This window comes from Pseudomonas sp. Q11 (assembly GCF_024494355.1).
GTDB lineage: Bacteria > Pseudomonadota > Gammaproteobacteria > Pseudomonadales > Pseudomonadaceae > Aquipseudomonas > Aquipseudomonas hefeiensis.
Genome location: NZ_JAKNQY010000004.1, coordinates 1 through 57,671, shown reverse-complemented (window position 1 = coordinate 57,671; position 57,671 = coordinate 1). Strand labels below are relative to the sequence as shown.

General features: G+C 60.8%; 44 protein-coding genes and 1 pseudogene (1 of these 45 running past the window's edge). 23 read left to right on the top strand and 22 right to left on the bottom strand.

Annotation, left to right across the window (positions count from 1 at the left end; genetic code table 11):
- Window positions 1-1,940 carry the 3' end of a dermonecrotic toxin domain-containing protein gene (locus MA884_RS06040; protein ID WP_256229536.1) on the top strand. The gene continues 3,061 nt to the left of window position 1, outside the view, so the window shows 1,940 of its 5,001 coding nt (coding positions 3,062-5,001); its start codon lies off the left edge, out of view; the stop codon is at window positions 1,938-1,940.
- Window positions 1,941-2,145: 205 nt separating this feature from the next.
- Here MA884_RS06040 and MA884_RS06035 read toward each other — a convergent pair whose 3' ends face one another.
- The 3 genes from MA884_RS06035 to MA884_RS06025 are packed head-to-tail and all read right to left on the bottom strand — an operon-like array spanning window position 2,146 to window position 3,918.
- Window positions 2,146-2,817, bottom strand: coding sequence for a GNAT family N-acetyltransferase (locus tag MA884_RS06035; RefSeq protein WP_256229535.1), 672 nt, complete (start codon window positions 2,815-2,817; stop codon window positions 2,146-2,148).
- 10 nt (window positions 2,818-2,827) lie between these two features.
- A complete protein-coding gene (locus MA884_RS06030; protein WP_256229534.1) occupies window positions 2,828-3,274 on the bottom strand; it encodes a GNAT family N-acetyltransferase in 447 nt (148 codons plus the stop codon).
- Between the two features lie 2 nt (window positions 3,275-3,276).
- Window positions 3,277-3,918 (bottom strand): FMN-binding negative transcriptional regulator, encoded by a 642-nt coding sequence (locus tag MA884_RS06025; protein ID WP_256229533.1) that lies wholly within the window; start codon window positions 3,916-3,918, stop codon window positions 3,277-3,279.
- 100 nt (window positions 3,919-4,018) lie between these two features.
- Between MA884_RS06025 and MA884_RS06020 the strand changes: the two genes are divergently transcribed.
- The gene (locus MA884_RS06020; RefSeq protein WP_256229532.1) at window positions 4,019-5,566 is read left to right on the top strand and encodes a PLP-dependent aminotransferase family protein; all 1,548 of its coding nucleotides are present in this window, start codon (window positions 4,019-4,021) and stop codon (window positions 5,564-5,566) included.
- Between the two features lie 43 nt (window positions 5,567-5,609).
- Here MA884_RS06020 and MA884_RS06015 read toward each other — a convergent pair whose 3' ends face one another.
- The 12 genes and pseudogenes from MA884_RS06015 to aspA all read right to left on the bottom strand — a co-directional run bounded on the left by MA884_RS06015 (window position 5,610) and on the right by aspA (window position 26,178).
- On the bottom strand, window positions 5,610-10,214 hold the full coding sequence (locus tag MA884_RS06015; RefSeq protein WP_256229531.1) for a dermonecrotic toxin domain-containing protein: 4,605 nt from the start codon (window positions 10,212-10,214) through the stop codon (window positions 5,610-5,612).
- A gap of 149 nt (window positions 10,215-10,363) precedes the next feature.
- Window positions 10,364-14,983, bottom strand: a complete 4,620-nt coding sequence (locus MA884_RS06010; protein WP_256229530.1) for a dermonecrotic toxin domain-containing protein — start codon at window positions 14,981-14,983, stop codon at window positions 10,364-10,366.
- A gap of 180 nt (window positions 14,984-15,163) precedes the next feature.
- Window positions 15,164-16,264: a polyamine ABC transporter substrate-binding protein gene (locus tag MA884_RS06005; protein ID WP_256229528.1), complete on the bottom strand. Its 1,101-nt coding sequence runs from the start codon at window positions 16,262-16,264 to the stop codon at window positions 15,164-15,166.
- A gap of 11 nt (window positions 16,265-16,275) precedes the next feature.
- Window positions 16,276-17,307 (bottom strand): histone deacetylase family protein, encoded by a 1,032-nt coding sequence (locus MA884_RS06000; RefSeq protein WP_256229527.1) that lies wholly within the window; start codon window positions 17,305-17,307, stop codon window positions 16,276-16,278.
- A gap of 333 nt (window positions 17,308-17,640) precedes the next feature.
- Window positions 17,641-18,000 carry a DUF6124 family protein gene (locus MA884_RS05995; protein ID WP_256229525.1) on the bottom strand — a complete coding sequence of 120 codons (360 nt, stop codon included), beginning with the start codon at window positions 17,998-18,000 and terminating at the stop codon, window positions 17,641-17,643.
- 840 nt (window positions 18,001-18,840) lie between these two features.
- Window positions 18,841-19,200, bottom strand: a complete 360-nt coding sequence (locus MA884_RS05990) for a DUF6124 family protein (protein ID WP_256229524.1) — start codon at window positions 19,198-19,200, stop codon at window positions 18,841-18,843.
- Window positions 19,201-19,621: 421 nt separating this feature from the next.
- Window positions 19,622-19,788, bottom strand: a pseudogene (locus tag MA884_RS05985) (DUF6124 family protein); the annotation flags it as partial.
- A 71-nt stretch (window positions 19,789-19,859) separates the two neighbouring features.
- Window positions 19,860-20,159, bottom strand: coding sequence for a hypothetical protein (locus tag MA884_RS05980; protein WP_256229523.1), 300 nt, complete (start codon window positions 20,157-20,159; stop codon window positions 19,860-19,862).
- A gap of 311 nt (window positions 20,160-20,470) precedes the next feature.
- Window positions 20,471-21,463, bottom strand: coding sequence for an AraC family transcriptional regulator (locus MA884_RS05975; protein WP_256229522.1), 993 nt, complete (start codon window positions 21,461-21,463; stop codon window positions 20,471-20,473).
- 212 nt (window positions 21,464-21,675) lie between these two features.
- Entirely contained in the window at window positions 21,676-22,680 is a 1,005-nt protein-coding gene (locus MA884_RS05970; RefSeq protein ID WP_256229521.1) for an asparaginase, read from the bottom strand.
- 131 nt (window positions 22,681-22,811) lie between these two features.
- Complete coding sequence (locus MA884_RS05965; RefSeq protein ID WP_256229519.1) at window positions 22,812-24,263, bottom strand: sodium:alanine symporter family protein; 1,452 nt, start codon at window positions 24,261-24,263, stop codon at window positions 22,812-22,814.
- Between the two features lie 490 nt (window positions 24,264-24,753).
- Window positions 24,754-26,178 carry an aspartate ammonia-lyase gene (aspA, locus tag MA884_RS05960; protein ID WP_256229518.1) on the bottom strand — a complete coding sequence of 475 codons (1,425 nt, stop codon included), beginning with the start codon at window positions 26,176-26,178 and terminating at the stop codon, window positions 24,754-24,756.
- A gap of 181 nt (window positions 26,179-26,359) precedes the next feature.
- On the opposite strand from aspA, the gene MA884_RS05955 reads away from it, so the two are divergent.
- From MA884_RS05955 to MA884_RS05935, 5 genes are all read left to right on the top strand, one after another.
- Window positions 26,360-27,277 (top strand): LysR substrate-binding domain-containing protein, encoded by a 918-nt coding sequence (locus MA884_RS05955; protein WP_256229517.1) that lies wholly within the window; start codon window positions 26,360-26,362, stop codon window positions 27,275-27,277.
- Window positions 27,278-27,611: 334 nt separating this feature from the next.
- The gene (purE, locus tag MA884_RS05950; RefSeq protein WP_256229516.1) at window positions 27,612-28,103 is read left to right on the top strand and encodes a 5-(carboxyamino)imidazole ribonucleotide mutase; all 492 of its coding nucleotides are present in this window, start codon (window positions 27,612-27,614) and stop codon (window positions 28,101-28,103) included.
- A 12-nt stretch (window positions 28,104-28,115) separates the two neighbouring features.
- Window positions 28,116-29,201: a 5-(carboxyamino)imidazole ribonucleotide synthase gene (locus MA884_RS05945; protein WP_047226717.1), complete on the top strand. Its 1,086-nt coding sequence runs from the start codon at window positions 28,116-28,118 to the stop codon at window positions 29,199-29,201.
- Between the two features lie 103 nt (window positions 29,202-29,304).
- Window positions 29,305-29,550, top strand: coding sequence for a GlsB/YeaQ/YmgE family stress response membrane protein (locus tag MA884_RS05940; RefSeq protein WP_256229514.1), 246 nt, complete (start codon window positions 29,305-29,307; stop codon window positions 29,548-29,550).
- Between the two features lie 87 nt (window positions 29,551-29,637).
- A complete protein-coding gene (locus MA884_RS05935; protein WP_256229513.1) occupies window positions 29,638-30,174 on the top strand; it encodes a DUF3299 domain-containing protein in 537 nt (178 codons plus the stop codon).
- Window positions 30,175-30,310: 136 nt separating this feature from the next.
- Here MA884_RS05935 and MA884_RS05930 read toward each other — a convergent pair whose 3' ends face one another.
- Both MA884_RS05930 and MA884_RS05925 read right to left on the bottom strand, forming a co-directional pair.
- On the bottom strand, window positions 30,311-31,210 hold the full coding sequence (locus MA884_RS05930) for a D-hexose-6-phosphate mutarotase (RefSeq protein ID WP_256229512.1): 900 nt from the start codon (window positions 31,208-31,210) through the stop codon (window positions 30,311-30,313).
- Between the two features lie 57 nt (window positions 31,211-31,267).
- Window positions 31,268-31,672: an acyl-CoA thioesterase gene (locus tag MA884_RS05925; protein WP_003177184.1), complete on the bottom strand. Its 405-nt coding sequence runs from the start codon at window positions 31,670-31,672 to the stop codon at window positions 31,268-31,270.
- A gap of 366 nt (window positions 31,673-32,038) precedes the next feature.
- On the opposite strand from MA884_RS05925, the gene MA884_RS05920 reads away from it, so the two are divergent.
- The 8 genes from MA884_RS05920 (at window position 32,039) to MA884_RS05885 (ending at window position 42,783) form a co-directional block, all read left to right on the top strand.
- On the top strand, window positions 32,039-33,337 hold the full coding sequence (locus MA884_RS05920; protein ID WP_256229511.1) for an MFS transporter: 1,299 nt from the start codon (window positions 32,039-32,041) through the stop codon (window positions 33,335-33,337).
- A gap of 231 nt (window positions 33,338-33,568) precedes the next feature.
- A complete protein-coding gene (locus MA884_RS05915) occupies window positions 33,569-34,567 on the top strand; it encodes a phosphate ABC transporter substrate-binding protein PstS family protein (RefSeq protein ID WP_256229510.1) in 999 nt (332 codons plus the stop codon).
- A 215-nt stretch (window positions 34,568-34,782) separates the two neighbouring features.
- Window positions 34,783-37,068 (top strand): ABC transporter permease subunit, encoded by a 2,286-nt coding sequence (locus MA884_RS05910; RefSeq protein ID WP_256229509.1) that lies wholly within the window; start codon window positions 34,783-34,785, stop codon window positions 37,066-37,068.
- Window positions 37,069-37,083: 15 nt separating this feature from the next.
- Window positions 37,084-38,754, top strand: a complete 1,671-nt coding sequence (gene pstA / locus MA884_RS05905) for a phosphate ABC transporter permease PstA (protein ID WP_256229508.1) — start codon at window positions 37,084-37,086, stop codon at window positions 38,752-38,754.
- A gap of 93 nt (window positions 38,755-38,847) precedes the next feature.
- Window positions 38,848-39,681, top strand: a complete 834-nt coding sequence (gene pstB, locus MA884_RS05900) for a phosphate ABC transporter ATP-binding protein PstB (protein ID WP_256229507.1) — start codon at window positions 38,848-38,850, stop codon at window positions 39,679-39,681.
- A 112-nt stretch (window positions 39,682-39,793) separates the two neighbouring features.
- Window positions 39,794-40,555: a phosphate signaling complex protein PhoU gene (gene phoU / locus MA884_RS05895; RefSeq protein ID WP_256229505.1), complete on the top strand. Its 762-nt coding sequence runs from the start codon at window positions 39,794-39,796 to the stop codon at window positions 40,553-40,555.
- A 168-nt stretch (window positions 40,556-40,723) separates the two neighbouring features.
- The gene (locus MA884_RS05890) at window positions 40,724-41,650 is read left to right on the top strand and encodes a response regulator (RefSeq protein ID WP_256229504.1); all 927 of its coding nucleotides are present in this window, start codon (window positions 40,724-40,726) and stop codon (window positions 41,648-41,650) included.
- A 236-nt stretch (window positions 41,651-41,886) separates the two neighbouring features.
- Entirely contained in the window at window positions 41,887-42,783 is an 897-nt protein-coding gene (locus MA884_RS05885; RefSeq protein WP_256229503.1) for a M23 family metallopeptidase, read from the top strand.
- Window positions 42,784-42,884: 101 nt separating this feature from the next.
- Here MA884_RS05885 and MA884_RS05880 read toward each other — a convergent pair whose 3' ends face one another.
- From MA884_RS05880 to phoB, 3 genes are all read right to left on the bottom strand, one after another.
- Complete coding sequence (locus MA884_RS05880) at window positions 42,885-44,225, bottom strand: hemolysin family protein (RefSeq protein ID WP_256229502.1); 1,341 nt, start codon at window positions 44,223-44,225, stop codon at window positions 42,885-42,887.
- A gap of 123 nt (window positions 44,226-44,348) precedes the next feature.
- The gene (gene phoR, locus MA884_RS05875) at window positions 44,349-45,635 is read right to left on the bottom strand and encodes a phosphate regulon sensor histidine kinase PhoR (protein ID WP_256229734.1); all 1,287 of its coding nucleotides are present in this window, start codon (window positions 45,633-45,635) and stop codon (window positions 44,349-44,351) included.
- 136 nt (window positions 45,636-45,771) lie between these two features.
- Window positions 45,772-46,461, bottom strand: coding sequence for a phosphate regulon transcriptional regulator PhoB (gene phoB / locus MA884_RS05870; protein ID WP_003177195.1), 690 nt, complete (start codon window positions 46,459-46,461; stop codon window positions 45,772-45,774).
- Between the two features lie 152 nt (window positions 46,462-46,613).
- Here phoB and MA884_RS05865 point away from each other — a divergent pair, with 152 nt between their 5' ends.
- A complete protein-coding gene (locus MA884_RS05865) occupies window positions 46,614-47,000 on the top strand; it encodes a hypothetical protein (RefSeq protein WP_256229501.1) in 387 nt (128 codons plus the stop codon).
- A gap of 155 nt (window positions 47,001-47,155) precedes the next feature.
- On the opposite strand, the gene ubiA is transcribed toward MA884_RS05865, so the two are convergent.
- Window positions 47,156-48,046 (bottom strand): 4-hydroxybenzoate octaprenyltransferase, encoded by an 891-nt coding sequence (ubiA, locus tag MA884_RS05860; protein WP_256229500.1) that lies wholly within the window; start codon window positions 48,044-48,046, stop codon window positions 47,156-47,158.
- Window positions 48,046-48,609 (bottom strand): chorismate lyase, encoded by a 564-nt coding sequence (locus tag MA884_RS05855; RefSeq protein ID WP_256229499.1) that lies wholly within the window; start codon window positions 48,607-48,609, stop codon window positions 48,046-48,048. The genes ubiA and MA884_RS05855 overlap by 1 nt, the downstream gene beginning before the upstream one ends.
- A gap of 197 nt (window positions 48,610-48,806) precedes the next feature.
- On the opposite strand from MA884_RS05855, the gene MA884_RS05850 reads away from it, so the two are divergent.
- The 7 genes from MA884_RS05850 to pgaD all read left to right on the top strand — a co-directional run bounded on the left by MA884_RS05850 (window position 48,807) and on the right by pgaD (window position 57,222).
- Window positions 48,807-48,971, top strand: coding sequence for a rubredoxin (locus MA884_RS05850; RefSeq protein WP_047226732.1), 165 nt, complete (start codon window positions 48,807-48,809; stop codon window positions 48,969-48,971).
- Window positions 48,972-49,006: 35 nt separating this feature from the next.
- Entirely contained in the window at window positions 49,007-50,155 is a 1,149-nt protein-coding gene (locus MA884_RS05845) for an NAD(P)/FAD-dependent oxidoreductase (RefSeq protein ID WP_256229498.1), read from the top strand.
- Between the two features lie 192 nt (window positions 50,156-50,347).
- Window positions 50,348-50,623 carry an HU family DNA-binding protein gene (locus MA884_RS05840; RefSeq protein ID WP_024777879.1) on the top strand — a complete coding sequence of 92 codons (276 nt, stop codon included), beginning with the start codon at window positions 50,348-50,350 and terminating at the stop codon, window positions 50,621-50,623.
- 251 nt (window positions 50,624-50,874) lie between these two features.
- Window positions 50,875-53,355 (top strand): poly-beta-1,6 N-acetyl-D-glucosamine export porin PgaA, encoded by a 2,481-nt coding sequence (gene pgaA / locus MA884_RS05835; RefSeq protein WP_256229497.1) that lies wholly within the window; start codon window positions 50,875-50,877, stop codon window positions 53,353-53,355.
- A 12-nt stretch (window positions 53,356-53,367) separates the two neighbouring features.
- Complete coding sequence (gene pgaB / locus MA884_RS05830; RefSeq protein WP_256229496.1) at window positions 53,368-55,365, top strand: poly-beta-1,6-N-acetyl-D-glucosamine N-deacetylase PgaB; 1,998 nt, start codon at window positions 53,368-53,370, stop codon at window positions 55,363-55,365.
- 1 nt (window position 55,366) lies between these two features.
- Entirely contained in the window at window positions 55,367-56,722 is a 1,356-nt protein-coding gene (gene pgaC / locus MA884_RS05825; protein ID WP_256229495.1) for a poly-beta-1,6-N-acetyl-D-glucosamine synthase, read from the top strand.
- Complete coding sequence (gene pgaD / locus MA884_RS05820; RefSeq protein ID WP_256229494.1) at window positions 56,719-57,222, top strand: poly-beta-1,6-N-acetyl-D-glucosamine biosynthesis protein PgaD; 504 nt, start codon at window positions 56,719-56,721, stop codon at window positions 57,220-57,222. The genes pgaC and pgaD overlap by 4 nt, the downstream gene beginning before the upstream one ends.
- Window positions 57,223-57,671: the final 449 nt, after the last annotated feature.

Below are 57,671 nucleotides of genomic sequence, written 5' to 3'. Positions count from 1 at the left end.
GCACGTCTGGCGAGTGGGATGTCGAGATCATGGATCTGGTCCCAGCTCTCATCACCCGGCTGCCGAATTGGCCACGCAACCGCAGCTTGTTGATCATCGAGCAAAGACCGGACCGTCAAGACTGGTCAGTGCGTTTTACGCCGGGACAGGGTGAACGGGCTTATCCGGCGATTAATCATCCGCTCCGATCAGACACCGATGTGGTCTTGAGCCGAATCGGCGAGAACCATTACAACCTGGAACTGGGCGCAGAGGTCGTCACGTTCGATGCCGACGGTGACTGCTTCTTTAACGCGGTCGCTCGGGGCTTGAACGAAGGGCGGGCACAGCAAACGTTTTCGATGCAGGGATTGCGCAACGGCGTCGCCGATTACATCGATCTGCATCCGGAAGTTCATGATTACCTGGTGGCGCAACCCTCCGGGATCCAGCAAGCGCTCTCTGATAATGCACGGACGCTGGCAGATATCATGGACGAGTCGGCCGTGCTCGATCTGACTCGAATCATCTACGGCGGTGACAATCCACATGGCTTGTTCCAGCCGCTGCGCAATTACTTGAACCTGTATGTAAGAGAAATGGAGCGCAGGGTATTGAACCAGGCCCGAGTGGCTGACTTGCCGCCGGAGATCCTGCAACACATCGGGCGCCTTCTCTCACCCCGTGAGCCGGGACGCCTGATGCTGAGCAGCATTCCGTATTACACGCAAAAGGATCAGGCCTTGCAGGCGTTCTTCGAGGATGTGCTGCTGCAGCCCATCGACAGTCGGGAAATCGCCGAACTGCTCAATAATGAATACCTCATGCTCACTCAGGACGTGGTGCACATCATGCTCGAGTACGGTGTCAGGGCCCGTGACCTGACAGACCATCATCCTCGCAATGACATGGCCTTCGTCGAATACGATGAAGCCGTGCATGGGCAGCTCAATGCCGATCAGCTCGAACAACAACTCGACGGTAAGTATCTGGTAGATCCCGATGATATCGAGAAAGCGAGGAGACGATTCCAGTATGAAACGGGCACGGACATCGAAGACGATATAGATTTGATGGACCAGTTCAAATACTACGACAGGGTCGAGGACCTCACGGACCTGCTCACTGTGACCCTAAAGCGTTACCCCGCCTTACTGAGGCGGGCCCAGATCCTCCTGCGCAGCCCTGTGATCGCCTCCAATCTGGGCGGCCTGTTTCCGGTGAGGAATCTTGCGGCATGGATCCGTAATCCGGCATTGAATAACACGCGACTTCAAATCGTTGCCGAATATGCCAGCAGTCGTTATCAAGAGGTGGTGAGATGGGGTCGCATTGACATTGATTGGATGCGGCCGTTCAGTGATAGCAATCTACGCAACCTTGTTTACCGTCAGAATGAATTAGTGGAGTTTTGGGATTTTCTCCAAGGCGTGCGCTATCTCGATAAGAGCAATATGTCGAATGCCACGGGTTTATTCAGCATGACAGGGCAGATGGTTCCCAACAGCCGGATCGCGGTTTTGTTCGAGGTCCCGTACCTCTGGCAATCCATTCAAAACATGCCCGGTATCTCAGCGCGCAGCGCCCGGCGAATCTGGGAAGACCTGGTGGGGCCGGAGTTCAGCGATGAGAATATCCGGCAGACACTGGCGCGGCCTGATTCGCTGAGTTCCGAGTCGGCGTTCACCAGCGCGTTGATCGACAGCCTTGCCGCCGACGAGGCCCGCGCCCATCAGGTTATTCTCGGCACTTATGACGTGACCCCAAGACAGGTCCTGGCATTTCTGCACAACTTTGACTTTCCAGGGACGTTTGCCGAGCACAGCCGCCTGACGCTTGGGCTTTACCTGAGTCGTCATGGATCGATACCGAACTGGGCCTGGCAATACGCCCGACCGGGGGTGACCCCCGAATCGCTCCGCTCATTCCTGGCGGCACGCAAAACCTCGACCCCTGAGTGATTCGAGGCGTTTCTGTGGCGAGGGAGCTTGCTCCCGCTGGGCTGCGCAGCAGCCCCAAAAAGGCTGAGCGCAATCAACCTGATCCACCGAGGCGGCAGGCTTCAGGGCTGCTTCGCAGCCCAGCGGGAGCAAGCTCCCTCGCCACAGGGGGCTGTGGTGGGGCGGATATTGGATTCCAACCACGGGTAGGTGGCCGGCGGCGGTCCTAGGCCCGGCATTCCGCCAAGCCGCGCACCTGCCCGTCCTCGCGCTGGTTCTCGTCGCTCAACCAGCGCTCGAACCCGGCGCCGATGGCGGGCCATTCCGAGTCCAGCATTGAGTACCAGGCAGTGTCGCGGTTCTGGCCCTTGACCACCATGTGCTGGCGGAACACGCCTTCGAACGTGAACCCCAGCCGCTCGGCGGCGTATCTGGAGCGGGCGTTGGCGTTGTTGCACTTCCACTCCAGGCGGCGATAACCCAGGGCGAAGGACTCCTTGGCCAGCAGATAAACCGCCTCGGTGCTTTTCGGCGAGCGCTGCATCGGCGCGCCGAAGGTGACGTGGCCGATCTCGATACGGCCTTGGGCCGGGACGATCGACATCAGGCTGAGAATGCCCTGCACCTCGCCGCTGGCGCGGTCGATCACGCTGAAGAAATACGGGTCGGTGTTGGCCGCATGGTTGTTCAGCCAGGCATCGAACGCGCCGCGATCCTTGAACGGGCCATAGGGCAAGTAATCCCAGAGTTTCGGGTCGGCTCCGGGGCCTTCGAGGGCTTGCCACAGGCCATCGGCATGCCGCGCCGGATCGAGTTTTTCCAGGCGGATGAAACGCCCTTCGAGCAACTGCGCAGAAGGCGCCGGCGCACCTTTCCAATCAGCGAGTGAAGACGACATGGGGCGCTCCTTAAAGGGCTTTGCGAAATTGAATGAAGCCTGGGCGCTCGGCGATGCGCTCGTAGAGCTGGATCGCCGTGGCGTTGGTTTCGTGGGTCAACCAGTGCACCTTGCAGCAACCGTCGGCCTTGGCGGTGGCGTAGACGAATTCGATGAGCTGGCGACCCACACCGGTGCCACGGCATTGTTCCGTCACCAGCAGATCTTGCAGGTAGCAGGAATTCTCGATGCTCCAGTTCGAACGGTGATAGATAAAGTGCACCAGGCCCACCGCCGTGTCGCCATCCCAGGCGAGGGCAGCATGGGTCGGTTCATGCTCATCGAGCAAGCGTTGCCAGGTGCTTTGGCTGACGGCGTCCGGCAATTCGGTCGTATAGAATCGCAGGTAGGCCTGCCACAACGGCAGCCAGGCGGCGTGATCGTCGGCGCTGACGCGACGGATTTCGAGTTGGCTCATGTTCACTCCTTGGACGATTGTTCAGGCATCAGGTGGGCGAGGGCCTGGTCCTGCGGGTCGGGGCTGGCGGCGAGCCCGTTGCGTACGCCGGCGACATCCGCCGGGCTGCGGTTCTGGCTGAGCTTGCGCTTGCCTTCCAGGCGCTGGATGGGCAGGGCGAAGCCGACGATGGCCTTGAGCATGCTGTCGATGTACTCGGCCGGTGCGTCATCGATCTTCCACGGCTGCTCGCGAGCGGTTTCGTGGCGGTCGGTGAGGGCGCCGACCAGGTTGCGCAGGCGCTGCGCGTCGCTGAACACCTCGGCGCTGCCGTAGGCGTGCACGGCCACGTAGTTCCAGGTCGGCACGACTTTGCCGTGTTCGGCCTTGCTTGGGTAGAAACCCGGGCTGACGTAGGCCTCGGCACCGGCGAATATCACCAGGGCCTCGGCACCGGCTTCCAAGTCGCGCCATTGAGGATTGGCCCGGGCCATGTGCCCGTAGAGGCTGCCGTTCGGCCCCTGTTGTGTGTCCAGCAGCAGCGGCAAATGGCTGGCCTGCAAACCGTGTTCACCGTGGGTGACCAATACGGCCAGGCGGCAATCGCTCATCATCTGGTGCAGTTGAGGCAGGTCTGCGACGGCAAAGGCTTTGGGGTTGTACATGATGATTTTCCTTGGCGAATGCGAGCATCCTAGGCAGGCTATTGGTCTGTTGTAAGAGCCACTTCCGGCCAATTCGATAGGTCCATTCGTGAGGACTGTCATGCACAACGCCGCGCCACCACTGTCGTTCAACCCTGCTGGGATCGAGCTGGATCGCCGCCAGGGACTCAGCCGCCAGCTTTACCAGGCGTTGCGTGCCCGGGTGCTGGACGGACGCCTGGCCAGTGGCACGCGCCTGCCGGCCAGCCGAGACCTGGCGGCGGCCTTGTCGATTTCGCGCAACAGCGTGGTGCGCGCCTACGATCAGCTCTACGCCGAGGGCTTCATCGAAGGGCGGGTCGGAAACGGTACTTACGTGGCGAAACTCTCCTCGACGACACTGCCGCTGAAAAACATATCCACAAAAGTATCCACAGGGTTTTCAACAGGCTTACCCACAGTCTTATCCACAGATTGGCTTGATTTGCCTGTGATTTCATCCAGTAAAGTTATCCACAGCGACGCCTTGAACCGCGTGGAAAACCACCATTTACCCCAGCCACCCAGTGGCCCGCCACGCGCATTCAGGGTCGGCGTGCCGGCTTTCGATCTGTTCCCTTTCGACGTCTGGGCCAAGCTGAATGCGGCTTTCTGGCGCAAGCCGGACCTGCAACAGCTGTGTTATGGCGATTCCCAAGGGGATGCGCGCTTGCGCGGGCTGATCGCCGCTTATTTGCGCAGCTCCCGGGGGTTGCACTGCACGGCTGAACAAATTGTGATCACCAGTGGCGCCCAGCAGGGCATCAGCCTTTGTGCACAGCTGCTGGTGGACCCGGGCGACGTCGTGGCGGTGGAAAACCCCGGCTATCGCGCGGCCGGGCATGCGTTTGCCGTTGCCGGTGCCGACGTCAGGGGCGTGCCGGTCGATGGCGATGGTTTGGATTGCACGGCGCTCGGTGGGTTGAGCCACTGTCGGCTGGCCTACGTCACCCCGTCCCACCAGTATCCGACCGGGGTGGTCATGAGCCTGCCACGGCGCCTGGAACTGTTGGCCTGGGCCGAACGCAACGACGGCTGGATCGTCGAGGACGACTACGATGGCGAGTACCGCTACAGCGGCGCGCCCCTGGCACCCTTGGCTGCATTGGATCGCCACGGGCGGGTGCTCTACGTCGGCACCTTCGGCAAAGTGGCGTTCCCGGCCTTGCGCCTGGGCTACCTGGTGCTACCGTCTGGCCTGGTCAACGCATTCGCCCGCCGGCGTGCCGTGGACGTGCGCCACTCCGAAGTCAGTACCCAGGCGGTGATGGCCGAGTTCATGGCTGCCGGGCATTTCCAGCGGCATATCCGGCGGATGCGCAGGGCCGCCCTGGCCCGGCGGGACGCGTTGCTGGCGGGCTGGCCCGAGGCCGTTGCAGGTGTTGGCGCCATGCCCACGGTGGTAGCCGGGTTGCATGTCACGGTTCCTGTGGAGAGCATCGAGCGCGAGTGCGAACTGATCGCCCAAGCGGCCAGCGCAGGCGTGGAAGTCAATGGCCTGAGTGGCTACTGGTTGCCCGCCACAACACCGTCGCAGGTGCGCGCCGGGTTGGTGCTAGGGTTTGCGGCCGTCCCGCCAGCGGCGATAGACATCGCGCTGGCGGGCCTGGCAACCGCCTGGAAAATCTGAAGACGCGCAACCAGGACATCTGTGGATGCCCTGGTTATCGCCGTTATGACGGTTGTTTAGGAAAAAACACTTCCTTGGCCTGATCCACCGCAATTTCGCTGCGGTAGTGCTCGATCAGTTGCCGCTGATTAAGTGTCTGGGTGGACTCGACGCCTGTTCCTTGACTGACTTGCTCAGGTGTTCTCAAGCGTGCGGAAAGGAACGCATGAGGCGGCACCCAGTTCCTCGAGTAATGGAAGTCAGCAAACCAGAGGGGCTTATTGGTTGCCAGGTCCTTGATCTCATACCGGTCCAGATAGCCCTGGACAGGGGCCTTGATGCGTTGCCGATTTTTTTGCTTGGTGATGGAAATCTGGTTTCGGCTTTTAAGCCAGAGGATGTCGCTCATGGTCGGCGGGCGTTGCTTGATAACGTTCAGTACGGTTTCGAAGCTTTCGTCATGCAGGGTTTTCGAGGCCTTCTTGAGTGCCGTGCGTGTGGACTGAGCGACACGTTGTTGCTCTGCCGAAATGCCCACTGTTTCGTTCGACGCACTGTCCAGGCCCTTGGTGATCGCGATGGCGACTTTCTCCATTCGGTTGGCGTGTGCGTTCAGAATCAGGCCGATACCGGTGGGCGACCGCTCTGGCTTCTTCGTGTATTGCTCGACCCGCGCCTTGAACGCCGCCAAGCCGTCGAGCAGCGCCTTGCCCTTGGTGATGCTGGTTGCCAGCAGCGGGACGGCCAACGGCGTGTCGGTATTCACATGGGGCAGCCACTCGCCGGTTTCCTTGCGATGGAAGGTGGCGATGATCCGATCCGTGAGCGGATGTTTGACATCGAGCCAATCGGTTTCTTCCAGGGTCTTGGTTAAACGGGGTTCCCCGCTGACCAGGCCCCAAAAGCGCGCCCGGATGAGTTTCTTCCTGGGCCTTGGCCGTTCCCGATAAGGGCCGGCTTCGCTTCGCCGGTTGCTTCTTTCATCGAGGGCGCGGGCCAAATGATGCAAGGCCTGTTTTTTAAGATTGTCGACCTGCTTGCCCAGTCGATTGAGTTCTGTCGAACGGACGCTGTCCTTGTATTCCTCGCCCAGGTATTGGAGGTGCTCTTGGATGGCGGTGAACTGCTCCGTCAGGCTGCCGAATGCATCGATCTGCTCGTCCAGGCGGATCACGCTGCGTTCTTCGATGGCGTCGTGCAGGCTTTGAAACGCGATCGTGGTGTTATCCACAAGCTGGTTAACGTCGGCCCAGCCTTCGGGGATGTCGGGGACGCTTTCCAGTGACAGGCAGAGGTGGCGATACATGTCCAACTGGATCAGCCGAATCGCATTGCTCTTGTAGGCCGGCATCCTCCCCCGGTGTTGCCGGAGCAGTTCAACGCCTTCGCGCCCGACCTTCCTCAGCCTGGAAAAGCGCGTCTCCATGTAATCCAGGCGCTCGATCATGTCGTCACCGATCCTGATCATGCTATCGGCGGCATCAACATGTTCCTGCTCCACGTGCTCGATGTCCGAGGTGGTCATGTCCACGGCTGTTCTCAGGGCCGGGGCGAATCGCTCCTGCAAGGTGTCTATTTCTTCGAACGTGAAGTTGATTTGCGCGTTCAGGTAACCGAGCCTGGCTTGCGGTGCGTCGGGCCTTGATTGGAAGACGGGCCACTGAATCAGGATCTCCAACGCTTCTTCATAGCTTTCCCGCTGGGTTTTCAAGGTACTCAAATAGACGTTGTGCCTGGCCTCCCTGGATGAGCCCGTCGCCTGGTTCATCTCCTTGGCGTTCATGGTCAGCAGCTTCTGGTTCTGGGTTTTCCTTGCCTCGAACCGGTTCAGTTCGGCAAGCAGTTGGCTGCTGAGGCGTTTCGCATCCGCGATGACTTTTTGCCTGACGCCTTTTGACCCGCTGCCGCGCAAACGCAGGCGCGTGTCGACACGCCATTGGCCTGCTGCATCATTGATCAGGGGCGGGCCGGTGCGTGCGGGGTCGTTTGCATCGACGATGGACACATGCTCGCCCTCCACCGTCACGTTGAACCACTGGCTGGCGATTTTTGCGTACCAGTTCCCGTCCTGCTGGTAGAGCCCTTTGAGCGCGCCCTCGATCATGGGCTGTTCGGCGCTTTCAGGTTCGTTCACGCTGAAGGATTCAAGCAGCTTGGCGCGCTTTGCGGGTTGGTCTGTCAAGGCACCGCTGGCGCGGATGGCGTCATAGTGCTCAGGTGACGGTTTCTTGTGCGTTAACGGGGCGAGCCGCTCGATCACGAGTTCAGGTTTTGTCGGGCTTTCCAATTCATGCACCACCGCTGGCGTCGCTGGTCGACGGCTGTCCGCGTTTTCCCTGGCGCGGTCGATGGCGTGAGTCGTGATCGCCATGGCCATGTTCAGCAGCAGGTCGACGAAGGCTTCCCAAGTGGCTTGGCGGTTGGAGGCTTCGTCGCTCTGGGTCAGCGTTTCAAGGTCGTCCAGGATTTGCCAGAGCCAGGCCGCGGTGCCCACGGCGCTGCCCAGGTACGGCAGCGCCAGGTTGAAAATCAACCAGCCGGCCTGTTTGAAGGTGGCCCACCGATTCTCACTGTTGGACACCGATTGCCGATCGGCCAGCTCGACCAGGGCATCGGCGTTGGCTTTGAACAGCAGCGGCAGGAAATCAGCCCCCAGGGTTTTGTCGCTCAAACCGATGGGCGCGCTATTGAGCCATGACGACACAGGGTCTACCGCAAACTCCGCAATGGCCCAGGGTGACGGCAGCGAGCCCGGGAAAACGAACCGGCTGTAAGTGGCACGTACCCCATCGGGCAGCCATGCCAGTACCGATTGGCGCAAGGAGGCGGTTTGCCGGATGGCGTAGATCAGGTTGCTGAACGATGGGTACTGACACAGCTGCGGCTCCAGCAACGGTCGATAAAGCAGGCAGGGGCCGGTCTCCGGATCTTTCGGGCCGATCACGAACATGTTGGTGACGATGTCCGCCGAGGTGCTCAATGCGTGCCTGGATTCGAACGCCAATTGACGCAGCACGATGGTTTGCCCGTCGACCTGGCGCTCGGACTCCTTGGGCTCCATCAGCGCGGCGACATAACGGCAACCCCGTTCATCGATGTCCCCCAGGCCACGGATTTTGCTCTCCAGCGCCAGCAGCGGTAACTGGAGGCGTAACTGAGCGGTGTAGAGGTTTTCGCGCCGGGTGGATTCGGCCGGATCGTCGAGCAGTTTGTTTTTGATCAGGTTGGGATAAACGCGACCGATGTCGATTTGAGTGACGAGGTTTTCGACGTAATTGGCGGTCATCCATTTGGGCAATGCATGGCCGTCGAGTGACCTGACTATTTTGTCCCCCAGGGGCAGCGCAATCAGGTTTTGCAAGGCCAGCTCAACGAGGCTGAACCGCGTGGTTTGGATTTTGCCGGGGACCACGAATGTCCCCCAGACCACCGGGCTGCGTATCTGGACCTCAATGTTTTCCAGGTCGAGGGTCGAGGCGTCGGCATGGTCCGATAACATCTGCTGCTTGAGCCTGTTTAACGCGTACTGCTTGATGGAGGGAATATCCTCCAGATAGGTCTTGCCGGCATGGGCGCTGCTCAGCGTCGAAAGGTTCTTCAGGTGTTGGGCGAACAGGAACTGGTCGGATGTCGGCGCAGCTTGCAACCAACCGGGAATCTGCTTCTGAAACCAGTCCTCGGCAGGCTCGTTATCCCGGTTCGGTCCGTCGTTGTCCGCCTGTTCGCTCTCGTCGGCGATCAGGCCTTCCAGGAACCCGGGATCCCCGATGACTTTGACCTGCATGGCGATCAGCCCGCAGGCCTTGTGGTCGAAAACATCGCCGTCGGGTTCATAGAGCCGCCACTGGATTTGTGTGCGGTTGGTGCTGTTCAGATGAGTCGGCAGAGATTGACCCAACGCGTCTTGTGAATCGAACTTCTCATAACCGTTACGCAGCGAGTACGTCAGGATGACTTCTCTGCGGTCGATCTTTCCGATCAAGACCACGATCGAGTTTTCGTTCACGCGCCTGACCGTATCGCCGTCCATTTCATCGATATCGATCAAATAGGCATGGCTGTCATAGCGGTCATGGCGCTTGCGGTCCTGCTGGTCCGGGTAAAGGAACAACTGCCTGGCCATGTCGCATTCAGTCGCCGTCCAGCCCGGGACCTGGCTGACGTTCCAGATCTTGCGCAGGTTGCTGGAGAGCTCATGCCAGCGGGGACCAGAGGTGCCGAGCGGCGTGTTCCAGTACACCAGTTGTTGTTCCTGGAAAGCAGGCGCCATGGCGGGGACCAGTTCGTTGATCAGCAGTCCGATCAGGCTGATACGCACCGGCAGATGCACCGGCGGAGAAGTGAGGGGCAGCTTTGTCAAAAAATGCAGCCCTTCGATCAGCAAGGTCGACTCGCTCTCACCCACGCGCTCGGCCAACAGATCGCTGAGGGATTTATAGCGGGTGGGAAGCTCCACGATGTTGCCTTCGACGACGTCCCAATTCGGTTCGCCGACCACCGTATTGTGTGGATCGAGGTCCAGCGTCGAGTACATTCTCTTGAGGGCTTTGCGCAGCAGCAGGCTGGCAACCTCCGGGGAGGTGGGCCCTGCGAGCATCTGATTGAGCACCGCCTCCCTGAGGCGGGCTTCGGAGGTAGAGCTCGTGGTGGTTGTGACGGTTTCTGTCATCTGGCTTTCCCTGTCTGGTGATACGTGGAGTCCCCGAAACCAAGTGTTTCGGGGATTCCATGCTAGGGCGGCGCATGACAGCGAAGGTGGTAACTATGTATATGCAGCCGTACAGCGTCCTGGTTGCCCGTCACAACGTCGGTTGGCATTCACCCGTGTTTTTTCTGAAAGAAAACCTCCCTGGCTTGGTCCACGGCAATTTCGCTGCGGTAATGGTCGATCAATTGACGCTGGTTGAACGCCTTGGTGGGGACGAGGGGGGAGGTCTTCTGGTCGATTTGCTCAAGGGTATTCAAACGCCCGGACAGAAACGCATAGGCGGGCACCCAGTTGGTCGAGTAACGGAAATCGGCGAACCACAGCGTTTTATTGGTTTTCAGGTCCTTGATCTCATACCGGTCGAGGTAGCCGTACGGCGGGGTCTTGATGCGTTGCCGGGCCTTTTGTTTGGTGATGGAAATCTGGTTGCGGCTTTTAAGCCAGATGACGCCACTCATGGTCGGTGGGCGGCGCTTGATGACGTTCAGTACGGTTTCAAACCCCAGGACATACAGGGTGCTCGCCTCCTTATCCAGTTGCAGGCGCAAGGCTTCGGCCGAGCGCCGTTGTACGGCGGGAAGCTCCGCTGTCTCGTTGGACTCGACGCCTTGCGCCTGGTCGAGAGCCTTTTTTATGGCCGCGCTGACTTTTTCCATCCTGCCGGCGTGGGCGTTGAGGATCATCCCGATGCCGGCGGGCGTTTGGTGCGTCTGTTCGACGGTTTCCTCGATCTGTGCCTTGAACGCCGCCAGGCCGTTGATCAGGTCGGTGCCCTTATTGATGCTGGTGGCCAATGTCGGAACGGCGGCCGGCGTGGCGTCGGGCTTGATGTGAGGAATCCATTCGCCGGTTTCCTTGCGGTGGAACGTGACGATGATCTCACCCGAAAACGGGTTCTTCACGTCGACCCAATCGGTTTCCTCCAGGGTTTTGGATAAGCGCGGTTCACCACTGACGAGGCCCCAAAAGCGTGCCCGGATGAATTTTTTCCGGGGTCTGGGGCGCAGGTCGTAAGGTGCGCTTTCGACTCGCCGGTTGCTTCTTTCATCGAGGGCCGCCGCGAGATGACGCAACGTGCGTTTCTTGGCGAGGCCGATCCCGGTCCGCAATCGAGTGAGCTGTATCGGGCGGATGCTGGTCTTGTATTCGTTGGTCAGGTATTGGAGATGTTCGTCGATGGCGGTGAACTGTTCGATCAGGCTGCCGAAGGCGTCGATCTGCTCGTCCAGGCGGATCACGCTGCGCTCATCGATCGCGTCGCGCAAGCTTTGGAACGCCACCGTGGCGTTATCGACGATCTGGTTGATGGCCTCCCAGCCCTCGGGCATCGACTCGACGCTTTCAAGGGACAGGCAGAGGTGGCGAAACATGTCGATCTTGATCAGTTGCAGGTCATCACTGGTATACAGCGGCATTTTCCTGCGGTGTCGGCGGACAAATTCGAAGCCTTCGTGGCCTACCTCCTTGAGCTCGGCGAAGCGGGTCTCCATGTAGTCCAGGCGCTCGATCATGTCGTCACCGACGCGGACCATGTTCTCGGCGGTATCGATATGCGCTTGTTCCAGCACCTTGACCCCGGAAGTGATCATGGCCTTGGCCTTGCTCATGACCGGGGTGAAACGTTCGTTCAGCGCCTCCATCTCCACGAAGGTGAAATTGATCTGTGCGTTCAAGTAGCCAAGTCGGGTTCGAGGGTAGTCGGGCCGTGACTGGAACACCGGCCATTCCAACAGTATCTGCAAGGCTTGTTCGTAGTTTTCCCGCTGCGCTTTCAAGGTGCTGACATAGGTGTCGCGCTTGGTTTCCTTGGCAGCGCCTGTCGCCTCGTTCATTTCCTGCGCCTGCATGGTCAGCAGCTTCTGGTGCTGCGGCTTCTTGGCTTCGAACAGGTTCAGCTCGAGCAGCAGCCCGATTCGGTGACGTGTCGCATCGGCGATGACTTTCTGCCTGACGCCTTTTGATCCGCTGCCGCGCAGACGCAAGCGCGTATCGACGTGCCATTCGCCGTGGGCATCGCTCATCAGGGGAGGGCCCGCGCGCGCGGGGTCTTTGCTATCGACGATAGAAACCTGTTCTCCCTCGACCAGTACCTTGAACCATTTGCCGGCCAGGTTGGCGTGCCAGTGCCCGCTCTGCTCATAGAGCCCTTTGAGCGCACCCTCGGTTTGGCGTTGGCCTGGGTCTTGGGGCGCTTCGAGGCTGAAGCTGTCGAGCAGCTTGGCGCTCTCCGTCGACCGGCCCATCAAGGCGCCGCTGGAACGAATGGTCTGGTAGTGCTCGGTCGGCAACGCCGTGCTGGCAAGCGGGACCCGTTGCTCTATCACGAACTCAGGTTTTGGTTTGGGCAGGTTTTCCAGTTCGCGCACCACCTCCGGTGCCTCTGGCCGGCGCGGACGTCGGGCGGTCCTGGCGCGGTCGAGGGTGTGGGTAATGATCGCCAAGGCGATGTTCAACAGCAGGTCGGTGAACGTCTCCCACTTGGCCTGGCTGTCAGTCCCTTCGCGGTTCTGTGTCAGCTGTTCCATATCGTCGAGGATTTGCCAGAGCCACGTTGCGGTGCCGACGGCCGTTCCCAGGTAGGGCAAGGCCAGGTTCAGGATCAGCCAGCCGGCCTGTTTAAGGGTTTGCCAGCGACTCTCGTGGTTGGAGATCGACTCACGATCGGCCAATTCGACCAAGGCATCGGCGTTGGCCTTGAACAACTGCGGCAGGAAGTCCGCCCCCAAGGTCTTATCGGTCAAACCGATGGGGCCGCTATTGGCCAGGGACGTCAACGGCGCGGCCACGAACGCCACGATGCTCCAGGGGGAGGGCAGCAGGTCCGGGAAAACGTATCGGCCGTAATCGTCACGCACCCCATCGGGCAACCAGGCCAGCACCGATTGGCGCAAGGCAGGCGTTTGCCTGATCGCATACAGCAGGTTGCTGAACGACGGGTATTGGCACAACTGCGGTTCGAGCATCGGTCGATACAACAGGCAGGGCCCGGCGTTCGAATCCTGAGGGCCGATGACGAACATATTGGTGACCACGTCCTCCGAGCTGCCCAGTTGCAGTTCGGGCACGAAGGCCAGTTGGCGCAGGACGATGAGGTTGCCGTCCACCTTGCGATCGGCCTCTTCAGGTTCCATCAGGGCGGCGACGTAACGGTAGCCCTTTTCGTCCAGGTTACCCTGGCCACGGATCTTGCTTTCCAGGGCCAGCATCGGCAACTGAATGCGTAACTGGGAGGTGTAGAGTTTTTCGCGGCGGGCCGACTCCGTCGGATCGTCGAGCAACTTGCTCTTGACCCGTTCAGGATAAACGCGACCGATATCGGCTTGGGTGATGAGATTTTCGAGGTAGGCGACGGTCATCCATTCGGGTAACTCGCTGTCGTCCTGCGACCTGACGGTTTTGTTGCCCAGAGGCAGCGCGATCAGGTTTTGCAAGGCCAGCTCCACCAGGCTGAACCGGGCCGTGTCGACCCTGCCGGGCACCACGAAGCTGCCCCAGATGACCGGGCTGCGCACCTCGATCTCGATGGTTTCCAGATCGAGCTTCGAGGCATCGGCATGGTCGGCGGTCATCTGGGTTTTCAGCGCGTTCAACGCAAAGGTCCTGATGGCGGGAATATCGTCCAGGTAGGTTTTGCCGGCGTGGGCGTGGCTCAAGATCGACAGGTTCTTCATGTGCTGGGCAAACAGGACCTGGTCGGACGGCGACGCGGCCTGCAACCAATGGGGCATCTGTTTTTGAAACCAGACCTCCACCAGGTCGTCAGTCGCATCCACGCTGGGGGACTGGCTGTTTTCGCGGAACGTCAATGTGTCCGGGGCGTTGGAAGTGCCGATGATCTTGACCTGCTCGGCGATCATCCCGCAGGCCTTGTAATCGAAGATATTGCCCTCGGGCTCATACAGCCGCCATTGGATTTTCCGGTAGCTGTCCGGGGCCAAATGGGCGGGGAGCGATTGCCCGAGTGCCTGTTGGGAGTCGAACCGTTCATAGCCGTTGAAGATTGAGTACTTGAGGACGACCTCCTTGTTGTCGATCTTGCCGATCAGCACCACGATGGTGTTGTCACTCATGCGTTGGACTTGATCGCCGTCGATACCGTCGATGTCGATCAGATAGGCATGGGCGTCATAGAGGTTATTGTCCTGGCGGCCTTGCCGGTCGGGATAACGGAACAAATGCCTGGCCATGGCGCATTCAGCCTCGCTCCAACCCTTGATCCGCTGGACGTCCCAGGCCGTACGCAACGCGCTGGAGAGTTCATGCCAGCGCGGGCCGGCGTCGCCGACGGAGGCATTCCAATAGGCCAATTGCTGTTCCTGGCAGGCCGTCAACATGGCCGGCTTGAGCTCGTTGATCAGCCGCCCGATCTGGTCGATACGTACCGGCAAATGCACATCGGGGGTCGTGAGGGGGAGTTGGGTCAGAAAGTGAAACCCTTCGATCAGCAGCGTCGGGCCGCTCTCGTTCAACAGCCCGGCGAGCATGTCGCTGAGGGTTTCATAGCGCGTCTGGCGTTCGACGATTTCGTCGTCGACGATGTCCCAGTGCGGCTCGCCGACCACGGTGGTGTGGGGATCGAGGTTGAGCGTGGGGTAGAGCTTCTTGAGGCCGTCCCGCAGGAGGATGGCGGCCACCTCGGGGTAGGTGGGGCCGGCGAGCAACCGGTTGAGCACGGCGTCCTTTGGGTCGGTTGCGGGCGTGAGGCGGGTGCTTGTAGAGCTTGGTGTCATCGGAGTCTCCCTGACTTGTGCGACGTGGAGTCCCGGAGCGAAACGCTGGGGGAATCCATGCTAGGGCGGCACAAGCCAGGGAAGGTGGTAACTATGTATAGCGTGTCTTGGTTCACTCAAAACCTGTGGCGAGGGAGCTTGCTCCCGCTTGAGCGCGAAGCGCTCACAAAGCAGTCAACCTCACTGACCAGATTTAATCCGCGTCCAGGCACGCGTGCGTGCGCGCTCGGCATCCCTGGGCAACGGTTGCAAGGTGTAGAGCGTGGTCATCGCCGCCTCGGTCGGGTACAGGTTGGGGTTGCTGCGGATCGCCGGGTCGACCATTTCGGTGGCGTCCTTGTTCGGGTTCGGATAACCGACAAAATCGCTGACCGGCGCGATCACCTGCGGCTGCAACAGGTAGTTGATGAAGGTGTAGGCATCGTCCGGGTTTTTCGCCCCTTTAGGGATGGCAAGCATGTCGAACCAGATCGGTGCGCCTTCCTTGGGCAGGCGCATGTCCACGGTCACGCCGTTCTTGGCATCCTTGGCGCGGTTGGCCGCCTGGGAGAAGCTGCCGGAGTAACCGACCGCCACGCAGATATCGCCGTTGGCGATGTCGGCCATGTACTTGGAAGAGTGGAAATAGGTGATGTGCGGGCGGATCTTCATCAGCAGTGCTTCGGCCTTGGCATAGTCCGCCGGTTTTTTGCTGTTGGGGTCCAGGCCCAGGTGCTGCAAGGCCAGGGGGAGGATTTCCGAAGGTGAATCGAGCAGCGCCACGCCACACTGCTTGAGCTTGCTGATGTTCTCTTCCTTGAAGATCAGGTCCCAGCTGTTCACCGGCGCGTTGTCACCCAGGGCGGCTTTGATTTTGTCCGGGTTGAAGCCGATCAGGATGGTGCCGTACATGTAGGGCACGGCGAATTTGTTGCCGGGGTCGTTGGCTTCGATCAGCTTCATCAGCTTGGGATCGAGGTGGTTCCAGTTTGGCAGTTTGCTACGGTCCAGGGGCTGGAACACCCCGGCCTCGATCTGCTTGGCCAGGAACACGTTGGACGGCACCACCACGTCGTAGCCGGAATTGCCGGTCAGCAGCTTGGCCTCCAGCGCTTCGTTGGTGTCGAAGATGTCGTAGACCAGTTTGACCTGGCTGTTCTGCGCCTTGAAGTCGTCCAGGGCCTTGGGCGTGATGTAGTCGAACCAGTTATAGACACGCAGGGTACGTTCTTCGGCCTGGGCAACACTGCACAGCAGCGCGGCGCACAGGCTGGGAACCAGCAAACGCTTGAGTCTGTTCATGCTTTCATTCCTCATTGGGCGCTTTGGAAACCTTCGAGCACGTTGACGGCATTGATACCGATTTCTGCCACCGCGTAACCGCCTTCCATCACGAACAGGGTCGGTTTGCCCAGTGCAGCGATGCGCTTGCCCATCGCCAGGTAATCCGGGCTGTCGAGCTTGAACTGGGAGATCGGGTCGTCCTTGAAGGTGTCCACGCCCAAGGACACGACAATGACATCGGCGTCGTAGCCCCGGATTTGCCCGCAGGCCTGCTCCAGCGCCGCGCTCCAAGTGTCCCAGCCTGAACCGGCTGGCAAAGGATAGTTGAAGTTGAAGCCCTCACCTTCGCCCTCGCCTTGCTCATCCGCATAACCCAGGAAAAACGGAAACTCCGCCTCCGGATGGCCATGGATCGAGGCGAACAACACGTCGCTGCGCTCATAGAAAATCGATTGGGTGCCGTTGCCGTGGTGGTAATCCACATCCAGGATCGCGACCTTTTTATGGCCCTGGTCGAGAAAGGCCTGGGTGGCGATGGCAGCGTTGTTGAGGTAGCAATAACCGCCCATCAAATCCCCAGCGGCGTGGTGCCCCGGTGGGCGGCACAACGCAAAGGCACTGCGGGCGCCGCGCTGGATCTCGGCCTGGGCGGTGAGGGCGACTTGGGCGGCGCTGTAGGCTGCCTGCCAAGTGCCGGCGGTAATCGGCGCGCCGGCGTCGAAACTGTAGTAACCCAGTTGGCCGTGCAGGCTCGTGGGTATGACCGTGCGCAGGGTCCGCGCCGGCCAAATGTAGGGCAGCAGATCGCCGTCGCGGTTGTACTTGGCCCAGCGGTCCCAGGCACCTTTGAAAAATTCCAGATACGCCGCACTGTGGATTCGCTGGATCGGCCCCAGCCCGAAATCCTCTGGCGCCTCGACCGGACCCAATGCTCGAGCCTTGACCCGCTCCAGCACATGATCGGCCCGGGAGGGCATTTCAAAGCAGGGCATCAATTGCCCGTCCATCAACTCACAGCGTCCGTGGTGCAGGTGGTGATCGTCCGAATAGATCGTCAGCATTTTTGTTCTCCGTAAGGCTGATCCGGTTGCTCACAGTCTTGCGGCGCGCGGCGTTTAGGAGAACGGCAGGAGAGGCCAAAAGGGGATCGAGGTGGCCAAAAAGTTTGACCGTAAATCGCCCCTTGTTGGCGCGGATGTGCGCGGGTTTGGGGCGTGAGTGATGCTTGGATGCCGCCCTGCACCCCGTGGCGAGGGAGCTTGCTCCCGTTCGGCGGCGCAGCCGTCGCAAACCGGTTGATGCGGTTTATCTGGAGAATGCGTCAGCTTGTTTTGGGGCGGCTTCGCCACCCGGCGGGAGCAAGCTCCCTCGCCACGGGGTTGGTGGTGTAGCGGCTAGCGCGGTTCGACGTTATCCAACGCTCGGTTCGCCAGCAGTGAACTCAGTTCGATCAGTTGCTGAACGCCGAGGGCGATGTGGCGGCGGGGGCCTTCCAAGTCGAAGGCCAGGTTGCTGATCATCGCGTCGGCGGATGCCAGGTTTTCGCTGAGGTTGGCGAGCAGGCATTCGTTGTCGGCGTTTTTTGCGACGGTGAATAGCTGGCCCGGTTTGGAAGTATCTTCAGACGTTTCCGGTTTGGGTAGCAGGTAGTGATCCAAGGCGCGTTTGGCGGCTTCGTCGTGCTTTTTAGCCTCGGATTTGCTGTGCCGGGACGTGTGGTCTGTCCCTGGTGGATTCGGTGTAGGTTTGAACATGTGCTGATACTCCATGGTTAAGCCGCAACCTCTTCCCTACTAAAAGAAGGGTGGCGGCTGTACGCAGGTTAGTAGACCGGGGAGATCAGCATTGCCGGCGCGCCGAAGCGCCCTGCGCACAGCCACCATCAAGGATAGGTTAGGAACCTGTTTGGATGGAGAGCTCGTGCATCTTACTGACATAACCTCGGGCTACTAAACCCGACCACTGATGGGCAGTGGCAGGGAAACGATAGAACCCATAGGCAAGGCGCACAAGCGGGCGGATTCTGGCGTAGTTGTAGGCAACGGCGCAAGGATTCGTAGCTTGGTGGAAGCGTTGCGGAGGGAGAATAAACAAGTCTTCGTAATGCCCAGGATTCGGGGCGTGGGAGCTTGCTCTCGTTCGGTGGTGCAGCGGTTTTTATGTAGGAATGAGCCGGCTTTTTTGGGGCTGCTGCGCAGCCCAACGGGGATGAATCCCCTCGCCACAGGTTGGTGGTGTGGCGGCTAGCGCAGGATTTCTTTCAGTGCGCCAAGAAAGTCTTCATTTGAGCCGGTTTTGTGGATTTTTTCTTAACCCGAAGTACACCCCTTAAAACGTTCAGACTGAACTCCACAGAACGGATATCCACCACCAATCCCTGCGGGAGCGGGCCTGCTCGCGAAGGCGGCGGCACGTTACATACCTGATTTCAACATGTACGCGATCCGTGGCGAGGGAGCTTGCTCCCGCTCGGCGGCGCAGCCGTCGTAAACCGGCTGACGCGGTTTATCTGGAGAATGCGTCAGTCTGTTTTGGGGCGGCTTCGCCACCCAGCGGGAGCAAGCTCCCTCGCCACGGGGTTGAGGGTGTAACGGCTAGCGTGGATCGACGTTATCCAACGCTCGGTTCGCCAACATTGAACTCAGTTCGATCAGTTGCTGAATGCCGAGGGCGATGTGGCGGCGGGGGCCTTCCAGGTCGAAGGCCAGGTTGCTGATCATCGCGTCGGCGGATGCCAGGTTTTCGCTGAGGTTGGCGAGCAGGCATTCGTTGTCGGCGTTTTTTGCCACGGTGAAGAGCTGGTCCGGTTTGGATGCATCTTCGGACTTTTCCGGTTTCGGTAGCAGGTAGTAATCCAAGGCGCGTTTTTCTGCTTCGTCTTGTTTCTTCGTTTTGGATTGAGTGGACGCAGAGGTGCGATTTGCTTCGGGGGGATTCGGTGTGATTTTGAACATGGTGGAGCTCCTTTCGTAAGAGGAACCATCACCGTCTGCCGCCAAGCAGATGGGGTGACGGATTACACAAGGTTGGCGGACCGGAACGAAAGGAACCCGGCATCCCCGAAGGGATCCTTGCGCAACCCGCCATAACATAGGAATGCCAATGCAAGAGGCATCGCAATCATGTTGAGGGGCTGTTGCGCCTTTCGTGTACCGGGCCGCCAAGCCCGACCACTGATGGGCAGTGGCAGGGAAACGATAGAACCCATAGGCAAGGCGCACAAGCGGACGGATTCTGGCGTAGTTGTAGGCAATGGCGCAAGGATTCGTAGCTGGGTGGAAGCGTTGCGGAGGGAGAATAAACAAGCCTTCGTAATGCGCAGGATTCGGGGTGAGGGAGCTTGCTCCCTCGCCACGGGGTCCGGTGGTGTAGCGGCTATCGTGGGTAGACGTTATCCAGTGCACGGCTTGCCAGCAATGAACTCAATTCGATCATTTGCTGGATGCCGAGGGCGATGGGGCGGCGGGAGCCTTCCAGCTCGGAGGCAGTTCGTTGACCATCGCATCGACAGAAGCCAGGGTTTCGCTGAGATTGGCGGGCAGGGCTATTCGCCGTCACCGGATAAACACAAAAAAGGCGACCGAGGTCGCCCAGTTCTCACTCTGTCGTGGTTTTACGCACTGGCAGAAAGCTTGATCTGACGCGAACCAGCGAGCGCACCATCTGGCTCATCGGACGAACCACGACGGATGCGGTCGAGCATCCGCAGATCCATCGAGCTAGTGACACGAGCTTTGCGCAAACCGCGCACGTACAAGCAGCCAAAGGTGTCTTGCCCTTTGTGCTTGCCGGCCTTACCGCTTTGGGTTGCTTTCAATTTGCTCATTTCGTTGTTGATGTCTTTTACGACGGTGGAGAGCAGGGTGACAGCAGACCGGTGACATACCCAAACCGGCGCGCCCGAAGGCGCCATGCGCACAGCCACCATCGAGTGCAGGCAATGCCTGACTGATGAGACTCTCGCAACCGGTAAGTCATCCGGGCTACTAAACCCGACCACTGATGGGCAGTGGCAGGGAAACGATAGAGCCCGGGAGCAAGGCGCACAAGCGGGCGGATTCTGGCGTAGTTGTAGGCAACGGCGCAGGGTTGCGTGGATTGTTGCAGTCTGCCTGGCGTCAGTTTTTAGGGCGCTGGATGTGTCTGAGCGGACACCATCGCGGGCAAGCCTTGCTCCCACAGGGGTCTCAGGTGTTGTGCGTGAAAGCGGCGATTGACGAAGGCTCAGGACCTGAACTGACTCGGCGCCACGCCGCTCCAGCGTACGAAGGCATGCCGAAAGCTGGCGGTTTCGCTGAAGCCCAGCATTTCGGCAATCCGATAGATCGGCAATTTGTCCTCACAGAGCATTTGCTTGGCCCGTTCGAAGCGCAGTTCGTCGAGCAGTTCCTGATAGGTGCAGCCCATGCTTTTGAGGTGACGACGCAAGGTGCGCGACGAGCAGTTCATCTGTTCGGCCAGGCCTTCCAGCCCGGGAGCGGCATTCAATTGTGCACTGAGCAATTGGCGAATCCGCCCCAGCCAGGCCTGGCGACCGGTGAATTCGGTGTTCTGCCGGCGGCAGCGTTCGGCCATGGCGTGGTGGGTGATGGGGTCGGCCAGTGGCAGCGGTTGTTCGAGCCAGTGACGGTCGAAGGCGAACGCGTTGTCGACGCTGTCGAAACGCACCGGGCAGTCGAAGAGCGCTGCGTAGCGTGCCTGGTAATCGGGCGCCGGATGTTCGAAGCGCGCCGTGCGCAGGGGCAGCGTCTGGCCGAGCAGGTCGTTGCAGATGACTTTTAGCGAAACCATGCAGAACTCGGCGTTGAACACCGCCAGGGTCGGGTTCTCCCGATAATCGCTGGCGCTGAGCCAGACAGTTTCATGGCCTTCTTCCAGGTTCAGGTCGAAGAGTGTTCCCAATAGCGCCGGATAGCGCAGTGCCAAACGCAAAGCGTCACCCAAAGTGGCACTGCTGAGCAGGGCATACCCCAGCATCCCGTAGGACGACACGTGCATGCGCAAGCCCAGTTCCAGGCCGATGTCGCGCTTGAGGGCCACGGCGTTGGCGCAGACCTGCATCTCCTGATTGGTGGTGATGCGCGTGTCGGCCCGGCTCAAGTCCGCCGCGCTGATGCCGCTGCCGGCCAGCAACGCATCACTGGGCAGACCTTCGTGCTTGAAGGTATTGAGTACCAGGGAGACGGCGTTGAGGGTGGTCAGGTGGGAGTGCAGCATGTTCGTTTCCAGCCTGGGGAGGCTGGAGATGGAGCAAGTTATATGCCGGATGAAAATCGGAAGGTCAGCACAACACCCAATGTGGGAGCGAGCTTGTGGGAGCAAAGCTTGCTCGCGACGCAGGGGACACGGATCAACAGTAAGGTCGCGTCATCGTTCTTCGCGAGCAAGCTTTGCTCCCACAGGCTCGCTCCCACAGGTTTTGCTGAGTGTCAGGCGAGTTCGCCACACAGGTCCAGTTCAACCAGCCGGCGGACCTCATCCACCGACAGCCCGGCGCCGATCAATGCCTGCAACTTGCCAAGCGCGGCCTCGCGGGTCATGCCGCCGCCGGACAGCACGCCAGCGCCCCGCAAGCGGCTGCCGGCCTCGTATATATCCAGCTCGACGCCACCTTCATGGCATTGAGTCACGGCCACGACCACCACGCCGCTGTCCCGCGCCCGCTCGAGGCTGGCGAGGAAGGCCGGGTTGTCGCTCGGGCCAGTGCCGCTGCCGTAGCACTCCAGCACCAGGCCCTGGATGCCGCTGCCCAGCAGGCCATCGAGAATTTGCGCGCTGATGCCGGGAAACAGCGGCAGCGCCGCGATGTTCGCCAGTTGCTTGGGCTGGTCGTAATTCAACGGTGCCGGCAGCGAGGTTGCCTTGATACCACCGCCCTGACGCTCCAGGCGTTTGAACGGATGACGACCGAAACTGCGCACCTTGGCGCAGCGGGTCGGGGCCAGCAGCTCGCCGTGGAAATACAGATGCACACCCGGCGCCAGCCCCTGGCCGAGGGCGACCAGCGCGCCGCTGAGGTTTTCCCAGGCATCACTGTCGGTGACGCCGGCGGGCAACATGGAGCCGGTGAAACACACCCGGGCATGCAGGCCGAGCAACTGGAAGCTCATGGCGGCCGCGCTGTAGGCCAGGGTATCGGTGCCGTGCAGGATCAATACGCTGTCGCAGCCCTGCACATCCACGGCATCGACCACGGCTTCGCGCAGTTGCTGCCAGTAGGCCGGGGTCATGTTGGCGCTGTCGATCAGCGGCGACATTTCCCGGAAGCGCCATTGCGGGGTGACCAGTTCGGGTTGGCTGTGCAGGTAATCGCGCATCCGTGCTTCGAAACCGGATGCCGGGGCCAGGCCATGGGCGCTGGCCTGCATGCCGATGGTGCCGCCGGTGTAGAGCACCATGACGTGCTGGGCGGCAGGGTAGGTCGAGAAATTCATGGGTGTTCTCCGAGGACGAAAACGACAGCTCATCGGGCTGCCACAACATAAGGCCGAGCATGACGCCGACCTTACGCTGTGTCACGCCGGGCGCAGAGGGTGCGCCCGGTTTTTTCCAATCAGCCTACCGATCAGCGTTGTGCGGCGGCGACGCCTGCCGGAGCCTTTCCAGACGCGGCAACTGGTGCCGACGGGTTAGCTGGCCAAGCCTTGCGGTCCAGATCCAGGTCCGGGAACTTGCTGGAATCGAAGACTGGAACCTTGATGCCGGCCGAGCGCTGGTCGTCATAGTCGCGCAGGATACGCATGCCGACCTTGAACAGCAGGAACAGCGCGATCAGGTTCACGAACGCCAGCAGGGTCATGGTGATGTCGGCAAACGCGAACACGGTGCCGAGGTTTTCGATGGCACCCCAGAAGATCAACGCCAGTACCAGGGCGCGGTAGCCGATCAGCACCTTGCGGTTTTCGCCGACCATGAAGCGCAGGTTGTTCTCGCCCAGGTAATAGTTGTAGAGGATCGAGGTGAACACGAACAACGACAGCGCCACGGAGATGAATACCCGGCCCCAGTCACCGACCACGGCGGCGAGGGAGTTCTGGGTCAGGGCAATGCCATCGCCTTCGAAGCCCGGGGTGTAGAAGCCCGACAGCAGGATCAGCAGCGCGGTGCAGGTGCAGATCAAAAAGGTGTCGAGGAACACGCTGAACGCCTGAATCACCCCCTGAGCCACCGGGTGCTCGACCGAGGCCACGGCGGCGACGTTTGGCGCACTGCCCAGGCCCGCTTCGTTGGCGAACACGCCACGCTTGACGCCCATGACAATGGCGCTGCCGATCAGGCCGCCAAAGGCCTGGTCAAGGCCGAAGGCGCTTTTGACGATGATGGTCAGCATGGCCGGCACCTGATCGAACTGCAGCACGATCACGTAGAGGGTGACGCCGATGTACGCCAGGGTTTTGACCGGCACCAGCAGGTCAGCGACCTTGGCGATGCGCTTGATTCCGCCGATGAACACCAGGCCCAACAGCACCGCCAGGCCAATGCCTGTGTAGGTGGTGTCGAAACCGAAAGCGTTGTTCAGCGAGTGAGTCACGGCATGGGCCTGCAAGCCGTTGAAGGCGAAGCCGAAGGTGATCAGCAGCAGGAATGCCATGATCATGCCCAACCAGCGCTTCTGCAGGCCGTGCTGGATGTAATAGGAAGGGCCGCCACGGAACTGGCCGTCGGCGTCGCAGCGCTTGTAGAGCTGGCCGAGGGAGCATTCAAAGAAGCTGCTGGACATGCCGACCAGCGCGGTCACCCACATCCAGAACACCGCGCCAGGCCCGCCGAGGGTGACGGCGATGCCGACACCGGCAATGTTGCCCGCGCCGACACGACCGGCCAGGCTGAGCATCAGGGCCTGGAATGAACTGAGCTGGCCGGCGCTGCTTTTGAGGCTGTCACGGAATACCGCGAACATATGAAGGAAGTGGCGGAACTGGACGAAACGCGAGCGGATCGTGAAGTAGCTACCGAGCCCGACAATGAGCACGATCAGCACTTTCCCTGAGAGGAAGTCGTTGATGACTTCGAGCATGAGTATTCCTCGCTGTTTTTTGTTTAAGCAAATGCTGGCCATTTGGAAACATCGTGTTACATCGGTCGGCGCGCGGCACGACAGGTGAGGCGATATTTCGTCCCGGTCCATATTGCGGGTTGTTATTAGTTCGGTTTTCGCATGTGTTGGGGTCTCGCTACCGACGACCGCTCACGCGAAGAGGGGCGGCACTATACCTACCAGTGCGGCGCCCGTCTGCACGATTATGGTGCGTGCGACGAAACGGACCTTTGAATTCCCTGGCCTCGCGGTCAGGTTCTTGTGGGAGCGAGCCTGCTCGCGATGGCTGGCGACGCGGTTTTTTCAAACGGCAGCGCGTCATCGTTTATCGCGAGCAGGCTCGCTCCTACAGGTTCTCTAATCGTTTGTAGCTATCAGTTAAAAAAAAGGGCTTGGGGAATAAATCCCCAAGCCCTCAAAAGGTGAGAGGTGTCTAGTCCCTCGACCTGGTGAGCAGTCATTGCGTCGATCAAGCCTTCAGCGGGACCAGACGCGGAGCAATCATGTTTTCCGGGCGCAGGATGTCGTCGAGCATGGCGTCGTCGAGCAAGCCTTCTTCGCGCACCAGTTCCAGCACGCCGCGGCCGCTTTCCAGGGCAACACGGGCGATACGGGTGGCGTTTTCATAGCCGATGTACGGGTTCAGGGCGGTGACCAGGCCGATCGAGTGCTCGACCAGTTCGCGGCAGCGCGCTTCGTTGGCGGTGATGCCGACGATGCAGTGTTCGCGCAGCATGTCCATGGCCCGTTGCAGCAGGCGGATAGAGTCGAAGATCTTGAAAGCGATCAGCGGCTCCATCACGTTCAATTGCAGTTGCCCGCCTTCGGCGGCGATGGTCAGGGCCAGGTCGTTGCCGATGATCTGGAACGCTACCTGGTTGACCGCTTCCGGGATCACCGGGTTGACCTTGCCTGGCATGATCGAGCTGCCTGGCTGGCGAGCCGGCAGGTTGATCTCGTTGATGCCGGTGCGAGGACCGCTGGACAACAGGCGCAGGTCGTTGCAGATCTTCGACAGCTTGACTGCCGTGCGCTTGAGCATGCCGGAGAACAGCACGAAGGCACCCATGTCGGACGTGGCTTCGATCAGGTCGGCGGCCGGTACCAGCGGCTGGCCGCTGATGATAGCCAGGCGCTGCACAGCCAGGGCCTGGTAGCGCGGGTCGGCGTTGATGCCGGTGCCGATGGCGGTGCCGCCCAGGTTCACTTCGGTGAGCAACTCAGGCGCCAGGGTTTTCAGGCGCGCCAGGTCTTCGCTCAAGGTGGTGGCGAAGGCGCGGAATTCCTGGCCGAGGGTCATCGGCACAGCGTCCTGCAGTTGGGTGCGGCCCATTTTCAGGACGTGGCTGAACTCTTCACCCTTGGCGGCGAAGGCCTGGATCAGGCTGTCGAGGCTGGCCAGCAACGCGTCGTGACCCAACAGCAGACCCAGGCGGATCGCGGTCGGGTAGGCGTCGTTGGTGGACTGCGCCATGTTCACGTCGTTGTTGGGGTGCAGGTACTGGTATTCGCCCTTGTTGTGGCCCATGGCCTCCAACGCAATGTTTGCGATGACTTCGTTGGCATTCATGTTGGTTGAAGTGCCAGCGCCGCCCTGGATCATGTCCACCACGAACTCTTCGTGGAAATCGCCGCGGATCAGTCGTGCACAGGCTTCGCTGATGGCGGCGTGCTTGGCTTCGCTGAGTTGGCCGAGCTCGCGGTTGGCGTCAGCGGCGGCCTGTTTGACCATTGCCAGACCGACCACCAGCTTGGGGTAATGCGAGATCGGGACGCCGGAGAGACGGAAGTTGTTCACCGCTCGCAGGGTCTGGATGCCGTAATACGCTTGTGCCGGTACTTCAAGTACGCCAAGCAGGTCTTTTTCTGTGCGCAATGATGCAGAGGAAGACATGATAGAAATCATCTCGATAAGGACCCGGTCTGTGCCGGAACGCTGTGAATACTAGGCTTTCAGGAAAATTAGGGCCAATGCTGTTAAACACTGCCCTATGCACATTCGGCATAATGCGGGTGTGACGCCGACGGTACGGCGAGCGTGTGACCTGTTTTGGTGCGTGCCTTGGGAGGACGTGATGAATCTAGAAAGCAAATGGCTCGAGGACTTCAGTGCCCTGGCCGCTACCCGCAGTTTTTCCCAGGCGGCCGAACGGCGCTTCGTGACGCAACCGGCCTTCAGCCGACGCATCCGCAGCCTGGAGGCGGCGCTGGGGTTGACCCTGGTCAACCGCTCTCGCACTCCGATCGAACTGACAGCCGCGGGGCAGTTGTTCCTGGTGACGGCGCGCACCGTGGTCGAGCAACTGGGTGAAGTGCTGCGTCATCTGCACCACCTGGAAGGCGGGCAGGGCGAAGTGATGCAAGTGGCGGCCGCGCACTCCCTGGCGCTGGGCTTCTTCCCGCGCTGGATTGCACAACTGCGCAACGAAGGACTGAACATCGCCACGCGGTTGGTGGCGACCAACGTCGGCGACGCCGTCCATGCGTTGCGTGAAGGGGGGTGCGACCTGATGCTGGCCTTCTATGATCCGGATTCGGCCATGCAGATGGACCCGGAGATTTTCCCCTCGCTGCACTTGGGCCAGACCGAAATGTTGCCGGTGTGTGCGGCCGATGCCGACGGCAAACCGCTGTTCGACCTTGAAGGCGAGGCCAGCGTGCCGTTGCTGGCCTACAGCGCCGGTGCATTTCTTGGTCGTTCGGTGAACCAGTTGCTGCGCCAACGGGCCCTGCGTTTCACCACGGTTTACGAAACGGCCATGGCCGACAGCCTCAAAAGCATGGCGCTGGAGGGCTTGGGCATCGCCTGGGTGCCGCAACTGAGCGTGCGCGCCGAACTGGCTCGGGGCGAACTGGTGGTCTGCGGCGGCGGGCAATGGCACGTGCCCCTGGAAATCCGCCTGTACCGCTGCGCGCTGGTGCGCAAGGCCAACGTGCGCTTGTTGTGGCGCAAGCTCGAGGGCGGCGCGGCGCAAGGCGTGGCTGGCACCTGAGAACGCCGCAACGCCTTGTGGGAGCGGGCTTGCTCGCGAAGGCGGTGTGCCAGTTCAGAAGGTGGCGACTGACACACCGCCTTCGCGAGCAGGCTCGCTCCCACAGGGGAATTGTGGTGCTTTTTCGCTGACCTGAGAGTCAATAAAACCGCTGTTTAACCACAAATGACAGATGGTCGCGACAGGGGCTGTTTATCTATTTCATTGAGGTATACTGCGCGGCCTTCGGCCGGTCCAGATCGGCCATAATTCGTACAACAAGCCACGCCGGTTTCCTGCGTGGCTTGTTGTTTTTTGACGCGCCTGCGGGCGCCCAGAGAGAAGAGGCACGACGATGAGTGCACTGGTTGGCGTGATCATGGGCTCCAAGTCCGATTGGTCCACCCTTAGCCACACCGCCGATATGCTGGAAAAGCTCGGCATCCCTTACGAGGTGAAAGTGGTCTCCGCCCACCGCACCCCGGACCTGCTGTTCCAGTACGCCGAAGAGGCCGAAACCCGTGGCATCGAGGTGATCATCGCCGGTGCCGGTGGCGCGGCCCACCTGCCAGGCATGTGTGCGGCCAAGACCCACCTGCCGGTGCTGGGTGTGCCAGTGCAGTCGTCGATGCTCTCGGGCGTCGATTCACTGCTGTCGATCGTGCAGATGCCGGCCGGCATTCCGGTTGCGACCCTGGCCATCGGCAAGGCTGGCGCGATCAACGCGGCCCTGCTGTCGGCGAGCATCCTGGGCGCCAAGCACCCACAATTTCATACCGTGCTGAAAAAATTCCGCGCTGAGCAGACAGACAGCGTCCTGGACAATCCAGACCCACGCATTGCCTGAGGTGGTTGACGAATGAAGATCGGTGTAATCGGTGGCGGCCAGTTGGGTCGCATGTTGGCCCTGGCGGGGACGCCGCTGGGAATGAACTTCGCTTTCCTGGACCCGGCGCCGGACGCTTGCGCCAGCGCACTGGGTGAACACCTGCGGGCCGACTACGGCGATCAGGACCATCTGCGCCAACTGGCCGATGAAGTCGATCTGGTGACCTTCGAGTTCGAAAGCGTCCCGGCCGAAACCGTTGCCTTCCTGTCCCAGTTCGTCCCGGTCTACCCGAGCGCCGAAGCCTTGCGCATTGCCCGTGACCGTTGGTTCGAAAAGAACATGTTCAAGGACCTGGGCATTCCTACACCCGCGTTCGCCGACATTCAGTCCCAGGCCGACCTGGAGGCCGCAGTCGCTTCCATCGGCCTGCCGGCTGTCCTCAAGACCCGTACCCTAGGTTACGACGGCAAAGGCCAGAAAGTCCTGCGCAATCCTGAAGATGTGGCCGGCACGTTCGCCGAGCTGGGCAGCGTGGCCTGCCTGCTGGAAGGTTTTGTACCGTTCACCGGGGAAGTCTCGTTGATCGCCGTGCGTGCCCGCGACGGTGAAATCCGTTTCTATCCGCTGGTGCACAATACCCACAAGGACGGCATTCTCAAGCTGTCCGTCGCCAGCACCGATCATCCGTTGCAAGCCCTCGCCGAGGACTACTCCAGCCGGGTGCTCAAGCAACTGGACTATGTCGGCGTGATGGCGTTCGAGTTCTTTGAAGTGGACGGCGGCCTCAAGGCCAATGAAATCGCCCCGCGCGTGCACAACTCCGGGCACTGGACCACCGAGGGCGCCGAGTGCAGCCAGTTCGAAAACCACCTGCGGGCGGTGGCCGGGCTGCCGTTGGGGTCGACTGCCAAGGTGGGTGAGAGCGCGATGCTCAACTTCATCGGCAAGGTGCCGGACAGCGAGAAAGTCCTGGCGATTGCCGATTGCCATCTGCATCACTATGGCAAGGCGTTCAAGGCCGGGCGCAAGGTCGGTCACGCCAACCTGCGTTGCGCTGACCGGGCCACGTTGGCCCAGCAGATCATCAAGGTCGAGACATTGATCGCCGAACAATAGTCTTCAGCGACGGTGGAACCATTGGTCGGCCAGCTTCTCTGATGGCTAGGTGCCAAAGTCTGAACGGGCTTTGGTCTGGCTACTTATCTCAGAGGGAAATGCCATGGGAATCATTGGAACCATCTTTATCGGCTTGATCGTTGGCCTGCTGGCGCGCTTCCTGAAACCGGGCGATGACAGCATGGGCTGGATCATGACCATCCTGCTCGGTATCGGCGGTTCGTTGGCAGCCACTTACGGCGGCCAGGCCCTGGGCATTTACCAGGCTGGCGAAGGCGCCGGTTTCCTCGGTGCCCTGGTGGGCGCGGTGGTGTTGCTGGTGATCTACGGCTTGATCAAAAGAAACTGATTCTGTGACCAGGCCCCCTCTGCGTTGGCGCGCAGAGAGGGCTAGAATGCCCGGCGTCGCACTTCCTACTTATTGCCGAGCCCATTCATGCGCCGTCTAGTCTTGACCCTTTTTCTGCTGGGCAGCAGCCTGGCCCACTCCGCCGAACTGCCGGAAACCGACTGGCTCGAACTGATGCCCAAGTCGGACCAGAAAGCCCTTGAGGCCATGCCCGAGATCGACCATAACACCCCCGAAGCCAGCGGCACCTTCACCGAAAAAGGTGGCCTGAAGCAAAGCAAGGGCTTGCCGGCGGTGATGTATTCGAGCAAGACCGTGGCGTCGATGAACGACAAACACATTCGTCTGGGCGGCTACCCGGTGCCGCTGGAAACCGACGCCAAGGGCCGCAGCACGCTGTTCTTCCTGGTGCCTTACCCAGGTGCCTGCATCCACGTCCCGCCACCACCGCCCAATCAACTGGTGCTGGTGCGCTATCCCAAGGGATTGAAACTGGATGACATCTACACACCGCTATGGGTGACCGGCACGCTGAAGATCGAAAAGGTCGACAACGACCTGGCCAGCGCGGCGTATGCCCTGGAAGCGGAAAAGGTGAGGGTGGTGCAGGAGGCGGATTTGTAACCAGTCGCGGATATGGCGTAGATCCCAATGTGGGAGCGGGCTTGCTCGCGAAGGCGGTCGGTCAGTTGATACTTATGTTGACTGGCACACCGCCTTCGCGAGCAAGCCCGCTCCCACAATGGTTTTGGGGTGTGGCTTAGAGCGGCTTGCTGCCGATGCTCACCCCGAGGGTATGACTGGCCTGCGGCAGCAGCGTCACCACATCGTCCATCACATTCGCCGTCTCGATGCACAGCATGCGCTGCCAGCCATCGTCGGCCATGTCGCTGAAGGCCTTGGCGCGTTCGGTCCAGGGGTTCCAGATCACCGCCGAGCGTGAACCGCTGCTGGTCAGTTCGATGCGTCGTTCCCAGTGCGGGTCGACGATGCTCAGCTTCGGTGGGGTATCGAGATAGATGCGATCGGTCTCGCCGGCAAAGTGCAGATCGCCGGCCTGGGTCACGGTGTTCCAGTCGTCCAGTGTTTCGATATAACGCAAGCCATCCACGCCTTCGACATGCACGTTGCGCACGTCACTGACGGCGAAGTAACTGTGCAGTGCCTGGCTCAGGCTGACGGTCTCGCTGCCGCGGTTATGGCTGGTGAGGCGGATGTGCAACTGCTCGTCCATCACGATGGTCAGCGTCAGGTCTACCTGATGGGGCCAGCCTGAGAGACCGTTTTCGGGGTAGGGCAGTACGAATTCCACTTTCAGGCTTTCGCCCTGGGCTTCGATGCCCTTGAGCTCCCAATCCATCGCCCGCACCAGGCCGTGAGCCGTGGCCGGTTCGTTGCTCACCCGCATGGCCTGCACGCTGTCGGGGTTGCGCGTCAGGTTGCCGAACCACGGCCAGCACACCGGCACTCCGGCGCGGATGCTCTTGCCGGCCTTGAACGTTGCCTGGTCGTTGAGCCAGATCAGCGGCGGCTGGCCGTCGACCTGATAGCTGAGAATGTGCGCGCCTTGCTGGGCCACCAGCAACTCGGCCTGACCGTGGCGGATGCGCCAGCCGTTCAGTTCATCCAGTTTGACGGCTTCGACATGGGGCGTAGGCATACTGCAAGTCTCGTTCAGGAACATGAACTGCAATGGACCGCAAAACGGCCCCCGCGTTTAACGGGCGCGCGGCGGAACCGAGCGGGTACGACCACTGCCATCGATGGCAACGAACACGAACACCGCCTCGGTGACCTTGCGCCATTCGCTGGACAGTGGATCGTCACTCCAGACCTCGACCATCATCTGGATCGAACTGCGGCCGATCTCCAGCGCCTGGGTGTAAAAAGACAGCTGGGCACCCACGGCCACCGGCACCAGAAACGCCATGCGATCGATCGCCACGGTGGCCACGCGTCCGCCGGCCACTTTACTGGCCATGGCCGTGCCGGCCAAGTCCATCTGGGAAACCAGCCAGCCGCCGAAAATATCGCCAAAGCCGTTGGTTTCGCGGGGGAGCGCGGTGATTTGCAGGGCCAGGTCGCCTTGCGGGATTGGATCTTCCTGTTCGAGCTCTATCATGCCGGGGGTGCCTCTGACCCGTAACTCTGTCTTATGTATCAGGTGAATAGCCGTCTTTGAAAAAAACGATTCAGCCCGAACATGCGGCGTTCGTCACGTTTTTCGTAAAGGCGTGCCAAAGGGAAACTCTGCGAAACCGGCTGACTAAGTTACTACGTCACCAACGACGTTTTCGCACAGCAACCCCTTACAGAGTGTTGCAAGGTTGCGAGTATATCGAGCGATAGACGTCGAGACGACCACCCGGTTCCGATTTTGACTATCAATTACGCGCCTCTATGTGCTTTTTTGAACAATTTGCTATCGTGCCGAGCCTGCCCACCGTTGTCCGGGGTTGCAGAACTGACTATAAGAGAAGCCCTTGCCATGACCACTGCGCCTTCGAGCACGGCGACACCCGTTCAATCGGCTCGTCCATTGACCCGCAACGATTACAAGACCCTGTCGCTTTCTGCCTTGGGCGGCGCGTTGGAGTTCTACGATTTCATCATCTTCGTGTTCTTCGCCACCGTGGTCGGAAAATTATTTTTCCCCGCCGAAATGCCTGAGTGGCTGCGCTTGATGCAGACGTTCGGCATTTTTGCCGCCGGTTATCTGGCCCGGCCGCTGGGCGGGATCATCATGGCTCACTTCGGGGACCTGTTGGGCCGCAAGAAAATGTTCACCCTGAGCATTTTCATGATGGCCGTGCCGACCCTCATCATGGGCTTGCTGCCGACCTATGCCCAAATCGGCATGTGGGCGCCGATTCTGCTGTTGCTGATGCGGGTGATCCAGGGCGCGGCCATTGGCGGCGAAGTGCCGGGGGCCTGGGTGTTCGTTTCCGAGCACGTTCCGGCGCGCCACATCGGCTATGCCTGCGGCACGCTGACGTGTGGCCTGACGGTGGGGATTTTGCTGGGTTCGCTGGTGGCCACGGCGATCAACAGCATCTATACGCCGGTGGAGGTGGCGGATTACGCCTGGAGGATTCCGTTCCTGCTGGGAGGTGTGTTCGGCCTGTTCTCGGTGTACCTGCGTCGCTGGCTGCACGAAACCCCGATATTCGCCGAGCTGCAACTGCGCAAGGCCCTGGCCGCTGAAGTGCCGCTGCGGGCGGTGCTGCGTGATCATCGCGGCGCCATTGCCATTTCGATGTTGCTGACCTGGCTGCTGTCTGCCGGCATCATCGTGATCATCCTGATGACCCCGACCGTGCTGCAAACGGTGTATCACTTCAGCCCGACCATTGCCTTGCAGGCCAACAGCCTGGCGATCGTATTCCTGAGTTTTGGCTGCATCGGTTCTGGCGTGCTGGCCGACCGTTTCGGTGCCGGGCGAGTGTTCGTGTTCGGCAGTGCGCTGCTGTTGATCACCTCCTGGACTTTCTACCACAGCCTGTTCAACCATCCCGACTGGCTGTTTCCGCTCTATGCCCTGAGCGGGCTGCTGGTGGGCACCATCGGCGCGGTGCCTTATGTCATGGTCAAGGCGTTCCCGGCCGTGGTGCGCTTCAGCGGCCTGTCGTTCTCCTACAACCTGGCCTATGCAATTTTCGGCGGCCTGACCCCGATGATCGTCACTTTGCTGCTCAAGGAAAACCCGATGGGGCCAGCCTATTACGTGGCGGTTATCTGCGGTATCGGGATTGCAGTGGGGGCGTATCTCTGGAAGCAAGGTCGTTAAGCCTTTATCGACTGTATTGACCTCATCGCGAGCAGGCTCGCTCCCACATTGGATGCTGTGTTCACCGCACATCCCCTGTGGGAGCGAGCCTGCTCGCGATTGGGGCTGCTCGATCTTCTTTTAAATCTCAATAATGGCCTTTCATCCAATTGTCATATTTCAGCCATAGAGTGTTCACACGGCTTACCGATACTTGGCCGACTTAACACACCTATCTGCTAGGAGTAAGGCATGAAACTGAAGCGTTTGATGACGGCAATGACCTTTGTCGCCGCTGGCGTTGCGACCGCCCACGCGGTTGCCGCTGTCGACCCAGCCATCCCGAGCTACACCAAGACCACTGGTGTGTCGGGCAACCTGTCCAGTGTCGGCTCCGATACTCTGGCCAACCTCATGACCCTGTGGGCCGAGAACTACAAGAAAGAATACCCGAACGTAAATATCCAGATTCAGGCCGCCGGTTCCTCCACTGCGCCACCTGCTCTGACTGAAGGCACCTCCAACCTGGGCCCGATGAGCCGCAAGATGAAGGACAACGAACTGCAGGCCTTCGAAACCAAATACGGTTACAAGCCTACTGCTGTCCCAGTGGCCGTTGACGCCCTGGCGGTGTTCGTACACAAGGACAACCCGATCAAGGGCCTGACCATGGCTCAGGTCGATGCGATTTTCTCGTCCACTCGCCTGTGCGGCGCCAAGACTGACGTCAAGACCTGGGGTGACCTGGGTGTGACCGGTGACCTGGCCAACAAGCCAGTCCAGTTGTTCGGTCGTAACTCGGTATCCGGCACCTACGGCTACTTCAAAGAAGAAGCCCTGTGCAAAGGCGACTACAAATCCAACGTCAATGAGCAGCCTGGTTCGGCCTCGGTTGTACAGTCGATCAGCAGCTCGCTCAACGGCGTTGGCTACTCGGGTATCGGCTACAAGACCGCCAGCGTGAAAACCGTTGCCCTTGCCAAGAAAGAAGGCGAGCCGTTCATCGAAGACACCGAAGAAAACACCCTGAACGGTAAGTACCCGCTGTCGCGTTTCCTCTACGTCTACATCAACAAGGCACCGAACAAGCCTCTGGCCCCGCTGGAAGCTGAGTTCTTGAAGCTGGTCCTGTCCAAGCAAGGTCAGGAAGTTGTGGTCAAGGACGGTTACATCCCACTGCCAGCCAAGGTTGCCGCCAAGGCACTGGCTGACCTGGGTCTGTCCGAAGGCGGCAGCGTCGCCAAGAAGTAACACCTGAGCCCGGGCCACGCCCGGGCTTTTGTGGGTGCGGGCTTGCTCGCGAAAGCGGTAGGTCAGTCAACATTGAGGTTGAATGTGATGGCCCCATCGCGAGCAAGCCCGCCCCACACCCAAATTTCTGTCCGCTGCCGGTGTCCACGTGCGGCGGATTTGTTGCGTCACTGCATTGTCATCTTTCTGTCATACAGGATCGCTAGGGTGTGCGCATGAATGATCTGGCCAATTCCACAATGACTACGACTTCCCCTCCCAAGCGCATTGATTTCAATACGCCTGAACTGCAACGCAAGCGTCGCATCCGCGCGCTCAAGGATCGCCTGACCCGCTGGTACGTCCTGATCGGCGGACTCGCCGTGCTGGCGGCCATTACCCTGATTTTCTTCTTCCTTGCCTATGTGGTGGTCCCGCTGTTCCAGGGCGCGGACCTGACCTCCCAGGACTCGATCACGCCTGCCTGGATGCAGGACGCCGGCAAACCGCTGATGATCGCCATCGAAGAGCAGAACCAGGTGGCGATGCGGATTTCCGACAAGGGCCAGGCCCTGTTCTTCGACATCGACACCGGCGCAGAGCTGCGTCGTGTCGACTTGCCGGTGCCCGCCGGTACCAGCGTGACTTCCATTGGCGAAGACCAACCCGGCAGCCCGCTGGTGGTGATTGGCCTGTCCAACGGTCAGGCACTGGTGCTGCGTCATACCTATAAAGTCAGTTACCCGGACGGCAAGAAAACCATCTCGCCCGCCATTGAGTACCCGTACGGCGAAACGCCGATTGTGCTCAACGAGCAGGGCGCGCCGCTGGAGCACGTTTCGCTCAACGCCACTGATTCGACCCTGTTGCTCGCCGGTTCCACGGGCGCGCAACTGCATGTGTTGTCGATCACCAGTGAAGAAAACATGATGACCGGTGAAATCACCAGCGAGCAGACGCGTATCGAGCTGCCGCAGATGACCGAGCCGGTCAAAAACATCTTCGTCGACCCGCGTCAGCAATGGCTGTATGTCGTCAACGGCCGCGCCCAGGCCGACGTGTTCAGCCTGCGGGACAAGAGCCTCAACGGCCGCTACAAGCTGCTGGAGAACGGTGACGCCCAAGTCACTGCCAGCACCCAGTTGGTGGGCGGGATCTCCCTGATCATTGGTGACTCCACAGGTGGCCTGGCCCAGTGGTTCATGGCCCGCGATGCGGACGGTGAGCAACGCCTGAAACAGATTCGTACCTTCCAGATGGGCACTGCGCCGATCATTGAGATCACCGCCGAGGAGCGTCGCAAGGGCTTCGTCGCCCTGGACGCGTCCGGCAAGCTCGGCGTGTTCCACAGTACCGCCCACCGCACTTTGCTGGTGGACCAGGTGGTCGACGGTCAAGGCCTGTTCGGCATGTCGCCACGGGCCAACCGTCTGATTGTGGAGCAGGGTGGCAAGCTGCAACCGTTGCTGCTGGACAACCCGCACCCGGAAGTGTCCTGGAGCGCGTTGTGGAGCAAGGTCTGGTACGAAAACTACGACGAGCCTAAGTACGTCTGGCAATCGACCGCCGCCAACACCGATTTCGAACCCAAGATGAGCCTTGCGCCGCTGACCTTCGGCACCTTGAAGGCTGCGTTCTACGCGATGCTGCTGGCTGCGCCGCTGGCGATTGCCGCCGCGATCTACACGGCGTACTTCATGGCTCCAAGCTTGCGCCGTAAGGTCAAGCCGGTGATCGAGCTGATGGAGGCGATGCCGACGGTGATCCTCGGCTTCTTCGCCGGCCTGTTCCTGGCGCCGTACGTCGAAGGGCATTTACCGGGTATTTTCAGCCTGCTGATGTTGTTGCCGGTGGGCATTCTGGTGGCCGGTTTCGTCTTCAGTCGCTTGCCTGAGTCCGTGCGCCTGAAGGTGCCTGAGGGCTGGGAAAGCGCGATGTTGATCCCGGTGATCCTGTTCGTGGGCTGGCTCTCGCTGTACATGAGTCCGTACATGGAAGCCTGGTTCTTCGGCGGCGACATGCGCATGTGGATCTCCCATGACCTGGGCATCACCTACGACCAGCGCAACGCCCTGGTAGTCGGCCTGGCGATGGGTTTTGCGGTGATCCCGAACATCTACTCCATCGCCGAAGACGCCGTGTTCAGCGTGCCGCGCGGCCTGACCCTGGGTTCGCTGGCCCTCGGTGCCACACCGTGGCAGACCATGACCCGCGTGGTGATCCTCACCGCCAGCCCTGGCATCTTCTCGGCGCTGATGATCGGCATGGGTCGGGCGGTCGGCGAAACCATGATCGTGCTGATGGCCACCGGTAACACGCCGGTCATGGAAATGAACCTGTTCGAAGGCCTGCGCACCCTGGCGGCCAACGTGGCGGTGGAAATGCCTGAGTCGGAAGTCGGCGGCAGTCATTACCGCGTGCTGTTCCTGTCGGCGCTGGTCCTGCTGTTGTTCACTTTCATCATGAACACCCTCGCCGAGCTGATCCGTCAGCGTCTGCGCAAGAAATATTCGTCGCTTTAAGAAAGGTAGAAGTCTGTGAAACAGAACTCCCTGAAAGGATGGTTCAAGAGCGGCGCCCCCGGCGTCTGGATCAGCGGTGGCGCGGTGTCCATCGCGGTCATCATGACCATTGGCCTGCTGGCAGTGATTGCCGTGCGCGGTCTGGGCCATTTCTGGCCGGCCGACCTGATCCACGCCAGCTACAACGTGCCGGGCATGCCCGCGCAACTGGTTGTTGGCGAAGTGGTGCAGAAGGAATCAGTGCCCCGCGAGCGCCTGAAAAGCGCTGGCCTGCCGGTGCCGGACGAAGGCCCCGAATTCATGACCCGCGAGCTGATCAAGGTCGGCAACCGGGACCTGAACGGCACCGACTTCACCTGGATCGTCGGCGATTGGCTGACCAACCAGACCACGCCGCCGGAGCTGATGGCCATCGAGCGTCGTGAGTGGGGGAACTTCTACGGCTATCTGGTCAACGTCAAAGAAAACGGCAAGATCATCGCCGAAGGCGAAGCGGCCTGGCCGGAACTGCAAGCTCGCGTGGCCCGGGTCAACAAACTCGCCGCCGAGCTCAAGACCCTGGAAAAATCCGACATCGGTGCAATCAACGCAGGGCTTGAACGCATTCGTCTCAAAGGTCGCAAGCTGGAGCTTGATGGCAAACTGGATGCCGCGGCACAAGCGGACCTGGACGCTGACCGTGCTGAGTACGATGCCCGTTACAAGGACATCGAGGCCCGTCTGGGTGATCTGCACTCGCAGTTCAACCGCGACAGCCTGACCGCCCGCGATGCCAATGGCAAAGAACTGGAAATCGAAATCGGCAAAGTGGTGCATGCCTACCAGCCCAACGGCATGGGCACGTTCACCAAGATCGGCTTCTACTTCAGCAAGATTTGGGAATTCCTCAGCGACGATCCTCGTGAAGCCAACACCGAAGGCGGGATCTTCCCGGCGATTTTCGGCACGGTGATGATGACCCTGATCATGGCGGTGATCGTGACGCCGTTCGGTGTGCTGGCAGCGGTGTACCTGCGGGAGTACGCTCGTCAGGGCCCGATGACCCGTCTGATCCGCATTGCGGTGAACAACCTGGCGGGTGTACCGGCCATTGTTTACGGCGTGTTTGGCCTGGGCTTCTTCGTGTATGTGTTGGGCGGCTCGGTTGACCGGCTGTTCTTCCCTGAAGCCCTGCCGGCGCCGACCTTCGGTACTCCGGGCCTGCTTTGGGCGTCCCTGACCCTGGCGCTGCTGGCGGTGCCGGTGGTGATCGTGGCCACCGAAGAAGGCCTGGCGCGTATCCCGCGTACGGTCCGCGAAGGCTCCCTGGCCCTCGGTGCGACCAAGGCTGAGACGCTGTGGAAAATCGTGCTGCCGATGGCGAGCCCGGCGATGATGACCGGCATGATCCTCGCAGTGGCTCGCGCCGCCGGTGAAGTGGCGCCATTGATGCTGGTAGGCGTGGTGAAACTGGCTCCGTCGCTGCCGCTGGACGGCAACTACCCGTACCTGCACTTGGACCAGAAGATCATGCACCTGGGCTTTCACATCTATGACGTAGGCTTCCAGAGCCCGAACGTCGAAGCGGCGCGACCGCTGGTATACGCCACGGCGCTGTTGCTGGTGCTGGTGATTGCCACGCTCAACCTGTCGGCGGTGTGGATCCGTAACCACCTGCGCGAGAAGTACAAAGCGTTGGACAGCTAAAGCCATTAGCCACAAGCGGCAAGCTACAAGCCGCTTTTGCTCAAAACTTGCAGCTTGCAGCTAGAAGCTTGCAGCTACGAACGGAGTGAGACCATGCAACACGAGACACAAGCACGCGGCATCAACATGTCGGCCCTGGGCCGCGACAAGCAGAGCCTGGACCTGGCTCAGGAAACCGTCGCCATCGAAGTGCCCGGCCTGAGCCTGTTCTACGGCCAGAAGCAGGCGCTGTACGACGTCAGCCTGAACATCCCGAAGCAGCGCGTCACGGCGTTCATCGGGCCGTCGGGCTGCGGCAAGTCGACCTTGTTGCGTACCTTCAACCGCATGAACGACCTGGTGGACGGTTGCCGCGTCGAGGGCGAAATCAACCTCTACGGCAATAACATCTACCGCAAGGGCGAAGATGTGGCCGAGCTGCGTCGTCGGGTGGGCATGGTGTTCCAGAAGCCTAACCCGTTCCCCAAAACCATCTACGAGAACGTGGTCTACGGCCTGCGTATCCAGGGTATCAACAAGAAGCGCATTCTCGACGAAGCGGTGGAGTGGGCGCTCAAGGGCGCGGCGCTGTGGGACGAGGTCAAGGATCGTCTGCACGAATCGGCACTGGGCCTGTCCGGGGGGCAACAGCAACGACTGGTGATCGCCCGTACCATCGCCGTGGAACCGGAAGTCCTGCTGCTCGACGAACCCTGCTCGGCCCTGGATCCGATCTCGACCCTGAAAGTCGAAGAACTGATCTACGAGCTCAAGTCCAAATTCACCATCGTCATCGTGACCCACAACATGCAACAGGCGGCGCGGGTTTCTGACTACACCGCCTTCATGTACATGGGCAAACTGGTGGAATTCGGCGACACCGACACGCTGTTTACCAACCCGGCCAAGAAGCAGACCGAAGACTACATCACGGGTCGTTACGGCTAGCCGTATAGCCGCAAGCGTCAAGCTACAAGCGGCAAGTAAAGGCAGCCCGGTAACGACACACATCAGCTTGCAGCTTGTAGCTTGCAGCTCACAGCTTTTGCGGAGCAAAACCATGATTTCGAAGGAAGGCCTTACTCACCACATTTCCGCACAGTTCAATGCTGAGCTTGAGGAGGTGCGCAGTCACCTGCTGGCCATGGGCGGGCTGGTGGAAAAGCAGGTCAACGACGCGGTGACCTCGCTGATCGAGGCCGATTCCGGCCTGGCCCAGCAAGTGCGCGAGATCGATGACCAGATCAATCAGATGGAGCGCAACATCGACGAAGAGTGCCTGCGCATCCTGGCCCGTCGTCAGCCGGCCGCTTCCGACCTGCGCCTGATCATCAGCATCTCCAAGTCGGTGATCGATCTGGAGCGTATCGGCGACGAAAGCACCAAGATCGCCCGCCGTGCCATCCAGTTGTGCGAAGAAGGCGAAGCGCCGCGCGGTTACGTCGAAGTTCGCCACATTGGCGACCAGGTGCGCAACATGGTGCGCGATGCACTGGATGCCTTCGCCCGTTTCGACGCCGACCTGGCGCTGTCGGTGGCCCAGTACGACAAGATCATCGACCGCGAATACAAGACTGCGCTGCGCGAGCTGGCGACCTACATGATGGAAGACCCGCGTTCGATCTCCCGGGTGTTGAGCATCATCTGGGTGCTGCGTTCCCTGGAACGTATCGGCGATCATGCGCGCAACATCTCGGAACTTGTGATTTATCTGGTACGCGGTACCGACGTGCGGCACTTGGGGCTCAAGCGCATGAAGGCCGAAGTGGAGGGCACCTCGTCCGAAACCGCTAATGTTCCAGGCGAAACTGACGATAAGTAAGATTGCCCAAGAAAAGCGCCCGGCCTTCTGGTCGGGCTTTTTTTTGCGGCTTTTTTAATCGAAAGCAGCACCCCGCGAACGAAGAGTCCCGGCGTGACTGAAGGTTTTTGGCAATGTGCCATCAGCAAAAGCGGTATGCTTGCCGGGATTTTTTAGAGGTGTATCTGGATGAGTAAGGTCAGTGTGTTGGTCGTGGACGACGCTTCGTTCATTCGTGACCTGGTGAAGAAGTGCCTGCGCAACTACTTCCCAGGCATCCGCATCGAAGATGCGGTGAACGGTAAGAAAGCCCAATCCCTGCTGGCCCGTGAGGCGTTCGACCTGGTGCTGTGCGATTGGGAAATGCCGGAAATGTCTGGCCTGGAGCTGCTGACCTGGTGCCGCCAGCAGGACAACCTCAAGGGCATGCCGTTCGTGATGGTCACCAGCCGCGGTGACAAGGAAAACGTGGTCCAGGCGATTCAGGCCGGCGTTTCCGGCTACGTCAGCAAGCCGTTCACCAACGAGCAACTGCTGACCAAGGTCAAGCAGGCCCTGCACAAGGTTGGCAAGCTCGACACCCTGATGAACAGTGCCCCGACCAAGATGAACTCGGCGTTCGGCAACGATTCGCTCAGCGCGCTTACCGGCGGCAAGGCGGCTCCGGTCGTCGCTGCGACTGTCGCGCCCACAGCCGCTCCCCAAGCCGCCGCTGCGCCGGCCCGCGGCATGCTCAACAGCCCGCCCGTCAAGGCGCCTTCAGCCGCCCCGGCCGGCGGCAATCGCGGTCAGGGCCAATTGCGCCTGTCCAGCGGCACCCAGCAATGCGTGATCAAGGCCCTGAGCCTCAAGGAAGCGCTGCTGGTGGTCAAACGCACCGACACCCTGCCACAGGTGCTCGAAAGCGCCGTACTGGACATGGAGCAGGGCGACAACGCTGAAACCGCTCGCCTCAACGGCTACATGCACGCCATCGTTGCTCACGAGCAGACCCCCGACAGCGAGTGGCTGCAACTGACCTTCCGCTTCGTCGACAAAGACCCGCAGAAACTCGACTACATCTCCCGCCTGATCGCCCGCGGCACCGCGCAGAAACACTTCGTGCCTGGCGCATGATTTGGCAGCGCCTTTGAGTCAGCCATCGCGAGCAGGCTCGCTCCCACACTGGCTCTGTTGCTCACAAAACGTGTGTCCGCAGCAGAGCCAGTGTGGGGGCGAGCCAGCTCGCGATGGCGTCATCAGCCTCAGTAGTGCCCTATCTGCCTACCCATTTTGAAACATCCGTCGACTACGCTGGTCCATCCAGCTGCTAGGCTGCTGTGCAGGCCTTCATTTCGACAGAATTTTTGCCCATGTTTTTGCCCCTGCTGTTTGCCTGTGGTCTTGTCCTGGCCTCCACCTCGGCGGGGGCGATGACGATCTACAAGTCCACCGACGCCAACGGTGTTGTCTCCTACAGCGACCGCCCCAGCAAGGGCGCGCAGGTGTTCGTGTTCCGCGACCGCATGGTCGAACGCCTGGAGCGCCAGGTGTTTCTCGATATCAAGAAACAGAAGGGCGCGGACGCGGTGTTCGTGCGCAACGACCTGTACGCGCCGGTGGAGATCGAGTTGAGTTTTGCCGGGTTGCGCAATGTGAGCGGGGCACCGAGCCGACCGATCCGGCGGGTGCTGCCGGCACGCAGCAACCTGCGCCTGGCCCTGCTCACGGCCACTCGGCCTGGCAGGCCGCTGGTGTATACCCCAAGGTTCGAATACTCGCTGGGAGACCCTGCCGGCGCGGCGCAGGCCTATCGATACCCTTTGCCGTGGCGTGGCGGGCCGTTTCGGCTGAGCCAGGGCGCCAATGGCCAGTACAGCCACTATGGCCCCAAAAACCGTTATGCCATGGACATCGCCATGCCCGTCGGCACGCCGATCATCGCGGCGCGGGGTGGTGTGGTCATCAAGACTGAAAACGAGCAGACCGGCCGTGGCACCGACCCGTCGGGCAATTTCGTGCGGGTGCTGCACGATGACGGGACCATGGGCGTGTACCTGCACCTGCAGAAAGGCTCGGTGAGCGTACGGGAAGGGCAGCGGGTCGGGGTGGGCACGCCGTTGGCGTTGTCGGGTAATACCGGCAACAGCTCAGGCCCGCACCTGCATTTCGTGGTGCAGCGCAATACCGGGTTGGGGCTGGTGTCGATTCCCTACCAGTTCAATCAACCGGTGGGAGATATGCCCAACTTTGCGTTGGGCAAGCAATGAGACCATAAAGCAAAAGATCGCAGCCTTCGGCAGCTCCTACAGGCGTACACATAACCCTGTAGGAGCTGCCGAAGGCTGCGATCTTTTGAGCCAATTAAGGCTCAACCGAGCATCAACACCTTCGCCAGAATAATCTTCGGTCCTTTCATCTTCTTGATGATGATCCGCAGGCCTTCGACTTCCAGCACTTCTTCCTCTTCCGGCACGCGCTTGAGGGTTTCATAGACCAGCCCGGCGAGGGTCTCGGCCTCGATGTGGTCCAGGTCGATGCCCAGCAGGCGTTCGACCTTGAACAGTGGCGTGTCGCCGCGCACCAGCAGCTTGCCCGGCTGGTAGGCCAGGATGCCGCGCTCGGCCTTGCGGTGTTCGTCCTGGATGTCGCCCACCAGCACTTCCAGCACGTCTTCCATGGTCAGGTAACCGATGATGTTGCCGTCGGCTTCTTCAACCAGGGCGAAGTGCGAGCCACCCTTGCGGAATTGTTCCAGCAACTGCGACAGCGGCATGTGCCGCGACACGCGCTCCAGTGGGCGGGTGAGTTCGGCCAGGTTGAACGACTCGGGAATGTGATCCAGGGCCGCCAGTTCCAGCAGCAGATCCTTGATGTGCAGCAGGCCAACGAACTCCTGGCGCTCGCTGTCGTACACCGGATAGCGGCTGAACTTGTGGCGACGGAACATCGCCAGGATCTCCTTGAGCGGAGCGTTGAACTCCAGCGTCACCAGGTCTTCCCGGGAGTTGGCCCAGTCCACCACTTCCAGCTCGCCCATTTCCACCGCCGAGGCCAGCACGCGCATGCCCTGGTCGCTTGGGTCCTGGCCACGGCTGGAGTGCAGGATCAGCTTCAGTTCTTCGCGGCTGTAATGGTGTTCGTGATGCGGGCCGGGTTCGCCTTGGCCGGCGATGCGCAAAATGGCGTTGGCGCTGGCGTTGAGCAGGTAGATCGCCGGGTACATGGCCCAGTAGAACAGGTACAGCGGCACGGCGGTCCACAGCGACAGCAGCTCGGGTTTGCGAATCGCCCAGGATTTGGGCGCCAGCTCACCGACCACGATGTGCAAGTACGAAATGATGAAGAACGCGGTGAAGAACGACACGCCCTTGATCACTTCCGGCGACTCAACGCCGACCGCGCCGAGCAGTGGCTCCAGAACGTGGGCGAACGCCGGTTCACCGACCCAGCCCAGGCCCAGGGAGGCCAGGGTGATACCCAGTTGACAGGCCGACAGGTAAGCATCGAGCTGGCTGTGCACGGTACGCAGGATATGCCCGCGCCAGCCATTTTTCTCGGCGATGGCCTCGACCCGGGTCGAGCGCAGTTTGACCATGGCAAATTCGGCCGCAACGAAAAAGCCGTTGAGCAGAACCAGGATCAGAGCAAAAAGAATCATGCCGAATTCGGCGAAGAGTGTTGCCAGGGACAAGCCAGGGGAAGGGTCCATGATGGAGTTTTGCGGGTTCCGTATATTCGAAAGGGTTAGAAATGAGTGCCTGAAAAGGCAGGCACAAGTCAGCCAATGTAGCGGCTGACTGGGCCGTTGCCTAGTGGCGAGTGCTGGCCGGTATCAATCGGCGGGGCGGGCGAGGCGCGAGCGAACCGTCTGGGCCGGGGCGAAATGGCAGGTAAACGTACTGCCATGGCCGGGCACGCTGCTGATTTCCATGCGCCCGCGATGCCGCAGTAAAACGTGCTTGACGATCGCCAGGCCCAACCCGGTGCCGCCGGTATTGGAGTTGCGGCTGGAGTCGACGCGGTAGAAGCGTTCAGTCAGGCGCGGCAAGTGTTTGCTGTCGATGCCGATGCCTGAATCCTGCACGCTCAGGTGTGCGCCTTGGCCGTCGGCCCACCAGCGAACATGAATCCGGCCTTGTTCCGGCGTGTACTTGACCGCGTTGAACACCAGATTGGAAAAGGCACTGCGCAATTCGGCCTCGCTGCCCTTGAGCTGCACGGCCGGGTCGGCTTCAAGGGTGATGGTTTGCTGCTTGGACCCGGACAGTTCCTGCGCATCCTCAACGATGATTTGCAGCAAGTCGTCGACAAGCACCGGCTGGTTGTCGGAGGGGTAATCGGTGGCTTCAAGTTTTGCCAGCAGCAGCAAGTCATTGAGCAGGGTCTGCATGCGCCCGCTTTGCTGGTGCATCTGCTGCAAGGCACGGCCCCAGCGTGGGTTCACTTCCTCGACATTGTCCAGCAGGGTTTCCAGATACCCGCAAATCACCGTCAACGGCGTGCGCAGCTCATGAGAAACGTTGGCGACGAAATCTTTGCGCATCTGTTCCAACTGATGGATGCGCGTCACGTCACGCACCAGCATCAAGTGCTCGTTGTTGCCGTAGCGGGTGAGGTATAGCTGAATGCGCAGCCGGTCATTGGTGGGGGAAGGAATCTCCAGCGGCTCGGCGTAGTTTTCCTGTTCGAAGTATTCCTTGAACCGTGGATGGCGCACGAGGTTGGTTACCGGCTGACCGCTGTCCTGAGGTGTCTTGAGGCCCAGCAAGGTCTCTGCGGCGCGGTTCCACCATTCCAGGTTGCCATCGCTGTCGAGCATGATCACCGCGTCCTTGAGCGCCGCAGTGGACTCCTGCACCCGGTCGATCACCGCTTGCAGACGGCCCCGCACGCGCTGGTCGCGCCGTTGCAGGTGATAAATACTGTCGAATACCTCACCCCACAGGCCATAGCCGTCGGGCGGGGCCTCGTCGGGTTTATGCAGGCGCAGCCACTCATGCATGCGCAGCAATTGCTTGAGCGTCCAGGCCAGGTACAGCGCCAGGCCCGCAGCCAGGCTCCAGCCGTAGAAGCCCGTGATCAGGCCCACGACCAGACAGCCGGTCACCAATAACAACATGTGGCGAATCAGGGTGCCATGCCAGTTTTGATTCACGGAAAATCCTTGGGAGAAAAGCAGCTCCAAACGTCAAGCGGCAAGCTTAGAGCTACACGGCTTTAACTTGCCGCTTGTAGCTGAAAGCTTGCAACTGCTCTCAAGCCTTTGTCGAAAAACGATAACCGGTGCCGCGCACGGTTTGTACCAGATTCTCGTAGGCATCGCCGAGGGCTTTGCGCAGGCGACGGATGTGCACGTCCACGGTGCGCTCCTCGACATAAACATTCCCGCCCCAGACCTGGTCCAGCAGTTGGCCGCGCGTGTAGGCGCGCTCCTGGTGGGTCATGAAAAATTGCAGCAGGCGGTATTCGGTCGGGCCCATCTCGGCGGGTTTGCCGTCGATGGTCACGCGGTGGCTGATGGGGTCCAGCAGCAGGCCGCCGACTTCAATCGGTGCTTCGCCATCGGTCGGGCCAGCGCGCCGCAACACGGCCTTCAGGCGCGCCACCAGCTCCCGTGGGGAAAACGGCTTGGTGATGTAGTCGTCGGCGCCGACTTCCAGGCCCTGGATCTTGTTGTCCTCTTCGCCCTTGGCGGTGAGCATGATGATCGGAATATCACCGGTCAGCTCATCGCGCTTGAGGCGTCGCGCCAGTTCGATGCCTGACGTACCGGGCAGCATCCAGTCCAGCAGAATCAGGTCGGGCTTGCGGTCGACGATGATGGCATGGGCCTGTTGGGAGTTTTCTGCTTCCATGCAGTCATAGCCGGCCATCTCCAACGCAACGGCAATCATCTCGCGGATGGGCGCTTCGTCGTCGACGATCAGAATGCTCCTGCCAACCATGGGGTAATCCTCTTGTCATTTAACTGTCTTGCGCCGCATTAGATAACGGAATTATTGCAGTCGTGTGACACTTGTTTCGGCACCCGGCAGTGTAGAGGATCCTGGACTAAGCTTTTGAGTCCGATTCCTGACAACTGCAAAAGAGGGTTTCCATGACTTACCTTACCCAATCCATCAAAGCCCTGGGCCTGGCGGTTGCCCTGGTGTTGCCGGCGCTGGCGTCGGCGGCTGACGAGCCAGCGATGGTCAAAGATGGCATGCTGACCGACCACAAGGGTATGACGTTGTATACCTTTGAGAAAGACCAAGGCGGCAAGTCGGCGTGCGTTGCCAAATGTGCCGAGAACTGGCCCCCGCTCAAGGCTGAAAGCGCTGCCATGCCCATGGGTGAATGGACCGTGATTACGCGCGACGACGGGTCGTCGCAGTGGGCCTACGACGGCAAGCCGCTGTATACCTTCGTGAAGGACAAGAAAGCCGGAGACAAGACCGGTGACGGCGTGATGGGCGGTGCCTGGAAGGTCGCCAAGCCCAAGTGACTGATCCGCGCTAAACGTTTTTGTGGCGAGGGAGCTTGCTCCCGCTGGGCTGCGCAGCGGCCCCAGGATTTTGCGATTGATGCGCAACCGAGCGGGAGCAAGCTCCCTTGCCACAGGTTTTTCATGACCCAAAGTTCAGCGCTGGGTCAGCGGTCTCACCGCAACGCATAATCCAGCACAATCCCCACGAAAATCGCCAACCCGGCCCAATGGTTGTGCAAAAACGCCTTGAAGCAGCGCATCCGGTCCTTGCCCCGGGTATACCAGAATTCCCAGGCAAAACACCCGGCAGCGGCCACCAGCCCCAGATGGAACCAGCCGCCCAGCTGGAACTTCGACCCGGCCAGCAGCAGGCAACCCAGGGCCAGGCCCTGCAGCGTCAGGATGATCACGCGATCGGCATCGCCAAACAGAATGGCCGTAGACTTGACGCCGATCCTCAGGTCATCGTCCCGGTCAGTCATCGCGTAATAAGTGTCGTAACCCACTGTCCACAGCAGGTTGGCGATGTACAGCAGCCAAGCCGCCGCCGGCAAATGGCCAGTTTCGGCGGTGAACGCCATCGGCATGCCCCAGGAGAACGCTGCCCCCAGCACCACTTGCGGATAGTAGGTGTAGCGCTTCATGAACGGGTAACTGAACGCCAGCGCCAGCCCACCGAGGGACAGCAAAATGGTCGGCGCATTGGTGCACAGCACCAGCAGGAAGCTCACACTCATCAGCACCGCGAAAAACACCAGTGCCTCTTTCGAACTGATCTTGCCGCTTACCAGCGGGCGCTGCTCGGTGCGTTTGACGTGGCCGTCCACCTTGCGGTCGGCCCAGTCGTTGATCACACAACCTGCGGCGCGGGTCAGCACCACGCCAAGCACGAAAATCACGATGTTGGCCAGGGACGGCGAACCTTCGCCGGCAATCCACAACGCCCACAACGTCGGCCACAACAGCAGATAAATGCCGATGGGCTTGTCCATGCGCGTCAGTTGCACGAAGTCCCAGGCCCGCGGGTTCAGGCGGTTCAAGGATTTGAGCAGTTGCACGTACATCAGCAATTCTCCGAATAGGCGCGGGCGACGGTCCACAGGCGCGGCAGGAAAATCTCCGCCACCAACACGCTCAGCGCCCCGCGATCAAAACGCGAACGGCGCCCCCACAATTCACGGGCGCGTACCTCCGCCGGCAACCATTGCTCGGGATAATGGCAAACCTCGATGGCCCGGCGCTGGAACGCCTGGTCGCAAAACAGCAACTCGCCCAGAGAACGACTGCCCAGCTCGTCCATCTGCAAACCGTCGCCCTGCAACGCGCTACGCGCCGCCACACTACGGGCAAACACCCAGGCCTCGCCATGGCCGCGCAGGTACACCTCGCGTACCCAGCCTTCGCTGCCCTCGGCCAGATCCAGCGCAGTACATTCGTCGGCGCGCAGCGGCTGCCAACCTTCGAACAGCGGTGTCACGCTGAAACGCTCATCCGACAGCCGGGTCAGGCGCCGGGTCAGGGAGCCTTCGTCGAACAGCCAGTCGAGCACACAGGCGTCAGGGCGGGGCGACAGCAGGGGCTGGGGCAACCATTGGAGTGTAGGAAATATCGAATTTGTATGCGGCACAGAGGTCTTGAATGGCAACAAATGAGGCCGCGAGCTTACCATGTCGGTTGGCGAATTTGACTCAGCGGGGCGGTCTTAGCGCTGATCATGCTTGCATCTATCGCGGCCGATCAGTACAAAACGCCCTGAGCCGGAAAGGGCAGCTTTACATCGACCCAACCATACCGGCAAATGCCGACACGTGAGGAAGTACCTGAATGAAGAAGTGGCAATGTATTGTCTGCGGCCTGATTTACGATGAAGCCCTCGGTTGGCCGGATGACGGCATCGCGCCCGGCACTGCCTGGCAAGACGTACCTGAAGACTGGCTCTGCCCGGACTGCGGCGTGGGTAAATCGGATTTCGAAATGATCGCCATCTGATCGTTCCCTGCATGGAGAGCTACATGGAGAGCAACATGAGCGCACCTGTCGTCATCGTCGGTACGGGCCTCGCCGGTTACAACCTGGCCCGGGAGTTTCGCAAACTCGACAGCGAAACCCCGCTGCTGCTGATCAGCGCCGATGACGGCCGCTCCTACTCCAAGCCGATGCTCTCCACCGGCTTTGGCAAAAACAAAGACGCCGACGGCCTGAGCATGGCCGAGCCGGGCGCCATGGCCGAGCAACTGAACGCCCAAGTGCGCACCCACACCCGCATCAGCGGCATCGATCCGGGCCACAAACGCTTGTGGATCGGCGAAGAAACGGTGAACTACCGCGACCTGGTCCTGGCCTGGGGCGCAGAAACCGTGCGCGTGCCGGTGCAGGGTGACGCCTCGGACCTGATCTTCCCGATCAACGACCTGGAAGACTACGCACGCTTTCGCGCAGCGGCCGCCGGCAAGCGCCGGGTGCTGTTGCTCGGTGCCGGGCTGATTGGCTGCGAATTCGCCAACGACCTGATCCTGGGCGGTTACGAAGTGCAACTGGTCGCGCCGTGCGAGCAAGTCATGCCGACCCTGCTGCACCCTGCCGCCGCTGCTGCGGTACAGGCCGGGCTGGAAAGCCTCGGCGCGCGTTTCCACCTGGGTCCGGTGCTCAATCGCCTGCAACGGGTGGCCGACGGGCTGGAGGCGCACCTGTCCGACGGCCAGGTGATCGCCTGCGACCTGGTGGTCTCGGCCATCGGCCTGCGCCCACGCATCGACCTGGCCGCCGCTGCCGGCCTGGTGGTCAATCGCGGCGTGGTGGTCGACCGCCACCTGAAAACCTCCCACGCCAACATCTACGCCCTGGGCGACTGCGCCGAGGTCGACGGCCTGAACCTGCTCTACGTCATGCCGCTGATGAGCTGCGCCCGCGCCCTGGCCCAAACGTTGGCCGGGAACCCGACCGCCGTGCGCTACGGGGCCATGCCGATTACCGTGAAAACCCCGGTGTGCCCACTGGTGGTTTCGCCACCGCCACGGGGCAGCGAAGGTGTGTGGAGCGTCGAAGGGCAGGGCAGTGACATCAAGGCTCTGTGCCGCGACGCCCAAGGCAACCTGCTGGGCTACGCCCTGACAGGCGCGGCGGTGATGGAAAAACTGGCGCTGAACAAAGAGCTTCCAGCGCTGCTGGCGTGAATGCCAGTCCTTCTGTCGCAAATACCCTGCTTTCGACGCCACAAAGGTCGCCCTGACACTGGCGTCGCCTGCTGCCCCGTGCCATCCTCACTCCCGTCTGCCGCAGAGTAGAGCCTGCGGCGCCTTAGGGGCTGTTTCCATGAGTACAGCCCAGACATAACAACAAAAAAACCGTCAAAAGGGGCTTCATTCATGCGTAAACCAGAACTTGCCGCCGCCATCGCGGAAAAAGCAGACCTCACCAAAGAACAAGCCAACCGCGTCCTCAACGCCGTTCTCGAAGAAATCACCGGCGCCCTGCACCGCAAGGACAGCGTCACCCTGGTGGGCTTTGGCACCTTCCTGCAGCGCCACCGCGGCGCCCGTACTGGCAAAAACCCACAGACCGGTGAGCCTGTGAAGATCAAGGCCAGCAACACTGTTGCGTTCAAGCCGGGCAAAATGTTGAAGGACAGCGTCAATCCGTAATCGCCGCGGGTTCCCTGGTTAGAGGGGGACAAACGGTAGAAAAAAGGGGTAAGCCGATTGAGTCGGCTGCCCTTTTTTTTTGCCCGCGAAAATCTGTATCGATTCTGAAGAATTATGGCGTTTTGGAGGACGCGCGGCCCGAGAGTGCAAAACTAGGCCCATTAGAGCTTGGCTGGATTCCTTGATCCGGCTTCCTGTTTGATGGGCAAGGGGGCACTGCGACCCGGCTGGCCATGTAAGGATGCTGACGAATGCCGCGTACTGTGGGTCCCTTTATTCGATGTGGTTTGCGCCCGTTGTTTCGCCTCGCGCTGTGCAGCCAATTGTGCTGGCCGGTGCTGGCGCTTGCCGATACCGCCTATGACCAGATGGTGCATGACGCTCGCGCCGGCCATTACACGCCTGCGTTGACCGCCTTGCGCCAAGTCCCGGCCGATCAGGCCAGCACCGCGCAAATCAGTGATCATCTGCAAATCGCCAGTTGGGCCGGTTTCGATGCCGAGGTGGTGAAAGTCTATGAAGCCCAAGGCCGCTATCGCGAGCTACCAGTTCCGGCGCTGACTGCAGCGGCCCGTGCCTATCGCAATCTCAAGCGCTGGGACTCGGCTAGCGCGCTCTATCGCCAGGCTTTGATCGTCGAACCTCAGAATCCCGATCTGCAACTGGGCTTGGCCTTGACCCAGGCCGACGCCGGTAAGCCCGACGAAGCGGTCAGGCGGGCCAGGACCATGGTCGCAGCCAAACCTGAAGATCCGACGCGCCGGCTGGCCTTGGGGTATGCCCTGACCCGTGCCGACAGTCCACACGAGGCGCTGTTCGAATACGACCAGGCCTTCACCCGCGCCGGCAACAATCTGGAGGTCGCCCGCGAATACATCGTCGCCCTGCAACGGGCCCGCTTGCCGGAGCCGGCTTTGCGCCTGGCTCGTCTGCAACCCGGGTTGATCGATCAGGGCGTGCAGCGGCGGCTGGAGGGTGATGTAGCGGCCGAACGGGTGCGCCTGGCGGACATGGCGAGCCGCAGCGAAAAGGATCGCTTCGTCATCGCAGACCGCGCCTTGGCTGATTACGACAAGTTGCTCGCCACCTGGACCCCGGTGGCCGAGGCCCATGACGATGTATTGCGCTGGCGTATCGATCGCTTGGGCGCCCTGAACGCCCGTGCTCGACGAGCTGAAGTGATTGCCCAATACCAAAGTCTGCTCGCCGAAGGCGTAGCCATCCCGACTTATGCCTTGCGCTGGGTGGCGTCCTCCTATCTGGAGCAGCGTGAACCGGAGATCGCCGTCGATCTGTACCGCCGGGTACTGACAGCACCTGATGCCGACCCGGCGGACCGCTTCGAAGACAGCACCGCGCTCTACTACGCACTGCTGGAAAGTGAAAAATCCGAAGAGGCCCGTGCCCTGGCCGAAGACCTGGCCAAGTCCCAGCAACCACGCGTCCAGCTCAAGGGGCTGCCCATCGGCAACCCCAACGATGAGTGGATGGACGCTCAACAACTCGCCGCTCAGGCCGGCACCTATGGCGCCGACCTGCCCACCGCCGAGACGCGCCTGGCGACCTTGGTCAATCACGGCCCCGGCAACATCGGGTTGCGGCTGGCTCAAGCTGATCTGTACCAGGCCCGGCAATGGCCGCGACGTTCCGAAAGCCTGCTCAAGGAGGTCGAGACCACGACCCCGCGTAACCGTGAGCTGGAAGTCGCCCAGGCCCGTGCCGCCATGGATTTGCAGGAGTGGCGGCAGATGGACGCGCTGACCGACGACGTGGTCGCCCGTTATCCGGAGAACGCCCATGTCAAACGCCTGCAACGCCAGCGCGAAGTGCACGACATGGCCGAACTGCGTATTGAAGCCTACACCGGCAAGAGTTATGGCGGTGGCAATGGTGATGCCGGTGCAGTCACCGGCAGTCGCGACTTCGGCATTGAAACGCTGCTCTACAGCCCCCCCATCAATGAAGACTGGCGGCTATTCGGTGGCGCCGGGTACGCCACTGGCGATTTCGAGGAAGGCACCGGTCACCATCGCTGGCAGCGTCTGGGTGTGGAGCGCCGCACCCGTGACATGACGCTGGAAGCGGAAGTCTCCAACCACTCGTACGGCTCCGGTGACAAACAGGGTGCACGCCTGGCCGTGGCCCGGGACATCAACGATCACTGGCAGTACGGTGGCAGCCTGGATTACCTCTCGGCCAACACCCCGCTGCGGGCACTCAACAGCGGCATTCGTGCCAACGGCGGCAGTGGGTTCGTTCGCTGGCGTGCCCACGAAAGCCGCGAGTGGCAACTGACTGTCAGCCCGTCGCATTTCAGTGATGGCAATAACCGTCTCGAAGCCCTGCTCACCGGTCGCGAAGGCATTTACAGCGCTCCACGGCTGCAAGTGGAGCTGGGCCTGGAAGTGGGTGCCAGCCGCAACAGTGGCTCTGACGAAGTCCCGTATTTCAACCCCAAGTCAGATTTGAGCGTCATGCCGACGGTCAGCGCCAATCATGTGTTGTACCGCCGTTACGAAACGACGTGGAGCCAGCAGTTTCAGGCCGGCGCCGGTACCTACAGCCAGCGCGACCACAGCACCGGTGCCATGGGTTTGCTCAGCTACGGCCAGCGTTTTATCTGGAACGACGTGCTTGAGGCAGGTGCCGCGCTGAGCTGGCTCAACCGGCCCTACGACGGCGACCGCGAAAGCGATCTGCGCCTGCTTGTCGACCTCACCTACCGCTTCTAGAAGAGTTTGAAGATGCCTGTCATTTCGCGTTTCATCCTTCTGCTGGGGGTCTTGCTGATCAGCGCTTGTGCCCAGCAAGCCCCGGCGTTCACACCGCCCTCACAGCGCCCGCTGGCGGCCAATGACGCCCCGTGGCCGAAAAACCACGTGCTTGGCATCGCCTATCACGATGTGGAAGACCGCGACCCCGACCAGGCGCTCGTGGCCGTTCGCACTGAGCGTCTGATCGAGCAATTGGCGTGGCTGCGGGAAAACAACTACCAGCCCGTCACCGTGGACCAGGTCATCACCGCTCGCAACGGTGGCCCGGAACTGCCGCCGCGGGCGGTGCTGTTGAGTTTTGACGACGGCTACTCAAGCTTTTACACCCGTGTCATGCCGATCCTGCGGGCCTATAACTGGCCGGCGCTATTGGCCCCGGTCGGCAGCTGGATCGACACGCCTTCGAACCAGCCGGTGGACTTCGCCGGGGTGCCGCGCAAGCGCTCAGAGTTTTTGACCTGGGAGCAAATTCGCGAGGTCTCGAAATCGGGCCTGGTGGAAATCGCCGCCCACACCGACGCCAATCACAAAGGGGTACTGGCCAACCCGCAAGGCAACTTGCAACCGGCGGCGACGACCCGGCGTTACGATCCCGCCACCGGTCGCTATGAAAGCGAAGCTGATTTCCAGGCTCGCCAGCGCAAGGACGTGGCGGCCATTTCCGAGAAAATCCGCAAGGTCACCGGCTACAGTCCGCGCGTGTGGGTCTGGCCCTACGGTGCCGCCGATGGCACCGCGTTGCAGGTGATCGGCAGCGAAGGCTATCAGATGGCCCTGACCCTGGAAGATGGCCTCGACAGCCTCAATAACCTGATGAGCGGCCCGCGCTTTCTGGTGGCCTCCGATCCGGATGGCGCACACTTCGCCGAGAGCGTCGTCGGCGTGCAGACAATGGACCCGTTGCGGGTGGTCCATGTCGACCTGGATTACGTCTACGACCCGGACCCTGTGCAGCAGGAAGCCAATGTCGGCAAGCTGATCCAGCGCATCTACGACCTGGGCGCCAACACCGTTTTCCTGCAAGCCTTTGCCGATCCAAAAGGTGATGGCCTGGTGCATTCGCTGTACTTCCCCAACCGTCACCTGCCGGTACGGGCCGACCTGTTCGACCGGGTCGCGTGGCAACTGAAAACCCGGGCCAACGCCAAGGTCTTCGCCTGGATGCCTGTGCTCAGTTTTGGTCTGGATCCGCAGCTGCCCCGCGTACAACGTTGGGACCCGGAAACTGGGCGCACGGATGTGGACCCGGATCAGTACGTACGTTTGTCGCCCTTCGATCCGAGTGTGCGACGGGTCATCGGCGAAATCTACGAAGACCTGGCGCGGATGAGTTCGGTGGACGGCGTTCTGTACCATGACGACGCGGTGTTTTCTGACTTCGAGGATGCCGGCCCCGCCGCCCTGAAAGTCTATGCCGCCAACGGTCTGCCGACGTCCATCTCCACTCTGCGGGACGACCCGGCGGCGATGCAGCGCTGGACCCGTTTCAAGAGCCGCTACCTGATTGATTTCACCCATGAGCTCACCGCCAAGGTCCGGGCGATTCGTGGTCCGCAGGTGCTGACAGCGCGCAATATTTTTGCCGAACCGATGCTCAATCCCGAAAGCGAAGCCTGGTTCGCCCAGAACCTGGACGACTTCCTTGGCGCCTATAACTGGACGGCCCCGATGGCCATGCCGTTGATGGAAAAGCAGACCCGCGAGCAATCCGGGCCCTGGCTTGAGCGCCTGGTGGAGACCGTCAAGGCCCGCCCCGGTGCACTCAAGCGCACGGTGTTCGAACTGCAGGCCCGTGACTGGCACAGCAAACCGGTCAGCGACATCGACGGCGAACAATTGGCCGAATGGATGGGGCGCCTCAAGCGCTCAGGTGTGACCAGTTTCGGTTATTACCCGGACAACTTCATCGAAGACCAGCCCGCAGTGAAAACCGTGCGGCCGGCGCTCTCCAACAAGTGGAATCCTTGACATGCTCGACAGACTGCTCGCCCTGCTGGTGCTGGCGATCGTTCTTGGGGTGCCCCTGGGCCTGATCTTCCTGGTCACCGGGCAATTCCTGATGGACTTCGTGTTCTTTTACCCGCTGTTCATGTCCGGGCTGTGGATCGCCGGCGGCCTGTATTTCTGGCTGCACTGGGAGCGTCACTGGCCGTGGAAGGACGACACCCTGCCGCCACCGCTGGCCGGGGAACCGCTGATCAGCATCCTGATACCGTGCTTCAACGAGGGCGACAACGTCGCCGATACCATTCACGCCGCACTGGGCCAGCATTACCCGAACATCGAGGTCATCGCCATCAACGACGGCTCGAAAGACAACACCGCCCAAGTGCTCGATCAACTGGCGGCTGATGATCCGCGCCTGCGCGTGCTGCACCTGGCGGAAAACCAGGGCAAGGCTGTGGCCCTGCGCATGGGCGCCATCGCGGCGCGCAGTGAATACCTGGTGTGCATCGACGGTGACGCGCTGCTGGCGCCCAACACCTGCGCCTATCTGGTGGCACCGATGCTGGACAATGCCCGCCTCGGCGCGGTAACCGGCAATCCGCGGATTCGTACTCGTTCTACCTTGATCGGTCGGGTACAGGTGGGCGAGTTCTCCTCGATCATCGGCTTGATCAAGCGTACCCAGCGAGTCTTCGGGCGGATCTTCACTGTCTCCGGTGTGATCGTCGCCTTCCGTCGCTCGGCCCTGCACCGGGTCGGCTACTGGAGCCCGGACATGATCACCGAAGACATCGACATCAGCTGGAAACTGCAACTGGACCACTGGAGCATCTTCTACGAACCCCGTGCCCTGTGCTGGATCCTCATGCCCGAAACTCTGCGCGGCCTGTGGCGGCAGCGCCTGCGCTGGGCCCAGGGCGGGGCCGAGGTGCTGTTCAAGAACATCCGCGGCATCTGGCAATACCGTCACCGCTACTTGTGGCCGTTGCTGTTCGAATATTGCCTGTCTACCGGTTGGGCGTTCACCTTTCTGCTGTCGGTGATCTTCTGGGGCGCCGGTAAATTCGTCGAAATGCCAGCGGCCATTGCGGTCGATCACCTCATGCCGCCGGCCTTCACCGGGTTGCTGTTGGCGGTGGTGTGCCTGATGCAGTTCGCGGTGAGCATCCTGATCGATCGCCGCTACGAAAAAGGCTTGTGGCACATCATGTTCTGGGTGGTGTGGTACCCGTTGGTGTTCTGGCTGATCAGCCTGTTCACCACCCTGGTGAGTTTTCCGAAAGTGTTGTTCGGGCAGCATCAGAAACGTGCGCGCTGGGTCAGTCCGGATCGCGGCATCAAACCGTTCGATGACGAAGAAGAGGAAGTGATCCGATGAAAATTATCAGGACTCGACAAAGACCTTTTCTGGTGGTCGTCGATGCGCTCTTTACCGTGCTGGCGTGGCTCGGGCTGTTGTATCTGCTGGTCAACGGGCTCTGGCCGCTGTTCGACAGCCAGGCAGGCCCGCGCCTCGGTGGCTCGTTACTGGACACCCTCGGGACGTTGCAGATATACGGCTGGATTGCCTTGGTCAACGCGGTGATCCTGATTTCCTGGGCGCGCTATCAGCAGCGCAAAAGCCGCAGCTTCGCCCAGCGTCGGCTGCCGGCGCCGGTGGTGGACGATCAAGGTTTGAGCGACAGTTTCAAGTTGACGGACGAGCGCCTCGACACGTTGCGTCAGCCGGGCTCCAAAATTATTCACAACAACCAGGACGGTGATATCAGCCATGTGGTGGCGCATTTCCATCTGCTGAGCCCGCAATTGCGACCGCCGCCCCTCGCGCCACTGGAACGGCCCCGGGGGATTCACCTTCCGGTCGATCAATCGGTGTAGGCGCTGCCGCAGGGCTGTGATCTTTTGATCTTTTGATCTTTTGATCTTTTTGCTCTCCAGTTCCTCGGACATTTCCTTCAAAACAGCCACGCTGTTCATGAGGCATTGATGCAGGCTGAGCCGACGCCTTCGCGAGCAGGCTCGCTCCCACAGGGGATTTGTGGTGGATGGGATCTGCGAACGACTCAGAAAACTGTGGGAGCAAGGCTTGCCCGCGATGGCGGTGGCACAGCCGGCAGTGATGCAGGCTGAGCTGACGTCTTCGCGAGCAGGCTCGCTCCCACAGGGGGTTGGTGGTGGATGTGGATCTGCGAACGACTCGGAAAACTGTGGGAGCCAGGCTTGCCCGCGATGACGGTGGCGCATCTGGCGGTGATGCAAGCTGAGCCGACGCCTTCGCGAGCAAGCCCGCTCCCACAGGGGATTTGTGGTGGATGGGGATCTGCGAA

What these genes read in the sequence shown, in the direction of transcription:
- MA884_RS05995 (WP_256229525.1), bottom strand. Translation starts at nt 18,000, where the DNA reads ATGTTCAAACCTACACCGAATCCACCAGGGACAGACCACACGTCCCGG.
- MA884_RS05865 (WP_256229501.1), top strand. Translation starts at nt 46,614, where the DNA reads ATGACTTACCTTACCCAATCCATCAAAGCCCTGGGCCTGGCGGTTGCC.
- MA884_RS05990 (WP_256229524.1), bottom strand. Translation starts at nt 19,200, where the DNA reads ATGTTCAAAATCACACCGAATCCCCCCGAAGCAAATCGCACCTCTGCG.
- MA884_RS05885 (WP_256229503.1), top strand. Translation starts at nt 41,887, where the DNA reads ATGTTTTTGCCCCTGCTGTTTGCCTGTGGTCTTGTCCTGGCCTCCACC.
- MA884_RS05845 (WP_256229498.1), top strand. Translation starts at nt 49,007, where the DNA reads ATGAGCGCACCTGTCGTCATCGTCGGTACGGGCCTCGCCGGTTACAAC.
- MA884_RS05935 (WP_256229513.1), top strand. Translation starts at nt 29,638, where the DNA reads ATGCGCCGTCTAGTCTTGACCCTTTTTCTGCTGGGCAGCAGCCTGGCC.
- MA884_RS06010 (WP_256229530.1), bottom strand. Translation starts at nt 14,983, where the DNA reads ATGACACCAAGCTCTACAAGCACCCGCCTCACGCCCGCAACCGACCCA.
- phoU (WP_256229505.1), top strand. Translation starts at nt 39,794, where the DNA reads ATGATTTCGAAGGAAGGCCTTACTCACCACATTTCCGCACAGTTCAAT.
- MA884_RS06000 (WP_256229527.1), bottom strand. Translation starts at nt 17,307, where the DNA reads ATGCTGACGATCTATTCGGACGATCACCACCTGCACCACGGACGCTGT.
- MA884_RS05915 (WP_256229510.1), top strand. Translation starts at nt 33,569, where the DNA reads ATGAAACTGAAGCGTTTGATGACGGCAATGACCTTTGTCGCCGCTGGC.
- pgaB (WP_256229496.1), top strand. Translation starts at nt 53,368, where the DNA reads ATGCCTGTCATTTCGCGTTTCATCCTTCTGCTGGGGGTCTTGCTGATC.
- ubiA (WP_256229500.1), bottom strand. Translation starts at nt 48,046, where the DNA reads ATGTACGTGCAACTGCTCAAATCCTTGAACCGCCTGAACCCGCGGGCC.
- MA884_RS06030 (WP_256229534.1), bottom strand. Translation starts at nt 3,274, where the DNA reads ATGAGCCAACTCGAAATCCGTCGCGTCAGCGCCGACGATCACGCCGCC.
- MA884_RS06035 (WP_256229535.1), bottom strand. Translation starts at nt 2,817, where the DNA reads ATGTCGTCTTCACTCGCTGATTGGAAAGGTGCGCCGGCGCCTTCTGCG.
- MA884_RS05910 (WP_256229509.1), top strand. Translation starts at nt 34,783, where the DNA reads ATGAATGATCTGGCCAATTCCACAATGACTACGACTTCCCCTCCCAAG.
- MA884_RS06025 (WP_256229533.1), bottom strand. Translation starts at nt 3,918, where the DNA reads ATGTACAACCCCAAAGCCTTTGCCGTCGCAGACCTGCCTCAACTGCAC.
- MA884_RS05930 (WP_256229512.1), bottom strand. Translation starts at nt 31,210, where the DNA reads ATGCCTACGCCCCATGTCGAAGCCGTCAAACTGGATGAACTGAACGGC.
- pgaC (WP_256229495.1), top strand. Translation starts at nt 55,367, where the DNA reads ATGCTCGACAGACTGCTCGCCCTGCTGGTGCTGGCGATCGTTCTTGGG.
- pstB (WP_256229507.1), top strand. Translation starts at nt 38,848, where the DNA reads ATGCAACACGAGACACAAGCACGCGGCATCAACATGTCGGCCCTGGGC.
- pgaA (WP_256229497.1), top strand. Translation starts at nt 50,875, where the DNA reads ATGCCGCGTACTGTGGGTCCCTTTATTCGATGTGGTTTGCGCCCGTTG.
- MA884_RS05850 (WP_047226732.1), top strand. Translation starts at nt 48,807, where the DNA reads ATGAAGAAGTGGCAATGTATTGTCTGCGGCCTGATTTACGATGAAGCC.
- MA884_RS05920 (WP_256229511.1), top strand. Translation starts at nt 32,039, where the DNA reads ATGACCACTGCGCCTTCGAGCACGGCGACACCCGTTCAATCGGCTCGT.
- MA884_RS05975 (WP_256229522.1), bottom strand. Translation starts at nt 21,463, where the DNA reads ATGCTGCACTCCCACCTGACCACCCTCAACGCCGTCTCCCTGGTACTC.
- MA884_RS05955 (WP_256229517.1), top strand. Translation starts at nt 26,360, where the DNA reads ATGAATCTAGAAAGCAAATGGCTCGAGGACTTCAGTGCCCTGGCCGCT.
- pgaD (WP_256229494.1), top strand. Translation starts at nt 56,719, where the DNA reads ATGAAAATTATCAGGACTCGACAAAGACCTTTTCTGGTGGTCGTCGAT.
- MA884_RS05880 (WP_256229502.1), bottom strand. Translation starts at nt 44,225, where the DNA reads ATGGACCCTTCCCCTGGCTTGTCCCTGGCAACACTCTTCGCCGAATTC.
- MA884_RS05980 (WP_256229523.1), bottom strand. Translation starts at nt 20,159, where the DNA reads ATGGCGCCTTCGGGCGCGCCGGTTTGGGTATGTCACCGGTCTGCTGTC.
- MA884_RS06015 (WP_256229531.1), bottom strand. Translation starts at nt 10,214, where the DNA reads ATGACAGAAACCGTCACAACCACCACGAGCTCTACCTCCGAAGCCCGC.
- aspA (WP_256229518.1), bottom strand. Translation starts at nt 26,178, where the DNA reads ATGTCTTCCTCTGCATCATTGCGCACAGAAAAAGACCTGCTTGGCGTA.
- MA884_RS05940 (WP_256229514.1), top strand. Translation starts at nt 29,305, where the DNA reads ATGGGAATCATTGGAACCATCTTTATCGGCTTGATCGTTGGCCTGCTG.
- MA884_RS05925 (WP_003177184.1), bottom strand. Translation starts at nt 31,672, where the DNA reads ATGATAGAGCTCGAACAGGAAGATCCAATCCCGCAAGGCGACCTGGCC.
- MA884_RS05945 (WP_047226717.1), top strand. Translation starts at nt 28,116, where the DNA reads ATGAAGATCGGTGTAATCGGTGGCGGCCAGTTGGGTCGCATGTTGGCC.
- MA884_RS06020 (WP_256229532.1), top strand. Translation starts at nt 4,019, where the DNA reads ATGCACAACGCCGCGCCACCACTGTCGTTCAACCCTGCTGGGATCGAG.
- MA884_RS05840 (WP_024777879.1), top strand. Translation starts at nt 50,348, where the DNA reads ATGCGTAAACCAGAACTTGCCGCCGCCATCGCGGAAAAAGCAGACCTC.
- phoB (WP_003177195.1), bottom strand. Translation starts at nt 46,461, where the DNA reads ATGGTTGGCAGGAGCATTCTGATCGTCGACGACGAAGCGCCCATCCGC.
- MA884_RS05890 (WP_256229504.1), top strand. Translation starts at nt 40,724, where the DNA reads ATGAGTAAGGTCAGTGTGTTGGTCGTGGACGACGCTTCGTTCATTCGT.
- phoR (WP_256229734.1), bottom strand. Translation starts at nt 45,635, where the DNA reads ATGTTGTTATTGGTGACCGGCTGTCTGGTCGTGGGCCTGATCACGGGC.
- MA884_RS05965 (WP_256229519.1), bottom strand. Translation starts at nt 24,263, where the DNA reads ATGCTCGAAGTCATCAACGACTTCCTCTCAGGGAAAGTGCTGATCGTG.
- purE (WP_256229516.1), top strand. Translation starts at nt 27,612, where the DNA reads ATGAGTGCACTGGTTGGCGTGATCATGGGCTCCAAGTCCGATTGGTCC.
- MA884_RS06005 (WP_256229528.1), bottom strand. Translation starts at nt 16,264, where the DNA reads ATGAACAGACTCAAGCGTTTGCTGGTTCCCAGCCTGTGCGCCGCGCTG.
- MA884_RS05970 (WP_256229521.1), bottom strand. Translation starts at nt 22,680, where the DNA reads ATGAATTTCTCGACCTACCCTGCCGCCCAGCACGTCATGGTGCTCTAC.